A 51,556-nucleotide genomic window follows, 5' to 3' on the forward strand; every position below is an offset into this window, starting at 1 on the left:
GCCGGGTTCGAGGGCGAGCGCGGCCATCACCCGCCGCTCCGCTGCCGTCCGTGCCACGGGCCTCACCGCGGTCTGCTCCGTGCTGGTGGTCAAGGCGTCCTCCTCGCAACGGCGGGGGTGCCGAACGATGCCGGGGGTGCACCGTTCTCTTCCGGTATGAGGATGTAAGTGAGCGCTGAGTCTAATGTCCGATGCGACGCGTGTCCCGGCGCGTCGCACCGGCGCCGCCCTGATCCGCTGTCACGATGAACGGATGGATCTCGCGCTGTTCGCCGGACTCGCCCTCGGGGCCGCGCTCGGCGCGGTTGTCGGGTTCGCGCTGGCGACCGGCCGGCAGGGCACGCTGATCGCCCGCGCCCGCGCCGCGGAGGAGAAGCTCGCGTACGCCGAGGAGCGGATGGCCGAGCACTTCGAGAACCTCTCGGCCAAGGCCCTGGACGCCAGCAACCAGCGGTTCCTGGAGCTGGCCGACGCCCGCCTCCGGACCGCCGGCGCCGAGGCCGCGGGCGAGCTGGAACGCCGCAAGCAGGCCGTCGAGCACCTCGTCGCCCCGCTCCGCGAGACCCTCGGCAAGGTCGAGGAGCAGCTGCGCGAGCTGGAGACCGGCCGCCGCGAGTCGCACGCCATGCTGGCCAAGCAGGTCGAGTTCGTCCGGCAGAGCTCCGAGCAGCTGCGCGGCGAGACGCACGCGCTCGTCCGGGCCCTCCAGCGCCCCGAGGCCCGCGGCCGGTGGGGCGAGCTCCAGCTGCGCCGGGTCGTCGAGCTGGCCGGGATGGCCCACCACTGCGACTTCGACGAGCAGGCCACCGCCGCGACCGAGGACGGCACCGTACGGCCCGACATGGTCGTCCGGCTCGCCGGCGGCAAGAACATCGTCGTCGACTCCAAGGTCTCGCTCGCCGCGTACCTGGAGGCCGCCGAGTCCGGCGACCCGGTACGGCTCGACGCGCACGCCCGGCACCTGCGCGACCACGTCGACCGGCTCGCGGCCAAGTCGTACTGGCAGGCGTTCAGCCCGGCCCCGGAGTTCGTGGTGCTGTTCATCCCGGGCGAGGCGTTCCTGGCGCCCGCGCTGGACCGCGACCCGGCCCTGCTGGAGTACGCGATGCGCCGCCGCGTCCACATCGCGACGCCGACGACGCTGGTCACGATGCTGCGCACCGCGTCGTACGCGTGGCAGCAGGCGGCGCTGTCGCGCAACGCCCGGGCGGTGTTCGACCTCGGCAAGGAGCTGTACGAGCGGCTCGGCACGATGGGCGGCCACATGGACGAGCTGGGCCGCTCGCTGACCAACGCCGTCAAGACCTACAACCGCACGGTGGGCTCCCTGGAGACGCGCGTCCTGGTCAGCGCCCGCCGGCTGAACGAGCTCGGCGTGGTGGACGGCCCGCTGGACGGGCCGGACCCGGTCGAGGAGAGCCCCCGCGCGCTGTCGGCGGCCGAGCTGACCGACGGCGCGGCCGCCGGCGAACCGGTAGGTTTCGGCGGACGGGCCGTCCCTGACCAGAACGACCGGCGGGAGAGGTGGCCATGAGTTCGACGACGGTACGCGAGGTGCCCGCGGGCGGCTCGCCGGAGGCTGGGGGTCGAGTGCGAGGTCAGCGCGGCCGCTCCGGCGCCGCCCGTACCGGGGCGGCGATCACCCTGACCGGGCGCGGCGGCGTCGTCGTGCTCTTCGCGGCCGGCCTGCTCGGCGCGCTGCCCGCCCGCTGGTTCGACGCGCCGCTGCTGGCGGGCGCCGCGTTCGCGATCGGCTGCGCGCTGGCCGCGCTGGCCACCCGGCCGGCCGACCTGCTGACGCTGGCGGTGAGCCCGCCGGCGGTCTTCCTGGCCGTCACGCTGATCGCCGAGTTCGTGACCTCGATCGGCGAGGGGTCGCTGCTGCGGGGTGTCACGCTGGGCGTGCTGGCGTCGCTGGCCTCCACCGCGCCGTGGCTGTTCGGCGGGACGCTGCTGCTGCTGGCGATCAGCGTTCCGCGCGGGCTGCCGGCCGCCGTCCGCGACCTGCGCGGCCGGCTCGCCGGGGGGCGGCTGTTCGAGACCGAGGAGAACGAGAACCCGGTCCGCTGGGAGGAGCCCCCGGCGCCGCGCGGCCGCCGCGCCGCCCCGCGCGAGCGCACCGAGGACGCGAGCTGACCGTCCCCGGGCACGGCCTCGGGACCCGGCCCGGGGGCGCGGGGCTCAGCCGACCGGCGTGATCGGCAGCGCGCGCAGGTCCTTGCGGAGCTCGTGCGGGAGGGCGAAGCGCATGCTCTCCGGCACGGACTCGATCTCCTGGACGTCGCCGTAGCCGCGCTCGGCCAGCCAGGCGAGCACGCCCTGGACCAGCTCGTCCGGGACGGAGGCGCCGCTGGTGACGCCGACCGTGCCGACGCCGTCCAGCCAGGACTCGTCGATCTGCTCGGCGTAGTCGACCAGGTGCGCGTCGTCGGCGCCGTGCTCCTTGGCGACCTCGACCAGGCGCACCGAGTTGGACGAGTTCGTCGAGCCGACCACGATCACCAGCTGGGACTGGGCGGCCATCTCCTTGACCGCGACCTGGCGGTTCTGGGTGGCGTAGCAGATGTCGTCCGACGGCGGGTCCATCAGGTTCGGGAACCGCTCGCGCAGCTTCTCCACGGTCGCGATCGTCTCGTCCACCGACAGGGTGGTCTGCGACAGCCAGGCGACCTTGCCGGGGTCGCGGACCTGGACGTTGGCGACGTCGTCGGGGCCGTCGACCAGGTGGATGTGGTCGGGGGCCTCGCCGGTGGTGCCGATGACCTCCTCGTGGCCCTCGTGCCCGATCAGCAGGATGTCGTAGTCGTCCTTGGCGAACCGGACGGCCTCCTTGTGGACCTTGGTCACCAGCGGGCAGGTGGCGTCGATGGTGCGCAGGTTCAGCCCCTGGGCCTCCTCGTGCACCACCGGGGCGACGCCGTGGGCGGAGAAGACCACGATGGCGCCCTCGGGCACCTCCTCGGTCTCGTCCACGAAGATCGCGCCGCGCTCTTCCAGGGTCTTCACGACGTGCACGTTGTGCACGATCTGCTTCCGCACGTAGATGGGCGCCCCGTACTTCTCCAGGGCGATCTCGACCGTCTGCACGGCCCGGTCCACGCCCGCGCAGTAACCACGCGGCTTTGCGAGCAGGACACGGCGCTGGCTGTTGGAGGTCATGCCCCTATCGTACGAGCCGTGCCAGGAGCCCCGCACAGTACGAGTGCGTGCGGGAGGGGCAGATGTGACTCACTCCACGACGCTGTTGACTAGAAATCCAGTAGCCCGGGGTGACCGTCCCCGAACGCATGGGGCAGAGTGATATTCGACAGACGGCCTGATGGAACCCGGGGGAACCGGTCCGGAGCAGGGAGATGGAGACGATGACGAAATCGCCGCGCCGCCTCAAGGAGCAGGTCCGCGACACGGTGGGCGAGCAGGTTCGTGACCTCCCGCTGCACGCGGTCCGGCTGGCGATGTTCGGGGTGGGCCGGGCGCTGCTGCTGAGCGACCGGGTGACCAAGGACTACAAGGAGATCACCGAGGGCGGCGGCGTGAAGCCGGTGATCGGGCGGCTGCGCGACGACGTCCAGCACACGGCGGAGAAGGTCGTCGGGACGGTCGTCGAGCGCGTCCGCGGCGGCGACTCCGAGCCGGAGCCCGCGCCGGAGCGGGCGTTCGGCCGCCCGTCCGCCGCCAGGACGGCGGCGAAGGCGGCGCCTGAGGCGGCGGCGAAGCCCGACGCGGAGATCTCGGTCGGCAAGCCCAAGCCCGCCGCGGCCCCCGCGCCCAAGCCGAAGGCCGAGCCCGAGGCCAAGGCGAAGGCGGAGCCCGAGGCCAAGGTGAAGGCGGAGCCCGCGCCGAAGCCCGAGGCCAAGCCGGCTCCGAAGCCCGAGGCGAAGGCCGAGCCCGCTCCGAAGCCCGCGCCCGCCGTGAAGCCCGAGCCCGCCCCCAAGGCGGAGGACGCTCCGTTCGAGCCGCGGCCCGAGGCGAAGCCCGCCGCGCCCGCCGAGGCCGAGAAGATCGCCGCCGAGCTGCCCGTGCCCGACTACGACGCGGCCACGCTGCCGCAGCTGCGCGCCCGGCTGCGCGGCCTGTCGGTGGAGCAGGTGAAGCTGCTGCGCGAGTACGAGAGCAAGCACGCCGCCCGCGAGGACGTCCTGCGCATGTACGAGAACCGAATTGCGAAACTGAATGGGCAGGGCTGACCTGGCGATTCTGTGGGCGGTCGATCATGATTCTCCCTCCGAGGGCACATCGGGGGCACTCGCGCTCTCGCTGGACTGCTCCGGCTCGAAGAATTCATCGACCGCCTTGCGCCCGATGTCGCGGGTGTCCGGCATGAAATGACCATAGGTCCGCAGCGTGAATCCGGGGTCGGTGTGGCCGAGCCACGCCGCGACTTTCAGGATGTCGGCGCCGGCCGCCACCTCCAGGCTCGCGAACGTATGCCTCAGCCCGTGGAACCGGCCGTTCTCGTCCGGGGGCGGCGGCGCGCCCGCCGCCTTCCGGGCCGCGGTCCAGGTGTGCTGGAAGCTCTGCCGGTACCACGGCTGCCCGCCCGGCCCGACGAACAGCAGCGTGTAGGTGCGCATCTTGCCGCCCGGGCGCTGCCACGGCAGCTTCACCTCGACGGGCTTGCGCTTCTTGATCTGCTCGGTCAGCCGGCGCGCGAGCGCATCGCTCAGCGGGACCTCGCGCTCCTTGCCGCCCTTGGGCAGGTCGTACACCAGGTGGTACCTGCCCTGGTCGTCCTTGACCCGCTTGATCTGGCGGCGGACGAGGATCTTGCGGTCGGCGCCGAGGAAGACGATGTCCTCCAGGGCGAAGGCGAACACCTCGCTCTCGCGCATGCCCGCGCCGGCGCCCAGGTCGACGATGGCCGGCTGCTGGTGGCGCCGGTCGACCTCGTCCCGGGCGGCGGTCACCATCTGCAGCGTCCACGGCACGATGATCCGCTCCGGGGCGTCCGGCAGCTTCACCGACTTGGCGTGCATCGGGTTGCGCAGCATCCGGCCGTCCTCGACCGCCACGTTCAGGATGGAGGCGAGCGTGGTGCCGATCTGGTGGATGTAGCCGGGCGAGAGCCCTTTGGCCTCCAGGCTCTTGATCCACCGGCGCATCAGGCTCGGTGACTTGGCCAGGTCGCGGAGCTTGCGGTGCCCGATCGGTGAGGTGCCCTCGGCCCGGCGGGTCCGCTCGGTGCGTGGCACGTCGTAGATGTGCGCCAGGTGCTTGTCGATCGTCTCGAGCGAGGCAGGGTCGGCGACGTGGTCCCGGCGCCACTGCTTGGCGAACTGCTCGAGGGTGATCTCGCCGGCCTCGCGCGAGATATAGGTGTCCTCGGCCAGCTCGACGGCGGTCTTCGCGGCGAAGGCTTCGGCATAGACGTCGGGGTCGGTTTCGTCCCGGCCGCCGCCGCGGTGCTCGAAGTTGCGCTTCTCCTGGCGGCGCTTCCCATCGGCGCCGATGGTGTCCCAGCGGACCTGCCAGCGCATGCCGACGCCGTGGACGGCGGTCGGGTAGAGGCGGTTCTTACCGCGGCCGCATTTGCACGGCCTGTCGCGTTTGCGGGGGTCGGGGTGATCAGGTTGCGGGTGGGTTTTGTGCCATCGGTCATAGACCAGCATTCCGGTTTCCGTGGTGTGCGGAGACAGGGGAACCGACCCCGGGAGCGGGGACCCGGGGCCGGCGTGTTGACCTGTCAGCCGTGCTTTCGGTGCAGCGGTGTCAGGTCTTTGCTGGCGAGGGCGGCCACGGTGTTGAGCGCGCGGGTTTCGTCGTCCATGTGTCCGACGAGGTTGTCTTCCATGTCGTAGGACCTGCGCTTGAGGTCCCGGATCGCGCGGTAGATGATCAGACCGACGATGAAGACGGCGGCGATGATCGCGGCCTGTCCTGCGATGATGACGCAGACCAGGCCGGCGTTGTAGGCGGCCCCCGCCCCGAGCCCGGGTCCATGGGTCAGGGCGAGTGTGGCGCCCGCGCCAGCGAATGCGGTCAGCGCGAGGCTGACGACTCCGAGTACATAGCGGAGCTGCTTTTCGGTTCGGTCGCTACGCCTCCCCCTCCGGACTTTGGTGACATCTTCGTCGTAGCCCACTGACTGTGCCCCTTCTGCCCATGACGCCGCATGATCAGTTGCGAAAAATCCACAATGATCTTTCTTTCGGCGTCGTTTCGTACTCTCTGTCCTCCCCGGTGGTTGTCACATAGTGGTTCATAGGGCACAGACGGCGACGATCACTAACAGGTGACAAGACCCTTACCTGACTGAGAGTGTCCGAAATGTCAGGCCACTCAACCCGTTTTGTTACGGTCCGCAATCAAGTCAGATGTGCTGTCCGAATTCGGACTACCTTCTGGCTCACTGGTTTCATCGTTCGAGTCCTGCTCAACGGGACCATCGACACTGAGGCTGGTAACCGCGTACGCCACCAAGTTCGCGAACGAGCGCGCCAACTCGGGGTTTCGGCGCATCTCCTCCACCCAGCGGTCGCGCTCTGCCTCGGCGGCCGCAAGCGATTCGGCCGGCGACGGCCGCACGGAGTGGGAGCCCTCCGGCGGCGTCCACAGGCCGAGGCTACGGCGGACGTAGATGATGTCCAGCTGCAGCAGTTCCGCGATGTCGTCGGCGCGGTCGTCGGGGACGCGGGCCTGGCCGCGCTCGTAGACGGTGACGCGGGAGGTGTCGACCCCCAGCGCTCGAGCGAAGGCGCCGGCGGTCTCGTACCCCCGCCGGCGGCGCTGCTCACGTAGCCAGCGCCCTGCCTGCTCCTTGCTGACGGGCTCCTTCTTGGCGGTCATGACCCAACAGTATTGCGCAGAGCGCATTGCGCAGCTAGAGACAGGCACCTAACCTCGACGCGTTGCGCGCAAGCTTGACGCGCATTGCGCAATGCGCATATCTTTCGGGCATGCCGCAGATCGAAGCAACCCCCCTGACCGTCCACTGGGGCAAGCGGATCCGGATGGCCCGCCAGAAGCGGGAGCTGTCCCTGAACGCCATGGCTCGAATGCTGGAGATCGACGCCGGGAACCTCTCGCGCGTCGAGCGCGGGCTGCAGCGCCTCTCCGACGAGATGCGCGTCCGCGTCGCCACGGGCCTCGGTGAGCGGGTCGACGAGCTGTTCGCCCACCCCGAGCCGGACGACCAGCCCGCGAAGCAGGACGCCTGATGGCCACCAGAACCAAGGCCAAGGCCGAGACCGCGCCGGTGCGCGAGGGCTACGGCACCACGGCGGAGGTGGCCGAGTACACGGGCTTCAAGGTCGGCACGCTCCGCAACTGGCGCTGGCGCGGTGGAGGCCCGGAGTTCACCGGCCGAGGCGCCGGCGTCCGCTACGCGTGGGACGACGTCGAGCGCTGGATGCGCGAGCGCAAGCGCCCCTGAACCAAAGCGAGGCCCGGCAGCTCTGTCACAGCCGCCGAGCCCCTAGCCCATCCATCCATCCCTCACGAAAGGAAGGGCATGTCGACCAAGGTTATCGACATCGACCCGGAGCGGGTGCTGTACCCGACCGGGCCCGGCCCGGCCGCGCTCTGCTGGACCTGCTTCCAGCCCCGCCGCGACCTCGCCACGACCTCCGACCGCCGCATCGCCGGCGGGGAGCTGGTCCAGACCTGCGGAGCGTGCTTCCACGCCCTCACGCAGGGCCGCGCGGTGCGGCTGCCCACGCGGGACGAGCTGCCCCAGCTGCTGCTGTCGTGGGCGCGCTGGGACACGAACGGCGAGGTCGACGAGGAGTTCACCGCGCGGATGCTGGCCGCGCTGCTGCCGGGCCTGACCGCGCAGGACGCGGCGTGCTGGCTCGAGTGCCTGCAGGGCGCGCTCCTGGAGCTCCAGGAGCGCCGCGGCCCCGGGTTCGAGCTGATCTCGGTGGAGCCGGAGGCGCGGGACGAGCAGCGGCTGGTGGACGACTCGGTCGAGAAGGCCATGGAGTGCCTGGAGGCGCTCCTGAGCGGGGGTGCGCGATGAGCGGCTCCTACAGGCCCGGCCAGCTGTACAAGGGCCGGGAAGGCGATCTGCTGTACGTCGTCCTGCCGGGCGCCGAGATCGAGTTCGTCACCAACCGAGGGACCCGTGTGCCGCGCGAGAAGGCGGAACGGGTGTACGGGCCGCTGACGCTCGTCCGGCCGGTCGGCACCGAGGCGCCCGCCCCGCTGCCCGACGACGTGCGCGCGCTGGCCGAGGCGATCCGCGAGGCGCTGGACATGCCGATCCCGGACCGCTACAGCGCCGACAGGCTGACATGGCTGCACCAGCAGCGCGACCGCGTCATCAGCGTGATGACCCAGCTGGAGCTGCTGCGGACCGGTGCGTCCGACCTGGCGCAGGCCGCCAAGCTCATCCGGGACCTGCCCGTGGACAACCCGCTCGCCTACACCCCGGACGAGCGGGGCGGATACGACCGCTTGGCCGGTGTCGTGGCGAAGGCCGTGGACGAGATCGACGGCGACATCGGCGGCCCCGACCTGCCGACGACGGTCAGTCCCGCGCCCGACAGCAAGGCGCCCGTGAAGTGCCGTTGCGGGGAGCCCGACCGCACCGAGGACGAGATGTACGCCTGCCAGTCCGAGGACTGCGTGGCGCACGACTACCTCGCGGCGGGCGGCGCCCTGGGCGCGGCCTGGCGGTCGGCGGGCGGGCCCTCGCAGGGCCCGTCCGTGAGCCACCCCGCCGACGTCGACCAGCCGGACGGGGGTTCGCGGTGAGCATCCCGACCGGACCGATCGACAACCCGCCGCCCTTCGGCGAGATGCCCACCGGCGCCGAGGTCGCCCACGCGCTCGACGGCGTCGTCCTCGGCGACTGGGACGTGGCCATCGTGGACTGGCTCGCCCGGCAGGACGCGCCCGTCGCGGTGACGGTGTGCTCGCTGCTCGAGCGCGCCCGCGCGGCCGGCCCCCACCAGGCGGACGGGGGCCGCGCGTGAGCCTGCCCTACAAGGTGCTGCTTCCCGCCTCGACGGACCGCGGGCCCTGGCTCGCGGCCCGCCGGGGCGGGATCGGCTCGAGCGACGTCGCGAACATCCTCGGCGTCGGCGGCTCCTCCGCCCAGCGCGTCTTCTACGACAAGGTCGGGCGGCTGCCGTTGGAGGACGACGCCGGCGAGGCCGCGCTGTGGGGCTCCCTCGATGAGGAGACCACAGCGCGCGAGTGGGCCCGCCGGAACCGCTCGGTCGGGCGGCGGATCGGGCTGATCGCCCGCAAGGACGCCGAGTGGCAGATGTGCACCCTGGACCGCCTGATCACCGAGTGCCCGATGGCCAGCGGCGGCCGCGAGCGATGCGCGCTCGAGGTCAAGCACCGCAGTGCCTGGCTGGCCGGGAAATGGAAGCGCACGGTTCCGGACGACGTGCTGGCGCAGGTGCTCTGGCAGATGCACGTCACGGGCTTCGACCACCTGCACGTCGCGGTCCGGATCGGCGGTAACGACTACCGGCAGCTGACGGTGCTGCGCCGAGACCACCGGCAGCTGCTGGACGACGCCGTCACCGCGGTCACGAACTTCTGGGTCGGCAACGTCCTCGCGCGCCGGGTGCCGCCGCTGACCGGAGACGAGAACGTCGACCGCGTCCTCGATCTGTTCGAGGACCTGTACCCGAACCGGTCCGGCGTGAAGAAGCTCGAGGGCCTGGAGGCCGTAGAGGCCAACGAGCTGCTGATCGAGTATGAGCTGCAGCGCCTCATCGAGAGCCGCGCGAAGAAGGCCAAGGGCGCGGCGAAGGCGCGGCTGATCGAGCTGCTCGGCGACAACGAAGCGGCCTTCCTGCACGACCAGGACATGCCCGCATACGGGTGGGACTCCACGACCCAGGACGGCACGCCGCTGGTCAAGGAGTCGATCGACATGAACCGGCTGGCCGACCGCCACCCGGACGCCTACGCCGACTGCCTGCGCAGCAAGCCGCAGCGGCGATTCAACCTCGCCAAGTTCCGCCGCCTCACCGAGGGCGACCTGGACCGCTACACCAAGGAGGACGACGCTGATGTCCCTCGCTGAGAACGCCGCGAAGCTGGCCGGCCGGAACGGGGACGGCCCGCAGGTCGGAACCTCGCCCGAGGCGTCCCCGCCGCCCGCGCCGGCGGCGGACGCGCCGATGATGAGCGACCGCCCGGCCGAGCAGCTGCCCGAGATCGACGAGCCCGGCGTCGACGAGCCCGTCGCCGATGTCCCCGCCGTGGTGGCGTGGGCACGCGTCATGCGCGAGGTCCGCGCGATCGACAAGGGCGACAAGTTCCAGGGCGGCCGCGCCGGGACCTTCGACTTCCGCGGTATCGACCGCGTCGTCTACCACTTCGGCCCGGCCCTGCGCCGCCACGGCGTGGTGGTGATGCCGCACAAGGTCGAACCGACCTACCGGGACATCACGACCAGCGGCGGCGCCACCATGCGCCAGTGCGACATCACGGTCACCTGGAGGATCTACGGGCCGCGCGGCGACTTCATCGAGGCGCAGACCGCCGGTGAGGGCCTGGACACCGGCGGCCGGTCGACCACCAAGGCGCAGACGATCGCCGAGCGCGTGCTGTTCCTGGTGGGCGGCGTGGTCCCGACCGAGGACGCCGACCCCGAGTCGCGGAACATCGAGCGGGGCGAGGCGCCGCTGCGGTCGGTCGCCAGTTACCGCGACGAGGTGCTCAACTCGCGGACCTCGGCCGCGCGGCTCCGCCAGATCCGCACCGAGCTGCGGGACCAGAGGCGGCTGACGGAGCTGACCGAGAACGAGACCGGCGAGGACGAGCAGATCGGCGCGCTGATCGACCGGATCGGCAAGGAGCGCGCGGGCGGTAGCCGATGAGCTGGCACACCGGGAGGCTGGCCGCGTTCGCGGTGCAGACCCGGGGCCGGTCGGTGGAGTCGGCCCGGATCGTGGCCGCGTGCGTGATGCGCGTGGACGCGACCGGGCACGACGAGCCCCGCACCGCGACCTGGCAGTTCGACGAGAAGCCCCGCCGCGGCGCCGAGCACCCCGTGGACGCGCTGCCGCAGCTGGTCGCGATGCTGATGCGCGCCCTGCACGCGGGCCTGCCGATCGCCGCGTTCGACGCGATGCACGCCCTGACGGTGCTGGACCGCGAGTGCCGCCGCTGGGGCATCCCCACGCTCGATGAGCTGGTGGACGGCATCGGGCCGGTGCTGTGCGGCCAGGTCCTCGACGGCCACGCCGGGCGGCGCCCGTTCGGGCCCAGCTCGCTGGGCGAGTGCTGCGAGCGGTACGGCATCCGGCTCGAGCCCGGCCACGACGTCGCCGCGGCGGCGTGGGCGGCGGCCGGCGTCGTGGTGCGGATCGCGCAGGGGCACCGCGAGATCGCCCGGCTGGAGCTGCCGGAGCTGCACGCCCGGCAGGTCGAGTGGCACCGGGCGCAGGCGCTGGTGCACGCGGCGGCCTGCCGCCGGGAGGCGATGCGGTCGCGGGCCGGGGACGAGCAGATCGACCTCCATGAGCGCGCGCAGCAGCTCGAGGCGGGCGCGGGCGCGTGGCCGGTGCTGCCGGTGACCGAGCAGCAGGGAGTCCTGTCGTGAGGGCGCTGGTGCGCGCGGCCGCGCGTCTCGTCCCGCCGGGCCGGTTCCGGGAGCCGTGGGAGTGCCCGCGCTGCAGCCAGCCCCACCGCCGTCTGAACCGGGCGCAGCGTGCGGCGCGGCGCGCGGGTGGGCTCCCGCGGTGCGGGCTGGACGGCTGCCCCGGGCCGCTGTGGCCCGGCGGCTCCTACTCCCGCCAGCGCCGCGACCGCGGCCTGACCTGACCTGGTGCCGCCCCGGCCCCTGCTCCCGGGGCGGCACCTCTTCCCACAGATCACCGGCCTGCAGGCCGGAACGAAGGAGAACCTCATGGACCACCAGGAGCAGCCGAGGGGCCCGCACATCGACCCCCGCCGGCACGTGATGGAGGAGATGGCGCAGCGGATCGCGACGCTGCAGGAGGCGGCGGAGACGCGCCACTCGCAGGCGCTCTGGCACCGGCTGGCGGCGCAGGCCGCGGACCTGTGGAGCGAGCACTGCGCGGCGATGGCCGAGATCTACCGGGTCGAGATCGACCGGGTGTTGGGGGTGCCGGAGCTGCCCGCGCCGGAGGCGATCGCTTCGGCCCCGGGCGGGCCGGGCCTGTACGTCGGGCGGGCGCTGATCGCGCCGCTGGCGGAGACGCCGGAGCAGATGAGGGCGTACCAGGTGGCGATGCAGCGGCTGAACGAGGTGTCGCTGTCGGAGGCGACCCGGGCCGCGAACGTGCTGCGCGGCATGCAGGCGTCGCTGCAGACGGGCGAGCTGGCGCCGGAGGACCGGCCGCAGCCGGACCCGCTGACGGTGCCGCCGTCACAGATGTCGGGCGGTCACCCGATCGTGCAGTTCCCGCCGGCGCCGGACCGGCAGGTCGCCCCCGCCCCCGTGGAGGAGCCGTTGCCGCGGCGCGAGCCCGGGCAGGCGCTGGACACCGCGCAGGACCGGCACCCCGTCCCGGTCCACGCGGCGGACGCGTGCGGGTTCTGCCGGCAGCCGATCCGGCACGGCCTGCACGGCTGGGAGCACGTCGAGACCGGCCAGGCGCAGTGCGAGACCGGCAACATCACGGGCCCGGTCGCGTCGCCGGCGTCGCTGCAGACGCCGCGTGAGGTGCTGCGGGCGGCGTGCGCGCACTGCGGCCAGGCGGTCCACCAGTACGGGCCGGACGCGCCGTGGGTGCACCCGAAGACGATGACGCGGGCGTGCCGGCGGGACGAGGCGGACAGCCCGGTGGCCGAGCCGCAGGGGGACGCGGCGCAGACGCGGATGGACGACCGGACTGCGGAGCGGGTGGAGGAGTTCGTCCAGGCGGTCACGGCCGAGCGCGCCGCCGGCGAGGGCCAGCGCGGTGAGGGTGACCGCTGATGCGGTGGCTGGGCAGCGCGCGGCGCGGGCCGGAACGGCGTTCGATTCCGGTGCGCTCGAGGCGGGACCCGTGGTGACGGCCGAGGGCGAGGCCCCGGAGATCACCGCCGAGATGGTGCTCCAGATCGTCCCGATCCGCCGCGACAAGGCCGAGCGGATCGCCGCCTACGTCACCGCGCGGTACGCCGGCCAGCGCCCCTCTGACGCCTGTAACGAGGCCGGAGTCCAGCAGGGCTCCAAGACCGGTTACGAGAAGTACGTCCAGTTGCTGCGCGACCGGTTCGGCCTGCCGAGCCCGCCGGTGCGGGACTCGCAGCCGTTCAACCGGGACCCGAGCGACTACGGCCGGCTCGGTGCTCATCTCCAGCACCACGTGAGGACGGGTGTGCGGAGCTCCTCGTGCGTGCACTGCCGGAAGGGAGCGCTCGGTTCGTGATGGTTCCGGTGTCCGGCTCGAGCCGGGCGCCCTCACGGAAGGCCCGGCCGGACAGCGTCGTCCGGCCGGGCCCTCGGCATGCCTACAAGGAGGTCGTCATGTCGGACGTCCAGCCCGTACGGGTGGACAAGGCGGTCCCGCCGGCCAGCAGGACGTTGCGGTTCAGCGGCTGGTCGGTCGCGTGGGCGGTGTGGATCGCGTTCTTCGTGGTGGTGGAGGCTGCGGCGCTGGTGAGGAAGGGGCCCGGGGACACGTTCAGCGAGCACTGGTGGTCGGTGTTCCGGGTGCAGCGGCAGGTGCCGTGGCCGGGGAAGGTCGTGCTGCTGGTCGCGCAGTTGTCGTTCGGGGTGTGGCTGGTGGCGCACCTGTCGACCGGCTGCTGCTCGCTATGACCAGGCCGCCGGCGCGGTCACTTCCTGGCGGGCTTGAGTCCGTCTGCGATGTCGGCCGCCTCCTGGTAGCGGCGGATCGTCTCGCGTTCCACGCCGTAGTGGCGTGCGATCTCGGCTTGCTTGAGCCCGTTGGCGCGCTGCCGGCGGATCTCCCGGCCGAACTCCAGGCGCGCGGCTTCGACGATCGCGGCCGCCTTCTTCTCGGCGTCGTCGATCGCGTTCCAGGCGGCATCGAGTGCGGTCATCGGATCGGTCACCTCCGCATTGTGACACGACGTGTGGCCTGCCCCTGGAATGCAACTCTACGCGATGGCAACTCGAATGTAAGGCCGCATGACTGTAAGGCCACATAGCAATGTGGCATAGTGGAGACCTGACCGCACAGGTAGGGGCGCAAGACCCGAGGGGGAGCCACCGAATGACCGAGCAAGTGATCGACGCAGGGGGACGTTGAGTGGCCTGGCTGCGCGATTCCGACGACTACACCCAGAGGCCGGAGTGGGACGGCGTCTCGTACGAGGCGCGCTGGCACTACCGGTGCATGCTGGAGTTCTGCTCCCGGAGCAGACGCTGGGACGGCCGGCTGCCGCTGGAGCGGGCCCGGCGGGTGTCGGACGTGCCGGACCCTGATCGGTGCATCGCGGAACTCGAGGCGATCGGGTACGCGATCGTTACGCGTAACCCCCCTGTGGATAACCCCGGCTCGGACGCCGATGTTACGCGTAACGTCACGTCACATGTGACGTCACAAAACGCGTCACATGTGACGCCCGAGACCGTCACCCTCCCGCGGATCGACGAGCACATCCCGCCCAAAGGGATGCGCAACAACGCGCCCGCCTCCAAGATCCGCATGCAGCGGAAAAGGGCCCACGACCGGGGAGAACATCACCTCTGCCTGCCGCAGAACTGCCCGCACGCCGGGCCGCCGCAGCCGCCGCCCGGCTCGAGCGAGGTTGCGCGTAACACCGATTCCGTTACGCGTAACTCCGGGACGGGACTGAATCAGTCTTCCCGCAGCACCACGGAACCCCCCGCAGATGACGACGAGAGCAGTCAGTCCGGTCGGGTGGGGGGTCCGGGGGGAGGGCCCGAACGCGGCGTGACGCGTAACGGCCAGACAGACGCCGAGCGCGACGAGATCCAGAACCGCAAGGGCGCGACCTGGCTGACGCAGCACTGGCCCGGAGTCGACGAGCAGGTCGCTGCTCACGTCATCGGGCGACTCCGCGACGAGGCCGCGGCCCGGCAGATCCCGATCCAACACATGGTCCGCTACCTCGAGCGGATGCAGAAGGCCGGCGACCTGGCGGCCTACGTCGGCGCCGCGTTCGATCACTTCGACCGGCTCGAGGCCGAGCAGCAGCCTCCGTCGCTGCAGGCCATCCCTGGACAGGTCGCCTCGAGCGACGACGTCGCGCGCCCGCTGCCGCTGTTCCTCCAGGCCGTCCCCGACGAGACCCCCGAGCACCCCGCCGAGACGCCCGAGCTGACCGAGGCCGAGCGCGAGGCCCTGCGCGCCGAGCGCGAGGCGCTCCTGGCGCCCTTCCGGCAGCGATACCGCACGCAGCGAGGAGGCTGACGTGTCCGACCAGCACAACGCCGAGATCATCGACCTCAACGCCCGCAGGCTCGCCGCCGCCCTCCAGGCACCGGGCGCGGCCGCAGACGACACCGCCGAGTACCTGGCCTGGGCCCGCCACAAGCCCGCTCCGCGCGTCTCACCGCGCCGCAGGGAGCGCCCGTTCCTGCGGTCGTTCCGTGCGGACTACCGCAGGCCCCTGGAGCCCCAAGGGGCACCTCAGGCCTCCCCGGCCTATGCCGCGGCGGTTCGGGAGCTGACGACGCTGCCCGACCTCGGGATCGCGGCGCTCGACGCCGCGGCGCTCGCGCCCGGCATGGCCGACGCCGATTACGAGGCCCTCGTCATCTACGCCGCGGCGCACCCCGTCCAGCCGACCGCGGACCTGCTCGAGCCGGACGAGCCGCAGGACCAGCCGGCCCCGCCGTGGGCCAATGCAACGCCCTGCCCGGGCTGCGGGACCGCGCTCGACCCGGACGGCACCTGCCTCACCTGCGACGCCCCTTCTGCCCTCACCCGGAGCCAGCAGTGATCAAGCGAATCACCGCCCACCTCGTCATCCGCCACGTCCAGCGCATCGCCGTCCGCGACGTCCGCAAGGCCGCCGCCGGCGACTGCGGCCGCGGCCACCGCAACATCCAGCGCGTCCTCCACCGCCTCGGCTACCCGGCGCTGTTCCCGATGGCCACCGTCTGGTGCGACACGGTCCTCGCCGATCTCCCCCAAGGCCAGACCTGGCGGCCCCAGCTCGTGTTCGCGGACGCGGACGGCAACCCGCTCGACGCCTCACAGGTGCCCGGCCCGGAGCTGTGGCCGTGGCAGCTGGTCGCGGCCCGCGCGGCGAACGACGTCGATGGGTACTCGGCGCTGGTCTTCGCGCTGCCGGCCGACCCGGAGGTGCAGCAGCAGTACTTGGGCAGCCTGCTGCACATCGCGGCGTGCACGCTGGCGGCGCGGTCGTCATGAGCTTCCGGGGGATCGACCACTGCCTGCGCTGCGGCCGCCAGCTGCGCGCCTCCCAGGAAACGTTCATCGGTGACTGCTGCGCCCAGCGGATCACCCCGGAACGGCTCGAGGCGATGCGCGCCTACGCGCAGACGGTGGCCGACCCCTTCCACATCCCCGCGCCGCGCCCCATGTCGGTGCAGGGCCGGATCAACAACGCCAACGCCCGCGCCGCCGGCGACGCCAACGCGGTCCAGCTGTGCAGGCACGAGTCCCGCATCGGAGCGTGCGGGCAGTGCCGGCTCGAGGCCGACCCGTGGCGCGCGGCCGCGCGGATCCTCCGCGAGATCCGCGCCGAGTCGTACGAGGCCCGCCGCGCGGAGCGCATCGCCCGCGTGTCCGCCCGGCCCATCCCGTCCCCCGGCGCCCGGCCGTCCCGCCGACGCCCCGCCGCTCCCGCGCCCGCCCGGCTCGCCCCTGAGCCCCTCCAGCTGGAGCTGATATGACCCGCGACCGCCGAACGCGCCGCGTCCCCCGCAAGCCGCTGCGCGTGGAAGGCCACCCCAAGCCCGGCGCGTTCCCCAGCGTCGACAAGGCCCGCGTCCTGCGATACCCCGACCTCGCCGCGAAGCTGTGCGACCCGCTCATCGGCTACGCCCGCCCCGACCAGTGGAACGGCTACATCCCGGCCGCGACCTACGGCCAGCAGCTCAACACCTGCCCCCGCCGCGACGCCCTCATGCAGATCGCCACCGAGGCGTACGACCGCGACCTGCACGGCGGCACCACCCCGCTGGACCTGACCGACGACCCCCAGGAGACGACCCGATCATGACCACGAAGAAGACCACCCTCGGCGCCCCGCCGGCGCCGGTGCCGCTCGAGCGCCAGGTCGAGCTGCTGCAGGCCGACCTCGCCCGCACGCGGATGCAGTGCGGCCAGTCGATCGTCTACCTCATGCGGCAGCTGGTCCGCGTTCGGATGGCGTGGTACGCCGCGGCCCGCGGCCGCCGTGAGGTCCGAGCGGCCCTGCGCAGCCTCCGCGGCGGGATGGACCAGACCGTCGACATCTGCTCGATCACCGTGGAGGAGCTGGCGGACCGGGCCGGCGCCGAATCCGAGCGCGCCGACGAGCTCGGCATCCGGCTCATCGACACCGAGCGCGCCCTGGCCGCCGCCGAGCGCCGCGCCGAGCAGGCCGAGACCAAGGGCGCCCGGTACATCAAGCGGATCCACGAGCTGGCCCGCGACGTCCGCCTCGCCCGCGGCGAGACCGACGTCTACAAGCGCAGCTGGTCCGGTGTGCGGCGGGACCGCGACCGCCTCGCGGTGCGGCTCGAGGAGGTCCGGGACGAGCGGGACCGCCTCGCCGAGCAGACCGGCCAAGACCAGCAGACCGCCGGCGCCCCGCGCACGACCGGCAGCTGCCGGTCGATCGAGACCGCGATCGCCGGCTGGGAGTCCGGCGACCTCGCCCCGCACGACGCGCTCACCGCGATCCGCGACCAGCTCCGCGGCACCGGCGGGACGGGGGCCGGCTGATGTGGTGGCTCCTCGCCCTCGGCTGCCTCGCGGCCGCCGGCTTCCTCGTCCGGGTCCACAGCCAGAGCGACCTGGTCGACTCGCTGTCCGACCCGGCCAACACCTGCTGGGACCGCGACTGGTCCCCGCGCCCTGTCGCCCCGGAAACCTGCACTGACCTGGACGGAGACGCCTCCGATGGCTGACATCGAGATCACCCCCGAGGCCGCGGAAGGCTACCTCGCCGCCGTCGCCGAACACCTCGCTGAACAGGGCCGCGTCCGCCCCGACCGTCCATACGTGTTCGACCCGGACGAGCACCTCGGCGGCACGATCGACCTCCCCAAAGTCCTGTCCGACGCCGGGGACCTGCGGCTGATCTGGGACGAGCGGTCCGGCTGGCACGCCGGGTACCCGCGCGAGGGTGGCGGTACGGACGCGCTGACCGCGCTGGAGCTGGACGTGGCTCCGCCGCCATGGGAGGTGGGGCTGGCCGTCGGCCGAATCGTCCGAGAGGACGGTCTGAAGGCTGGGCGGCCGCGGGAGGACTCCGGGCCGGTCGTGCACGGGCCGGAAGAATTGGCCGCGTACGAGCCGGGCGTGCCCGCCCTGGTGGAGGCTGGGGCGCACACGCTGACCGTCCGGGCGGCACGGCTGGCCGGGAACCGGCCGGTCGAGCACAGCCGTCCGGCGACGTGGCAGGTCGATCACGCGCGGCCGGTGGTCGCAGCGGTGTGGGCCCTGCTCCGCGACCGGATGGCGTCGGCCGAGGGCGGGGAGCGGTCGGCGGACCGCGAGGTGGAGCGGCTCCGCGCCGGGCTGGCCGAGGCCCAGCGGCCGAGCGGTAAGGAGCTGGCGAAGCAGGCTCAGGACCGCGCCGGGTACTTCGACGACAAGCTGCACGAGCTGGAGCAGCGCCTCCTCAAGACCGAGGCCGAGCGGGACGAGGCGCGCGGTGAGCTGGAGCAGCGCCGCCACGACCTCGGCGAGCGGCTCCACGCCGTCCCTGGCGAGCCGTGGGGCGAGCTGCTCGCCAAGGCTGACGAGCAGCGCCGCGCGCTGGTCAGCGCGCAGACCCTCGCAGTGCAGCGGGCCCGTGAGCGCAGCGAGGCCGAGGCCGAGCGGGACCGCTTCCGCAAGCAGCGCGACCAGGCGCGAATGGCCGTCGACCGCGCCGACACGCTCGCCAACGAAGCCGAGACCACCGTCGACCCGCTCGCTCTCAGCGAGGCCATAGCCGACGTCGCCCAGCTCTGCCCCGGCTGCTGGCGGACCCACAGCCTGTGGTGCCACCCCTACGGCGGCCCCATGGCCGACCCGGACCCCGCCGCCTACCAGCGCGCGCTCAGCAGCGAGGAGGCGAACGGCCAGTGAGCAACGCGCTGTTCGACCTCCCCGACCTCCCCCAGCTCAAGCACGCACCACCGCCGCCCGAAGACCTGTCCCCCGACCGGCGCCGCACCATCCGCCAGGCCGACACCCTCGCCGCCGGCAACCACCCCATCGGGCTCATCCTCCGCCGCCGCGTCCAGCTGCACGAAGACGCGGCCCCGGCCACCGACCGGAAGGCCGAGGGGCTCCGCTGCGGCGGCTGCCGGTTCCGCGAGATCGCCTCCCGCCCGATCCGCTCGTACGGCAAGTGCACCCGCGCCGGGTCGTCCTACAGCGCAGCGAGCGACAACCGCGCCTGGTGGCCGGCGTGCGTGCACTTCGAGCCCAAGGACGGCACCGAGTGACCGGGGGCTTCACCCTCGGGCAGCGCATCGGTTCCCTCACGGTCACCCAGGTCACCCGACACGGCCTCGCCGAGCGAGTCCGCTGCGACTGCGGCACCGACCTTTCCACGCGCCTGGAGCACACCTTCCTCGCGCCGCCCGAGAAGGTCGGCCACTTCCACGCTCCGTGGCTGCTGGCCGCCGAAAAGGGCCACCTGCGCTACGACCTTGGCCAGTACAAGATCCACGCTCTGCCGAACAACGCAATCGACGCGCTCTGGCGCGGCCTGCTCGTCGACGCCTCCCCTGGCCCTGTCCTCACGGAGCTGGGCGCGCACATGCTCGCGCACTGGAAGGAACGCGAGGCGGTCCGCCTCGCGGGCAAGGACAGCACCGCCCATCTGGCCGCGGCCGGACCGCCGCCGTTCACCGACGACCGCGCCGCATGGATCCGCGAGCACGCATGGCCCGCCGCCATGCGCCGCACGTACGGGGACACCCCCGGCATCTACACCGGATGCCCCTGCCAGTCCGGCCCCTCCACCTGGTGCGAGACCGGCCGGCACGACCGGTGCGGCCGCGGCGAGCCCCTCCGCTCGGTCGCGACCTACATCTGCTCCCGCGGCGGCGACCACCCCGCCACGTTCCGGGAGCCGTACGCGCACAAGACCGACTGCTCCGCGACCGTCCCTCAGCACACCAACCTCGCGCAGGTCTGGCTGGCCGACCGCGTCTGCCGGTGGATCTGCCCGTGCGACTGCCACACCGCGCCCGCCGGCCCCCAGCAGCTGGACCTCTTCGCCACCGCGCCATGACCCGGCCGGCCCGTCCCCTCGCTCCCCGGGGGACGGGCCGGCCTGCCGCAGGAAGGACCACCATGACCGACCCCACGCCCACCGCGGAGCTGCTCGAGCAGCTCCTGCAGCACGTCTCCACCGTCGCGTCCCGGCTCGACCACATGGACATCCCTAGCACCGAGCCCTACACCCGAACCGCGGTGCGGCGGGAGGCTCGGAAGCTGCGCGACATCGTCAGCGCCGTCCGCGCCGCCCAGGAGCACGAGGCGCCTACGGCGGGCGGCCCATGCCAGGTCGTTGAGATCGACGACGAGCCCATCCTGGTCCAGGGCACGGGCAGGCCCCTGTCCGAAGTCGACGTGGCCGCGATCCGCGAGTTCAAGCAGGTTCTCCGCGAACAGCACAGCGGCGAACAGCAGTAGCCTGGACCTCCGTCCGGTAGGAGTCGCGATCTCGTCCGGGGTGGGGCCCTTGGTGCCTGCTAGAAGGATCCGAACGGGCGCCGTGGCACGGCTGGCGCCCGACCGCAACACGAAGGGCCCGCACCAGAACGGTGCGGGCCCTTCACCTGTCTGGCACTACCAGGCAGCGACCACCCGGTAGAAGCCTCCCGGCCCAGCCTCCACCGGCACCGACAGCACCGCCGACTGCACCCGGTCCTCCTGACACTCGTCCGCCGAGCACCACGCCATCCGCAGCGCAGTGGTACGGACCGTGGACCGGATGTACAACGCGCGGTGCACCACGTCGGTCGACCCGCAGCCGATGCAGTAGCCGAACGACCCGTGCTTTTCGGACTCCGCGATCAGGTCCAGGCGCACGCTCTCCGGCGCCGTGCCGCCCTCGTACCGGGCGAGCATCTCGGCCGTGCCCGGCACGACCCGGCCCGCCCCGAACCCGCCGTCCGCCACGATCGCCGCGACCGCGCGGACGATGACCTCAGGCACCGGAACGATGCCCAGCCGCAGGTCCGTGTGGAGGATCTGCTTACTGGTCTCCGGGTTGTAGCAGGCCACGATCCAGCCCGGCTCCTCAGAGTCGTCGTGGCCCCACCGCAGGGCGATGCCGGAGCGGGCCTGCTCGTCGGTCCAGGCGTCCGGGATGAGGATCTCGGCCGTCAGCTCCTCCGGCTGGTCGGGGGCCGGCACCTTCACCTTGTGCCCGGCCGCCTCGAGCGCGTCCGCGACGGCGGTGATGTACCCGTCCACCAGCTCACGAGTGATCTCCATGTGCGCCTCTCCTTCGTCGTGCGTCGATGGGGTCTGGCGTCAGGCGGGGCGCTCCGCCACGGGGCAGCGGAGCGCCCTGACCGGCGTCAGCGCCGCCGCGCCTCGTGATCCCGCTCGTACCGCTCCACCGCCTCCACCCGATCCACCACCCGCCGCTCCACCGACAGCCGCGCCCGCTCCGCCGCGACCCCGCACGCACGGTCCGCGGCCTGCGCCAGGTCCGGCAGAACCTCCCGCGCCGCCGTCAGCGCGGCCGCCGCCTCCTGGTAACGGTCGTACGCCGTCTGCCTGATCCGGTCATAGGCCGGCTCGCCCGGCGGGTAGGACCGGATGGTGTCCATCAGGGCGTCGCCGAGCCGGTCGGCGCGCAGCTGCAGCACGGTGACGAGCGAGTAGCCGCGGCGGTAGGCGTCCACGGCTGGCCACCGCGTGGCGACCTGCACGTCGTACGGCTCCGGCAGGGTGATCAGCATCTGGGCTCCTTCGGGTGGTGGGGTCTGGCGTCCTGTCCCGGGCCGGTGCGAGACCGGCCCGAGGCAGAGCGTCAGCGCCCCAACTCCTTGCGGTTCGACCGCGTCACCTTGTGACCGCCGAGGTCCGCGCGCTGCCCCGCCTGGTAACCAGCCCGGCGTCCACCGCCCGACAACTGCCGCGTACGGGCCTTCTTGATGCCTGCGAACTGGTCCTCGTACGCGCGCTCCAACTTCGTCGCCCGGTCCACCAGGACCAGCGCCGCCGACCGGCCCCCGGCGGTCGTCTGCTGCTCGGCCTCCGCCCGGTTGCGGGCCCGCGCCTCGGCCTCACGCAGACGCGCGCCGATCGCGATGGCGTAGCCCTGGTACCAGGAGCGCCGGAACGCCTTCGGGTCCTCCCGCCACGGGACCTCCGTGACCGCCAGCTCGTGGGCGGCCTGGACGAGCACGGAGGTGAACAGCATCTCGATGCGCTCGATGTCGCTGTCGTAGCCGAACGGGACACCGAAGATCCGGTTGCCCTTCTGCCGGAGGATGAACTTGCAGCCCAACGCCTGCGCGATGCGCATGAGGATCTCGCGCTTGTCGCGGGCGTACGGAGCCGGGATGAAGATCTCCCGGCCACCGATCGGGTCGTCCTGGGGGGCGACGTCGGCGAGCATCGCGCGTTCGATGCCGTACTTGGCCATGAGGTCGGCAGCCTTGCCGGTAAGGGCCTGCGCTTCGGCGGGGCTGTCGGTGCTCTCGGCCTTGGCCAGCAGAGCGCGGATCTTCAGCAGGAGCGACTCGGCGACGGTGGGCTCTGTCATGGCAGGAGGTTCCTTTCGTAGATGGTCAGGCGACGAGGGCGAGGGTGAACTCGACCTGGTCGAGCAGGTTCTTCGCGTGCCCCGCGACCAGGTGGTTGCACCGGCCGTGCCGGGCGCCCGCCTTGCAGGTGCACGACCGCTCGACCGTGTCGGTCAGGTAGGTCGAGACGCCGTCCGAGCCGTTCGCCAGGTACTGGCCCGGCACGCGGGTCGCGATCAGCGCGTCGTCCAGGAGCAGCTGCTCGGCCTTGGCGATGACGGGGGCGGGGTCCTTGAAGGCGGTGACGTCGACCTGGGCGACGGCGGCGGTGATGGCGGCCGCGCGGGCGGCCTCCTGGCGGAGCTTGTTGCGCCAGCAGCGGTCGCCCCAGCCGCGGCAGTTCGCGGTCTTGGGGGTCATCGTCTTCGCCATGCCCATCATGTTAGGCCAACCCTGTTGGGCACGTCAAGCACGTTTGGCCAACTGGACATGGCCAACCCTGACGGTCATCATGGGACGATGACCAGACCCGCGACCGACGACGAGATCCGCCAGATCGTCACCGACTACGAACAGGCGTGCGAACGCGCCATGGAAGAACGCGACACCCGCCTTCGCGCCGCCCTCGACAGCGGCCGCCGCCAGGCCGACCTCGTACGCGTCACCGGCATGAGCCGCGAGGCCATCCGCCAAGCGCTCAACCCCGAAGTCCGCGCGGCGGTCAAGGCCCGCCGGCAGGCCGCCCGCCAGGGAGACTCATGAGCCAGCGCCCACCAGCCGAACCCGTCACCCGAGCGCAATACCAGCTGGCCCTGCACCAGGCCAACGAACGCCGAGCCAACCGCGGGGACAAGGCCACCCACTGGGGCGTCGTCCACAGCATCCTCACCAAGCACGCTCCTCCGCCCGAGGGCAACACGGACTGCAGAGGCTGTGGAAACCACTGGCCTTGCGCCACCATCAACGGCGCCGTGAAGGACGTCAGCATGGGCGACGCCGGCTGGTAGCCGGACATAGGCAGGGCCGACCACCGTCCATCGGTGACCGGCCCTGTCCGCTCTTGTCCGCGGGCGTCCGCAGCGCGCTACCCGGCGGCCGCCTCCGGACGCTCCACCGGCGCCGCGGCCGCGCGCTTCCGGGCGTCCGCGACGACCTTCTCGCACCAGGACCGCTTGTAGCCCGTCCGCTCCTCCAGCGCGCCGTACGCCGGCCGCCACGTACGTCCCGCCGCGCGCTCCGTACGGATCTCCTCGGCGAGGATCTCGACCCACTCCGTACGGGACGGCCGTACGTCGATCGTCACCTCCGTACGGGCCGTACGGGACGCGACCGTACGGCCCGTACGCCGCGGCCCCGGCCCGTCCGGCTCCTCCGTACGGGCAGCGTCCGCACCGGTCGGCTGCTGCCCCGTACGGCCGCCCGTACGGGGCGCCTGCTCATCCGTACGGACCGGCTCGAGCGGGCCCCGTACGGAATCCGTATCCGCAGGTCCCTCCCCCCGTACGGGCTCGTTCCGTACGGGCCCGGCGGTCGCCGGCTCGTCCCGTACAGCCACCAGCCGTACGGGCTCCGTACGGGCAGGCTCGCGCCGTACAGCCCCGCCCCGTACGGGCTCCGTACGCGCCGCCGGCGGCGCCTCACCCAGCCCGTACGCGACCTCCTGCTCCGACAGCTCCAGCCCAAGCCCAGCGAGGTACTCCTGCACCTGCGCAGCCTCCACGGCGTCCGGCCCGCCCTCCGTACGGACCCCAGCGGCCGCCGCCGGCTCCTCCCGTACGGCCGGCTCGAGCACGTCCGGCGCCCCGAACAGCTCCCGTCCCATCGCGGCCGCGCGCAGCTGGTCCTCGTCGGCCCCGGTCACCTTCTGCGCCTGTCCCTGGATCGCCGCGGCGCTGGCGTCCGCGATCACGTACGAGAACAGGCTCAGGGCCGCGGCGCCGATCGAGCAGGCCATCCCCACCGGCCCGGCGCCCGCCAGGTTCGCCAGCACGCTCGCCGCCAGCGGCACCCCGACCAGCAGCCACAGCACGATCTGCTGCCAGGTCGGCAGCTTCGTGTCCTTGTCGCTGTGCCGCGCCAGGTGCGACCGGTACAGGATCACCAGCGTGACCGTCCCGGTGAACCCGACCTCGGCCAGGTAGCCGGCCTGCCACGGCGCCTCGACACTCTCGGCGTACTTCGCGACACCGGTCGCCGCACCACAGCTGAGCAGCACAGACGCCCCCAGCACGGTCCCCATGAACCGCGTCCGGCCCACATGCAGCGCCAGCAGCGACCGCGCCGGCGACGACGCCTCCCGCGCCTGCTGCAGCGCCAGCAGCCCCCGCTCGGCGTCCGCCGCGCGCCGGTCCTCCACCCGCAGCCCGCGCAGCACCCGGCGATGCGCGGCATCCAGCGCGCTGCGCTGCTGGTCGTCGCGGAGCCGGTCCGCGACCCGCCGCACGGCCGGATTCGTACGCGGGTCGGCCAGGCGCTCCTGGCCGACAATCTCGGCCAGCCGCGCGGCCTCGCCGGTCTGCCGCGCGACGTCGTCCACCACGCTCGGCGCGGGCGGGCGGTCCTTGCGCCTCCGGCGGCGCACGTCGGTGATCTTCATCAGGTCCTCGCAGAGTCCGGTCCCACACCCCCTCACCCTGCCTGGAGAGGTTCTCCCGGTCCGGGAAAACGGCTCGAGCAGGGCCCCCGGTGGAGGGGTGTGCAGGGTGTGGGGGTGTGTAATTCGCAGGTCAGAGGATGTGCGGGGGTGTGGCCGGGGTGTGCGGCCGCCACACCCCCGCCACACCCGGGGCGTGGCGGGGGTGTGCACGTCATTCCGGCTCGGGCGGCGCGTCCGGGCGCCAGGCGACGACTTCGGCCGGCGGCTCCAGCTCCCCCGCGCGGATCCGCGCCGCGGCCGCCTCCACGTCCACGCGCCGATAGCCGCGCGCCCGCTCGCTCCCGCCGATCGCGAACGCGTTCGGCAGCGGCCGGATGTCCATCGTCGACAGCAGGCTCCCCAGCGTCTCCTGCCGCGCGCCGATCCTGCGCGCAATATCGGCGGTGTGCATCCGCGGCTGGTCGCCCATCACCGCCAGGATCAGCGCGACCAGCTCCGGCACCACCGTCTGCCCGGCCACGATCGCCTCGAACGCCTCGTCCGGAGCGCCCGGCTCCGGCAGGGACCGGCCCGGGCCGGGCGCCTGGTTGGTGGAGTCCCGCAACTTCTCCACCGCCTCGCCCAGCGCGTCGAGAATTCCCGCCGTCCCACCGGGCGGAGGCGGCGGCTCGTCGCGGCCGCCGGCGCCCTCGCTCGGCAGCGGCTCCTCCGGCCCCTCCAGCTCGTCCCCACCGCCGCCGGTGCCGTGACCGCGCATCGCCGCGACCAGGTGCCGAGACCGCGTCCACCGCTCCTCGAACACCCGGCGCCACTCCGGCGTCATCCCCAGGGTGACCTCGTCCAGGTCAGGCCGCCACGCATCCGACCGGCGGGCGACCTCCCGGATCGTGGACGGCAGCATCCGGTAGCCCTTGAACACCGTCGCCGGCTGCTTGTCCACCGCGATGAACCCGTACCCGGGCAGCGGCGCATCCGCGGCCTTCAACCGGCCCGCCGACTGAGCGAAGAAGTACCGCAGCTCGTCATCGTCGGCCGTCTGCATCGCGATCTTCGTGCGGGTCTGCTTGGTCAGCACGGTCGGCAGCCCGTCATGGGTCCCGCGCAGCCCGCACGCCTGCACCCGCACCGCAGCGCCCCGGCCACGGTTGTTGATGTCGATCACCTTGTCCTGGATGCGGTGCGGCAGGCTCGCGAACTCGTCGATGACCAGCAGCAGGTGCGGGACCTTCGGCGACGGGTCCAGCTTGTCGGTGTCGCCGGCCTGCTGCACCTCGAAATACGCGCGCTTGCGGTGCTCGATCACCGCGATCAGCCAGTCGCAGACCAGCTCCGACTCCGCCGGCTTGTCGGCCACCCACAGGATCGGGGGCTTGTCGATCTCGCCCTGCACCCACGGCCGCAGCCACGGCAGCGCGATGGCGCCGCCGTTGTGGTCGATGACCAGCGCGAGCGTGTCGTGGCACTCCAGGTACCGGGCCAGGATCGCCAAGAGCTGGTTGGACTTGCCCGACCCGGTCTCACCGACCAGCGCGCCCGACTCCCACAGCAGCTGCGCCGGCGCCGGCGCGCCGTTGCGGCGCACGCCGATGTCCAGGCCGTCGCGGATCGCGCGGGGCGAGGTCGCCACCGGCAGCGGGATCTCGTCCTGCAGGGCGTCGTGGGTCGACACGTCGATCAGCGCCGTCCCCCGATCGCTGCCGGGCAGGACCTCCACGCCGCAGCCCAGCGGCAGCCGCGCGGCCGACGCCAGCCCGTCCATGTGCCCGCGCAGCTGCTCCACCGTCACGCCCGAGCGCGGCAGCACGGCCTGCAGCGTGTACCCGGTCTCGCGCAGCGCGCCGTCCGGGCCAGGGAACCGCCAGTGCTCGATGCCCGTGATGCGCACGCGGATGTTCGCGGCGCGCTCGATCAGGTGTGTCCACTGCTCCGCGAGGCCGTGCAGCATCTCCTGCTCGGCGGCATCGGCCGCCGCCGCTTCCACGCGCTGCCGCTCGCCCTCACGCCGCGCCATGACCACACGGTCACGGCGCCGGACCGCCGGCCACAGCACCCCGCCGCCGACCGCGCCGCCGGCCAGCGCCGCCACCGACCCCAGCGACCAGCCGTGCGCGAGCACGTGCTCCAGCCACACCGTCCCGCCCAGCAGCCCACCCACCCGGTAGCCCAGCCCCGGCCACGACAGCCCCGTGTACCGCGACCGCAGCACCGCGCCTCCGGTAGCGAACATCCCGCCGGCCAGCACCCACCCCGGCGGCAGGTCCACCACCGGCAGCGCCCCGACCGCCGCGGCCGCCGTCAACGCCGTCGCGCCGTGCAGCGGCCCCGAGACCGGCCCGTGCCGCCAGCGCCAATCGATCGCGACCATCAGTGCCTCGCCTTGTTCCACATGTGCTCGCCCGGGCGCGGCGCCTCGATCCGCTCCAGCTCCGGCGCGTGATGCCGCTGGATCGCCGGGCGGATCTCCTCGGCCGCCTGCGCCAGGTGCTGCTGCGCTTGGCGCATCGCGCCGATGAACTCCACGATCGCCGGGTGCAGCGGCCAGTCCTCGCCGGCGTTCTGCTCGAACACCCGCATCCCGTTCGCGACCTCGCGCAGCACCTCCGGCAGCTGCGCGACGTGCTGGTAGAACTCGTACATGCCCTCGTCGCCGTCCGGCGGCTGGTAGCGGCGGAAGTCATCGGCGAGTTGCCACGCCGTCTCCACGAACGATGCCCTGCTCATAGCCCTACCTCCGTAGCCTCCCCCGGCGGCCGCGCGAGCGGCTGGCCGGTCGACCTTCGTATCGATCCGCCGCCGCGCCGGCCGCACGACCTCCGCGGCGCCCGGGCGGCGCCCGGCGAAGTGCGCGCGGATCCGCTCGACGGCCGCGGCCGCGCCGCCGTTCATCGCCTTGTTCCAGGTGAACGCGGTCCCGTACAACCAGCCGGCCGCTCCCCACGCACCGGCTCCGGCCATCCGGCGCCACCGGCGGCCCTGCGTCCCGTCCTTCTTGTGCGACTTGCGCAGCGCCTTGCGGGCCGCCCGCGCCGCGCCGCGGCTGCTGCCGCCCTCGCGCATCGCGCGGTGCGCCGCCCGCGCCGCCTTCCGGTTCCGCGCCGCCGTACCGGCCGCGCGGTCCAGCGCCTGGCCGCCGGCGCGCCGGGTCGCCTTCAGCGCCCGGCCGGTCCCGCGGCCCGTGCTCCGCAGCGCGGCCGTACCGCGCCGCGCCGGCGTCGACCTGAACGCCGCCGCCCGGCCGCGCCCGGCCGCCGCCGCACCGCGCCGCGGTGATCCCGCCCCACCGGCTCGGCGCCCCGCGCCCGGCATGCCCGACCCGCTCCGGCGCGAACCGGACCGGCCCGCGCCCAGCGACGGCATCCGCGTGCTCGACCGGCGGCCCGTCGAGCTCCCGGTCCGCGGCCGCCCGCTCGAGCCGCCCGACCTCGGCCGCGGCGTCGAGCCGCTGCGCGACCGCCACCTCCCGGACCGGCGGCGCCGCACCAGCGCGGCGCCCGCGCCACCGGCCGCCGCCGCGCCCAGCGCCACGCCCGCCCAGCCGCCGGCGTGCCACAGCCCGGCGCCCGCGGCCGCCATCGACTCCACCGCCATCGCCGCGCCGGGAACGGCGCGCACGACCAGCGGGGACGCGGTCGCCGCGTCCGGGTCGGCACCGGGTGCCTTTTCCGGCTGTCCGGCTCGAGGCTCGTCGTCGTAGAAGGATTCGGGCGCGCTGGTCGGGGGCGTCTCGGAGGCCGTGGCGGGCGCCTCAGCCTGCGTCTCCATCGCCGCTCCTCGTGGTCGTGGAGGGCGGCCCGCGCGGGGCACGGGCCGCCCCAGATCACCGGGTGGGTACCCACCCATGGAACGAGAGTACTAGGATCCGATCACGGTGGGTACCCACCCGGACGCCATGACGGTGTCATGGCACCAATCACAGGAGGTGGTTACGCTGATCGACGTGCCGAGTTCCGGAACGCCCAAACGCACCGTGCGCGCAGATGACGCGCTCTGGGACGCCTACACCGCAGCATGTGAAGCCGAGGGCATCAGCAATGCCGAGGACCTCCGCGCCCACATGCGCGCCAAGATCGAACGGCACCAGCAGAAGCAGGCCGCCGGCGAAACGCCACCAGCCGACGAGTGATCACAGATGCGGGCAGATCCGCTCCTGGATCACCGGCCCGAGCCGCCGCCCCTCCGCGATGCTCACCTCGCCGTGCCCGCCCGTGAACCGCTGCGAAATCAGGATCGCCAGCCGCGTATCCGACAGAGACTCGCGCCCCATGTCCCGGCACGTGTACACCGCGCGCCGCAGCCCCCGCTTCCGCTGGGGCTCCCCGTCGACCAGCCCCGGATCCGCGCGCCCCAGCTCCGCCAAGAACGCCTCACGGTCGCGGACCGGCACATGCTCGAACGGCTCCGGCTCCGTCGACCTCTCCAGGCCGGACGAACGCGAAGGCGAAGGCGACGCCTCCCCACCCGCACCCACGCCCCCGCACCCCGCCAGCGCCACCACCAACACCCCGACCACCACAAGATCCCTCATGACCGCGCACCCTAAGCACCCCACCGCCACGATCACCCGGTACCCGCGCAACAGGGCCGAACCCGGTCACCACAGGGGACAATAGATCCAGGGGGTGACCATGGACGACCAGCACGAACCAGATCACACCAAGGCGCCATCACATCGAGACCGCGAACGCGGCGGGAACGGCCGCTTCACGCGCAGCATCGAAACCGCCGAACGCGATGCCGAAGCCGCCCGCCTCCGCGCCCGCGGCCTCAGCTACCCCCGCATCGCCGAGCAGCTCGGGTACGCCGACCACACCGGCGCCTACTACGCCGTCCAGCGTGCGCTCAAGGCCGCCGTCCAGGAGCCGGCCGAGGAGGTCCGCCAGCTCGAGCGTGAGCGGCTCGACTACCTGTGGCAGCAGGCCCTGGCCGTCCTGGAGACCGAGCACGTCCACGTGTCCGGCGGGAACGTCGTGACGGTGTACGAGACCGACGAGAACGGCAATCTGATCGTCCTGGACCGTGACGCAGACGACCGGCCGATCTTCAAGGAGAAGCCGATCTTGGACGACGGCCCGAAGTTGAAGGCGATCGAGACGCTGCTGAAGATCCAGGCGCGGCGTGCTGCGCTGGACGGGCTGGACGCGCCGGTGAAGGCCGACATCGGCGGGAAGCTGTCGTACGAGATCATCGGCGTTGACCCGGAGCTGCTATGACCGACGACAGCGCGAAGTTCATCAGCGAGGTGGAGGCCGGCCAGCACGACCAGGCGCTCGGCGACTGGGAGGCCGAGCTGCTGCGGGCCCGCCGCCGGAGGACGGCGGCTTCGTCGGTGGATTGGGACGCCGTCGCCCAGCACATGCTGGCGCTGGTCACCGAGCCGAGCGCCGACGACTTCGTCCTGTGCCCGCCCGCCCCGCCGGCCGAGCCGTGACGCTCGCTGCGGACCGGGCCGTCCGGTACGAGCCCCGCGGCGCCGCCCGCGAGCTGTTCTCCGTCCGCGATGACGAGGTCCTCCTGGACGGCCCGGCCGGCACCGGCAAGAGCCTCGCGGCGCTGTACCGGCTCCACTTCGCCGCGCTGAAGCATCCCGGGATCAAGATCCTGATCGTCCGCAAGACCGCGATGTCGCTCAGCTCCACCACCCTGCGCACCTTCGACGAGACCGTAGCCGTGCACGCCCTGGCCTCCGGGGTGGTCCGCTGGTACGGCGGATCCCGCCGCGAGCCCGCGTCGTACAAGTACAGCAACGGCAGCAGGATCGTGGTCGGCGGCATGGACCAGCCCATGAAGATCATGTCCTCGGAGTACGACCTGGCGTTCGCCGACGAGGCCACCGAACTCACCGTGGACGACCTCGAGGCGATCACCACCCGGCTCCGCAACGGCGTCCTGCCGTGGCAGCAGCTCATCGCCGCGTGCAACCCCGCGCACCGCACCCACTGGCTCAACGCCCGCGCCCGCTCCGGAGCGATGCGCCGGCTCGTCTCCCGCCACCGCGACAACCCCCGGTACGTCAACGCGGACGGCACCTACACGCCCGAGGGCGCCGCCTACCTCGGCAAGCTCGACGCGCTCACCGGCGTCCGCAAGCTGCGGCTGCGGGACGGGATCTGGGCGGCCGCCGAGGGGATCATCTACGAGGAGTGGGACGAGGCCGTCCACCTCATCGACCCGTTCCCGATCCCGGACGAGTGGACGCGCTGGTGGGCCGTGGACTTCGGCTACACCAACCCCATGGTGATCCAGAACTGGGCCGAGGACGGCGACGGCCGCCTGTACCTGTACCGGGAGACCTACCAGACCAAGCGCACCGTGCCCGAGCACGCCCGCGCGATCATGCTCCAGGTGGCCGACGAAGACCCGGCGCGGCCCGGTCGGTGGCACTGGCGGGAGCGCAAGCCGCGCGGGATCATCTGCGACCACGACGCCGAAGGCCGCGTCGTGCTGTCGCAGGAGGTCGGCATCGGCACCATCCCCGCGAAGAAGGGGAAGACGGACGGCATCCAGGCCGTCCAGCAGCGCATGAAGATCGCCGGGGACGGCAAGCCGCGCATCTTCATCATGCGGGGCTGCGTCGTCCGCCGCGATCCCGAGCTGCTGGACGCCAAGAAGCCGACGTGCACCGAGGAAGAGATCCCCGGCTACGTGTGGCTGAAGCCGGGCGCCGCCGCGGCGTCGCAGGCACCGAAAGAAGACCCGCTCGACGAGGACAACCACGGCTGCGACGCCATGAGATACATCGTTGCCGAGCGTGAGATCGGAGCCCCGAGAGTGAGGAGCATGGGATGAGCGAGCAGGCCGAGCACCTCAAAGACCAGATCGCCGTGCAGATCGTGAACGCGGCGGTCGCCCGACCGGGCGACACACTGATCATCGCCTTCGACCGCAGGCTGAGCAACGCGGAGATCGACAGCATCGGCACGCACTTCCAGGAGCAGCTCGGCATCCGGGTCGCGCTGGTCGAAGGCGCCACCGGGTTCGCGGTGTACCGGCCCGAGCCCGAACCGGCCGCGGGCGGCTGACACCGAATCCTTCCCGCTAATCGAACATGCTTGCTACCGTGAAGCCTTGCGGTCCCCCCGGCCGCCCCACTGAGGATCCATGAGGAAACGCCCCGCTTGCGACCCCCGTAGCGGGGCGTTTTCCGTGGCCACGCAGGTCATACTGCCCTTATGGTGCGGCGCGCGATCACGACCCTCTGGCCACCCCTCCTGATCATCACCGGGCTCGGCCTGCTCTCGGCCGCCGCATGGGACCTGGCCCGCCCCGCCGGCCTCGCCGCGGCCGGCCTCTCCTGCTTGATCGTCCACTGGTCCATCATGGACACCGAGACCAGCGATGACGCGAAGGGCGGACCGCGATGAGGAACCCTCTCAGCCTGATCCCCCGGTCGCGGCCGCGGATCACCGAGCTGGTCGACAAGGCCCCCATCCCCTACGTCTCCCGCGGCGCCGGCGGCGGCCTGCCGTGGTACCGCTCGGGCGGCACCGAGTCGCAGATGCGCGCCATGGGGTCGGTGGGGACGCTGTTCTCCATCGTTGACCGCCTCGCCTCCAGCCAGGCCGCGGTGGAGTGGGCACTGTTCCGCACCGCGCAGCCCGGCGAGGGCCCCGAAGACCGCGAGCCGGTCACCCGGCACCTGGCGCTCGACATCTGGAACCGCCCGAACCCGTTCTTCACCAGCAGCCTGTTCGTCGAGACCTTCGACCAGCATTACGAGCTGGTCGGCGAGGCATGGTGGGTCATCGCCCGCAGCAGCCTCGTGCGGTCCGTCCCGCTCGAGCTGTGGCCGGTCATGCCGCACCGCATCCACCCGATCCCCGACCCGGACGAGTACCTCGCCGGCTACATGTACATCGGCCCGGACGGGCAGCAGATCCCGCTGCGCCTGGACGAGGTCATCCACCTGCGCCGCCCCAACCCCATCGACCCGTACCGCGGGATCGGGCCGGTGCAGACGATCCTGTCCGACCTCGAAGGCGTACGACTGTCCGCGGAGTGGAACCGCAACTTCTTCCTCAACTCGGCCGAGCCCGGCGGGATCGTGGAGATCGAACGGCGCCTGTCCGACGACGAGTACGACGAGATGGTCGCGCGGTGGCGCGAGCAGCACCAGGGCACCGCGAACGCGCACCGCGTCGCGATGCTCGAGGGCGGCGCGAAGTGGGTCGACCGCTCCTACAGCCGCCGGGACATGCAGTTCACCGAGATGCGGTCCGTGTCGTCGAGCGTGATCCGGGAGGCGTTCGGCATCCCGAAGTTCGCGGTCGGTGACGTGGAGGATGTCAATCGCGCGACCGCCGAAGCGTCGAAGGCGTGGTTCGCCGAGCAGATGACCGTCCCCCGCGCCGAGCGGATCAAGGACGCGCTCAACAGCCAGTTCCTGCCCATGTTCGGGACGGCCGGCCAGGGCGTGGAGTTCGACTTCGTCTCGCCGGTGCCGGCCGACCGCGCCGCCGAGGACGCCGAGCGCACCTCGAAGGCGACCGCCTTCAAGACCTACATCGACGCCGGCGTCGACCCCGAGGACGCCGCGGAGGTCGTGGGCCTTCCCCCGATGCGGGTAAAGGAGATCGCACCCCCGCCCGCGCCCGGAGCCGCGCCGCCCGGGCCAGGGCAACCGGAGCTCGAGCCCGGCGACGACGACCAGGAGCAGCAGGAGGAACCGCCCGCGCTCCCGGCGGCCGCGCGGCTGGACGTCCACCACCACTTCCCCGGCCCAGGGAACCCGCTCCCCGTTGCAGGGAACGGCAACGGGCAGCCGGTTGACGTCGAGACGCTCAGCGTGTTCGACCTCGCCCGCGCGCAGGCCCGCCGCGCCCGGCCCGCGATCGCGCTGCCCCGCGCCGCCGCCGAAGCGGACGAGGACGAGGAGGGCGAGCAGGAGCTGCCCGACGTCGCGCACCTGCAGGACTCCTGGGAGCGCGCGCTCGAGGATCTCCTGGAGGCGTGGGGCCCGATCAGCGAAGCCCAGCAGGACGCCCTCGTCGACCAGGTCCTGGAGATGTCCGCGGACGGGGACCTGTCCGACCTCAAGGACCTGGCCCCGCCGACCGACGAGGCCGAGGAGGCGCTCACGGCCGCGCTGGTCGCGCTCGCCGGCGAGGCCGCGCAGCAGGCCGCGGACGAGGCAGCCGACCAGGACGTCGAGATCCCGGTCGGGGAGCCGGACGAGGAGGAGCTGGCCGCGGTCGCCGCGGCGACGGCCGCGCTGCTGGCCGGCGCGCTGGCGGCGTCCGCCTCGAGCGAGGCGCTGCGGGTCTCGTCCGGGGAGGCGACGCCGAAGCAGATCGCCGACGCCGTGCGGGAGCACCTCGGGTCGCTGACGGACGCGCAGCCCCGGCAGCGGCTGGGGGCGTCGCTGACGACCGCGCAGAACAAGGGCCGCGCGGCCACGTTCGCCGCGGCGGAGGAGAAGCACAAGGGGCAGAAGGCCGCGCCGACCGTGGCGTACTACGCGAGCGAGAAGAACGACAAGAACACCTGCAAGCCGTGCCGGAAGATCGACGGGAAGTGGCTGGGTAACAGCCTGGCGGAGGCCCTGGCCGAGTACCCGACCGGCGGGTACGTGCGGTGCGAGGGCAGGGACCGGTGCCGCGGGACGTACGTGTCGCGGTGGCGCCCGAAGCAGGTCAAGAAGGACTGACCGCGCCCGCCCGCTCGTACACGGCCCACCCGTCCTCGGTGCGCTCGACGAGCGTGACGCCCATCGGATGCCCGTTCCCGCACGCCGCGTCGTAGTCCACCGCGATCGTGTCGTACGCGTCCGAGCGCAGGGTCCAGGTGCTCCTGCCCCGGTAGGCGCGGCCGCACGTGCACCTGCCGTACCGCGCGAGCATGTCCTGCTCGTCGCCATCCTCGAGCTCGACGATCTGCGCGACGCCTTCGCGGGCGAACCGCTCACGCATCCGGTCGAACGCCAGGTCGATCTCGTTCACTGGTCACGCCCGGCGCGCGGCACCCATCGGACGTCCCAGCGGAACGAGTCCTGCCCCGTCACCGGCCAGCGGTACGGCTGGCCCTCCATCTCCCGCGCCGCGCGCACCAGAGCCGGCACGCGCGCTTCTGCGCGCCGGGCGCGGGCTTCCTTCGACCAGGGAAGCCTGGACAGTAGCCTCCTCGGCGCGGCGGCCCACACCGGCTCCGGTTCCTGACGCAGCCACCCGTCCCGGCTGAGTTGTATCAGCGCGTGAGCCAGCAGGTTCCGGCCGTTCCGGGAGATCGCGACTGCATTGAGCCTGCTGGCGCCCAGGGTGGCGGAGTCCAGCGCTCCTTTCGGGAGGTCGCGGCCCGCCGGCGGCACGAAGTCGTAGACGTTCTCCTCGAGCGACTCGCTCATCCTCTTCCCTCCAGCTTGTCCGGGTGCTCCGGGTGGCTCGCGTACAGCTTGGCCAGCGCGCGGACCGTCCGGCACGGGAACGGCTCCCGGTGATCGTGCAGCCCGGACGGGTCGTAGTTGCCGCAGGCGTCGCAGGACCCGTCGTTCTCATCATGGTCGGCCAGCACCTCGCACAGGAACGCGACCTCGAGCCGGATCCGCGCAGGCTCGCCGCAGTCGCACGTCCCGTCGCGGCGGATCACTCCGCAGCCCAGGTCGTGAACGGTCTCGGCCTGCTCCTGGCGCTCATCCAGGCGGGCGGTGATGAACGCCCTCCAGTCCAGAGCGGCAGGCGCACTGGCGTCGGCCGGTTCCTCGGTGACCTTGATCCGGCCTACCTCGGTGTCGATCGTCCAGGAGCGCTCCCCGCTCAAGACGCCCGCCGCCTTCTGCGCCGGCCGCTCTCACCCCTCGGCCGGGAGATGAAGGACCGCTCGAACGTGACCTTCCCATCCCAGCCCACGCGCGCCCAGCCCGTCGCGCACTCGATGTCCCAGCCCACGTGCTCCCACTGGCGCGCCCGTACGGCTTCGCGTCGCTGCCTGGCCTGCTTGGACCAGGGCAGCCTGGACCGCAGTCCCCTCACACGCTCCTCCTCGGCACACTCCGGCATGCGTCACAGCCGCACACCGACCGGTCCCCGGTGTGGACGTGATGGTCCGGCCACAGGCCGCAGTAGCAAACCCGGACGTTCGCGTCCCTGTGCTGCGTGTACTCGTGCCGGCGACGGCCGCTGGCATACTCGGCGCGCTCGGCCAGCCCCTTCCGGCGCGCCTGGTCCCACGTTGAGTACCATGCGCCGGACATGAGCCAGCGTTGGTTCTCGGGGCGGCGGGGGTCGTAGACGGCCCAGGCCCAGATCTGGTCGCCGTAGGCGTGGCGGCCGGGCATCAGCAGCACGCGGAGGGTGCTGTAGATGTCGGGCGAGGAGAGACCGGTGCCGTTCACGCTCTCACCCTGGTCCGCTCGGCGCGCTGGGCTTCCCATGCGCGCAGGTCGTCCTCGCGGAACCGCAGCTCCCGCCCGAACCTGTGCCCCCGCGGGCCCTTGCCACGGGTCCGCATCGCGTACAGCGCGCCCAGCGACCGCAGCTTGTAGCGCGCGACGACCTCCGGCGCGGTCAGCCACTCCCCGTCAGCCTCGTTCATGCCCGCATTCTGTCAGATATTGAACGACTCAGAAAGCTATCCGAAACCACTGTAAGGAATTGAAAGGAATCGACAGGTTAATCGCCACACCGCATCAACGGGAGCGCTCACGGAAATGTGATCGCCCGGCGTATCCTCCGAGGTGAGACCACCCCTGGAATGGAGGCGCGAAGTGCCGAAGAACGCCCGCTTCGGAAAGCTTCTCAACCGCACCGGCCTCCGCGACAAGCGCCCCCGCGCGCTCCTCCAGACCAACCGCGAGTGGTACCGGCTGACGAATCTCGTCGACGAGGGATTCGCCGAGCTGATGATTTTCGACGAGATCGGGTTCTTCGGTCTCACGGCCGGCAGCCTGGTCGACCAGCTCTCCGCGCTGGACACCCCGCAGATCAACGTGCGGATCAACAGCCCGGGCGGGGAAATCTTCGACGGCATCGCGATCCACAACGCGCTCCGCAGCCACCAGGCGAAGGTGAACGTGCGGGTGGAGGGCATCGCCGCGAGCATCGCCTCCGTCATCGCGATGGCCGGCGACGAGGTCGAGATGGCCCCGCACTCCCAGATGATGATCCACGACGGCATGGGCGTGGCCATCGGGAACGCGCAGGAGATGCGCGAGATGGCCGACCTCCTGGACCGGCAGAGCGACAACATCGCCGCGGTGTACGCGGAGAAGGCCGGCGGCCGCAAGGACTCCTGGCGCAAGAAGATGCGCGCCGAGACCTGGTACACCGCGCAGGAGGCCGTCGAGGCGGGCCTGGCCGACAAGGTCGCCACCCCGCCCAAGCGCCGCACCGGCGAGGAGGTCACTCCCGAGGAGGAGCCGGAGAACGCCTTCCCCGAGGAAGAGGAAGAGGAGCCCGGGGAGCAGGCGCCCGGCAAGAAGGACGGCCCGCCGAAGAAGGAAGCCCCGGGCAAGCCGAAGCCCGGCGACGACGAGGACGAGGACGCGCCCGAAGAGGACGCTCCGGACGAAGACGACGAGGAAGACGAGGAGAAGAAGCCGCCGGCGAAGGCGAAGAAGAAGGCCAAGCCGCCGGCCGCCGAGTTCGACCTGTCGATCTTCAAGTACCCGGGCCGCGAGCACGCGCCCGCGCCGCTGGCCGCGCGCGCCACGCGGCTGATCCCCGACGTCCGGCACGAGCAGCCGGCCGCGCCCACCGACGACTGGGCGGCGCTCACCGCCCACCTTGACGCCAGCAGCGACGAGGACGAGTTCGCACGCCTACGGGAGGCCATGCAGTGACCAGCACGAGGATCCGCCTCAGCCGCGGGCAGCGCGAGCACCTGCTCCGCATGGGCATCGACCCGGCCCGGGCCGGCCGCATCTACAACCGCCGGGCGCCGGTCCTGCCCAAGGACATCACCGTTCCGGACTCGCCCGAGGGGCTGGCCGAGTTCATGGGCGACCCCGGCAAGTACAAGCCCGTCCTGGCCAGCAAGGACACCCTCGAGGCGTTCATCCGCGAGTACGCCAACAAGCTCCAGGGCGACGGCACCAAGCTGCAGCAGCTGGTCGCCGAGCAGACGCAGCGGGAGATGGCGAACTTCCTGCGCGAGGGCGGCATCGAGCGGCTGGACCTGCGCGACAAGGCGCCCGGCCTGGACCCATACTCCGCGGTCGCGGCGAAGAGCCTGCAGAAGCAGGGCCTGTACAACAAGGGCGCGGTCGGCGCGAAGTTCGACGACATGTTCGACACGTCGGGCGAGATGTTCCGGGCGATCTGGCGCGGCAACCCGAACAAGGACTCCGCGGACGTCTCCGCGAAGCTGGAGAAGCTCCGCAACTTCGGCAGCGACATCCCCTCGGACGGCGGGTTCTTGATCCCCGAGCGGCTCCGCAGCGAACTGCTCAAGGTCGCGCTGGAGTCCGCGATCGTGCGGCCGCGCGCCCGCGTCATCCCGATGGAGACGCTGCGGGTCCCGTTCCCGGCGATCGACACCAGCAGCAACGTCGACAGCGTGTACGGCGGCATCGTCGGCTACTGGACCGAGGAGGGCGCGACCCTCACCGAGTCCGCCGCGAAGTTCTCGCGGATCGTCCTCGAAGCGAGGAAGCTGACCGCGTTCACCCGCGTCCCGTCCGAGCTGCTCGCGGACTCGATCATCAGCCTGACGGCGTTCATCGACCAGATGTTCCCGGAGGCGCTCGCCTTCTTCGAGGACATGGCGTTCCTGTCGGGCAACGGCGTCGGGCAGCCGCTGGGCATGCTCAACGGCAACGCCGCGATCAACGTGACCCGGACCGCCAGCGGCAACGACGTCGAGTTCGACGACGTCGTCAACATGTACTCGCGGATGCTGCCGCAGTCGATCTCCCGCGCGGTGTGGATGGCCTCCATCGACACGTTCCCGTCGCTGGCGAAGATGGCGCTGACCCGCGGCACGGACGGCATTGCGTCGCCGGCGATGTGGATGACCGGCGGGCAGGCGATCGGTGCGCCGCCGCTGACGCTGCTGGGCCGCCCGGTGATCTTCACCGAGAAGGTTCCCTCGAGCGGCGCCTCGGGCGACATCAGCTTCGTCGACTGGGGCTTCTACCTGATCGGCGACCGGCAGGCGATGCAGGCCCGCCAGAGCGAGGAGAGGTACTTCGAGACCGACGAGGTCGCGTTCCGCGTGATCGAGCGCGTGGACGGCCGCCCGTGGCTGCAGTCGGCGATCACCCCCGCGAACGCGGGCGACACCCTGTCCCCGATCGTCAAGCTCACCGCCGCGGCCTGAGCGCTGATCCTCCCGTCCTGGGAGAGGAGAGGAGAACGACCAGATGGAAGCGCTCGGACGGCTGTTCAACATCGCGGCAGTGGTGCCCCCGGTCGACCTGTCGGGCGGGGCGCAGACCGGCGCCCGCGTCCGGCTCCGGCAGGGCAGCGGGGTCACGTTCGTGTACGTCGCGGACGCCGGCACCGCCGGCGAGGACGTCGACCTGGACGTCCAGCAGCACAACGCGGCCTCGGCCGGCACGTCGCAGGACCTGGACGTGGTCACCCGCTGGTACTCCAAGCGGGCCACGACCCTCGACAACGACGAGGTGTGGGTCGTGCACGAGCAGGCCGCCGGGTCGGAGATCGACCTGGGCGCCGACGAGGGCGAGAACCAGGTCATCGCGGCCGTGCACGTGAACGCGGCGCAGCTGGCGGACGGGTTCGAGTGGGTGAGCGTGAACACCACCGACTCCGGCACGACCGCCGGGAAGCTCGGCGTGGTGATCGCGATCGTCCACGACCTGCACGTGCAGCGCGCCCCCGAGCTGCTCGGGTCGCAGCTGTGATCAGGGTCTGCATGGACTGCACGACGCGGTACGCGGTGGATCTGCCGCGGTGTCCGCACTGTAGGTCCGAGCGGGGCCGGGTGGACGGGGAGGCGCCGCCCGCGCCCGTCGCCGACGAGCCACCAGCCGAGGTCGAGGCCGGGGGCGCGGTGCCTCCGGGAGGAGCGGGAGAGATGCCGAAGATCAGCAAGCACGGTGGGCCGAGCGACGCCGGGAACCTCACGGCGATCGACCCCGTCCCGGCGCCGGACGCGCCGGCCGAGGAGCACGACGAGCCGCGCGACCAGCCGCCGGCCGAGCCGTCGACCGGCGAGCCCGCGGAGAAGCCGGCCGACAAGCCGGAGCGGGAGGAGGAGTCATCAGCTGGGAGCAGCTCGGAGACATCCTCCGAGAAGCCGCAGACGAAGCCCGAACCGAGCAAGGCCAGCCGCCCGAAGCGTGCCCGGACGACGGCGAGCCGCTCCGCACCGGCCACGACGGACAGCTCTTCTGCCCCTTCTGCGGGTGGCGACCAGACGGACGCTACGTCGCAGACCAGCGCAGATAGCGAGTAGGCCCGCGGCCGCGGACAACTGAACGAGCCCTGATCCTGCCCCCTGCCGGGGGCTGGCCTCAGAAAGCAGAAGGCGAAGGACACGGCGATGGGAATCAGCCGTCCCTGCTACACCAGCAGGGAGGACGTCAAGGCTGCTCTTGACGTCAAGCAGACCGCCCGCACGGACGGGCAGGTCGACCGCGCGATCGAGTCCGCCAGCGACTCGATCGACGGCGGCGTCGACCGCATCGGCGGGCTGCTCAAACGGCGGTTCTACCCCGAGCGCCGTGTCATGACCTTCGACTGGCCCGACCGCAACAGAAGCTGGTCGTGGCGGCTGTGGCTCAACCAGCACGAGATCATCTCCGTCGAGTCGATCACCTCCGGCGACCTCACGCTGAACGCCGGCGAGTACTTCCTCCGCCCCGACGACGGGCCGCCGTTCACGCACGTCGAGATCGACCTCGGCGGCCCCGGGTCCTTCCAGAGCGGCGACTCCCACCAGCGCTCCGTGGCGATCACGGGCCTGTACGGCTTCTCGTCCATCACCGCGCCGGCCGGGACGCTGACCGCCGGGGTCGACGCGGTGCAGACCAGCGTGCCGGTGAGCGACTCGGCCGCGGTCGGTGTGGGCGACGTCGTGCTGACCGGCGGCGAGCGGATGCTGGTCACCGACAAGGCCATGGTCGACACGGGCCAGGACCTCGCGGCCGATCTCGCCGTCTCCACTGCGGCGGTCGCGGTCGCCGTGAGCGATGGTGCCGCGTTCGGCGTCGGGGAGACGATCCTGCTGGACGCCGAGCGGATGCTAATCGTCGACATCGCCGGCAACACGCTGATCGTCAAGCGGGGCTGGGACGGGAGCGTGCTGGCCGCGCACACCACCGGCGCCGACGTGTACGCGCCGCGGACGCTGACGGTGACCCGCGGCGCGCTCGGCACGACCGCGGCCGCGCACTCCTCCGGCGCGGGCGTGTCCCGGCAGGTGTGGCCGGCGCTGGTGCAGGAGCTGGCGACCGCGGAGGCGCTGAACACGCTGCTGCAGCGGCAGTCGGGGTACGCGCGGACGGTCGGGTCGGGTGAGGGCGAGCGGGAGGCGACCGGCGCGGGGCTGGCCGCGATCCGGGAGCTGGCGTACGCGGCGTACGGCCGCAAGGCGCGGAAGCGGGCCGTCTGATGATCCACATTGCCGGGCAGGCCCTCGTCGTCCCCCCGGGGCACATGCGTCAGCGCTGCTCATGGTGCGGCGCTGTCCTGATCGATCAGAACCTCGAGCGCCTGGCGGTGCCGGAAGGCCAGGCGCTGACGCCTGCGCGGTGGGAGTTCGGTGCCCTGGTGGAGGTCGACGGCTCCATGTCCCGGGTCGTGCCCTACGTCGAGGGAGAGCCGCTGCCTGCGGGCGCGTGCGCGCTGGTGGATCCGGAGGTGACGGTCTGATGCCGACCGTGGCGGTGGACTTCGACGGCGTGATCCACGCGTACTCGCGCGGGTGGCAGGACGGCAGCATCTACGACGGGCCGGTCCCCGGCGCGGTGGATGCCCTCCGGCAGCTCATGGAGCAGTGCGCCGTGTTCGTGCACACGACTCGCGAGCCGGAGCAGGTCATGCCGTGGCTCGAGGGCCTCGGGCTCGACGTCACGATCGACGAGCGCTGCGGGCGCTGCCAGGGCATGGGCGGCATCTCCGCCCCGGACGACAGCGAACCGGTTCCGGGCGGCTACTTCTTCGAGGATCCCTGCCAGGGCTGCAGGGGCTCGGGCCTGCTGACGTTCTGGAACGAGCAGGGCCAGGTGCTCGTCACGAACCGGAAGTTGCCGGCGGTCGCGTATGTCGATGACCGGGGCATCCGGTTCGAGTCGTGGGGTCAGGCGCTCTCTGAGCTGGCCGCACGCGAGGGGCTGGGCCTGGGGGTGACGGGCTGATGCTGGACATCGACGTGCGCCTGCGCGGGCCGCTGCTGACCGGCGCCCCTGAGCGGGACGTGGATGCGTTCCTGGCCGACGCCCAGCAGACCGTCGCGAACCAGGCGCTGGCCGACGTCCACCAGATCCTGGACGCCTCCATCCGCAACCCGACGCCGTACTACGAGACGCAGCTGATCGTGCAGCGGCTTGAGCCGGACGTGGTCGTCCACGACCGCGGGATCGTGTACGGGCCCTGGCTCGAAGGGACCTCGTCACGCAACCGCACGACCCGCTTCAAGGGCTACGCCGCCTTCCGGCGCGCCCGAGACAGCGTCGACCGGCAGGTCCCGCAGCTGGTCGCCCACCAGCTCCGCCAGCTCCTGCAGCGGCTGGAGGACTGAGCGATGGACGTCGTCCCGATCCTCGCCGCGCTGGAGTCGCACGCCATGGCGTCCGGCCGGTTCGAGCGCGTGAACCTCCACGAGGCCAAGAGCGCGCCGGGCCCGGGGCTGACCGCGGCGCTGTGGGTCCAGAAGATCCGGCCCTGGGCGGCCGCATCTGGTCTGGACGCCACGAGCGGGGTGGTGACGTTCATGCTGCGGATCTACCAGAACATGCTGGCCGAGCCGCAGGACGCGATCGACCCGACGATCCTCTCCGCGATCGATCATCTCGCGGGCGCCTACTCCAACGACTTCACGCTGGACGGCCTGATCCGCAACGTCGACCTGCTCGGGGCGAGCGGCGAGTCGCTGTCGGCGCAGGCCGGCTACATCAGCATCGACCGGCAGCTCATGCGGGTCATGGACCTCACGATCCCTTGCATCGTCAACGACCTCTGGGAGCAGGCGCCATGATCGATCCGCCGGTGATCACCGTGACCAGCACGATCATGGACGGCACGGTCGTGCGGTGGTTCCGCAACCTGGGCGAGGCGGAGCTGCAGCAGCCCGTCCTGGCCGCGTCCCGGCACGGCGTGAGCGTCCACGCCCCGTACCTCACCGACATCGCGGACACGTGGGTCGCCGACGCCCGGCGCGCGCACGAGGAGCTGCGCCGGGACCGCCGGGCGAACATGACCGGCTGGGCGACTCACCAGCAGCGCGAGGTCACCGGGTTCCGGTCGGGGCCGCTCGAGCCGATCAAGAAGAAGGAGGGCTGACGTGGCCAAGCAGAGCGGACTCGGAGACAACTTCTACCTGGGCGGCTACGACCTGTCCGGCGACGTCGGCGCGCTCGGCCGGATCGCGGGCGGGCTGGCCGGCACGCAGGACGTGACCGGGATCAACGCGCACGCGTTCGAGCGGACGGGTCTGCGCCGCGACGGCGGCATCGACTGGACCTCGTTCTTCAACCCCGAGCGCGCCAGCGACGACCCGCCGAACACCGAGGACCGGGCGCACGCGGTGCTGTCCACGCTGCCGACGACGGACCGGACGATCACCTACTGCCGCGGCACGGCGCTGGGCTCGCCGGCGGCGTCCCTGATCGGGAAGCAGCTGTCCTACGACCCGACGATGGCGGCGGACGGGTCGCTGACGATCGCCGTGCAGTCCGTCCCGAACGGCTACGGGCTGGAGTGGGGACGGCTGCTGACGGCCGGCCCGCGGACGGACACCGCGGCAACGAACGGCCCCTCCGTGGACTTCGGGCTCGGCTCGAGCGGCACCGGGCCGTCCGAGTTCGGGCTGCAGGCGTGGCTGCACGTGTTCGCCTTCACCGGCACCGACGCCACGATCACGCTCCAGGAGTCCGGCGACAACGGCGCCGCCGACTCCTGGGCGGCGGTGACCGGGGGCGCGTTCGCGCAGGTGACGTCGGGGCCGGGCGCGCAGCGAATCCAGACCGCGCGCGACCAGACCGTGGAGCGGTACCTGCGGGTGGCCACCTCGGGAACGTTCAGCGAGCTGGTGTTCGCGGTGGTCGCCGTCCGCAACGACACCCTGGTGGAGTTCTGATGCAGAGGCAGCCGTTCAGGATCGCGCCGCAGGGGCCGGTCGGGGCCTACCAGACCTACCAGGTAGGGCAGCGGTCGGACGCACGGGTCAAGACCGCCTGCGAGGACGCAGGATGCCTCGCATGGCGGTACGGGTGGCGGTCGGAGTTCGACGAGTCCACGCCGCTCGGTGCCCAGCAGGCCCGGTACGTCCGCTACGGGTCCGGCAGGACGTTCCGTGAGCAGCGGACCGGCGCCGGGATCACGGTGTTCTCGTTCGAGCCTGGCCAGCGCTGTTTCCGCGAGCACTACACGAGCCCGGAGACCTACCTGGTCCGGCGCGGGGACTGGCGCCGCAGCCTCGGCGTGCTGCGCCAGCACGTGAACGCGGCGGACTTCGTGGAGGACTTCGGCGAGCACCAGCAGCGGCTGGTCGACCAGAGAGAAAGGGGCTGACCATGGCCAAGCAGTCAGGTATCGGGTGGACGTCGTGCGCGGTGGACGACTCCTCCGGCACCCCGCGGGAGATCAGAAACGGATGCACCAACCTGCAGTTCGCAACGCCGCGGACGGTGCAGGACGTGACCGGCCTCGACAAGAGCGCGATCGAGCGGATCCTGCTCCTCGCGGACTTCTCGATCACGCTGAACGGCGTCTTCGACCCGGCCGCCAACGCCAGTCACGACGTCTTCAAGACCGTCCCGTCCACGTCGGTGAACCGGACGACCACGCTCACGATCGCCGGGCAGACGCTCGCGAACGAGGTCCTGTACACCGACTACCCGCTGACCCGCGCGGCCGGCGGAGAGTTCACCTGGGCGGTGCCGGGCGTCCTCGCGGACGGCACGGTCCCGACCTGGGCGGCGGCCTGATGGGCTACGTACGGAGCCGGTACCTGCGGTTCGTGTTCGACGAGACCACGGACCCCGCGCTGGCGGGCCTGGAGATGCGGACCCAGCGGCTGTCGAGCGAGACGGTACTGGAGCTGGTGCAGCTCAAGGAGGCCCGCGAGGACGGCGTCACCGACCGGGACATCATCGAACGGCCGTTCGAGATTCTCGCGGATGTCCTCGTGTCCTGGAACCTGCAGGAGGAGGACGACGAGGGCAACGCCGTGGACGTGGAACCCACCCGCGACGCGCTGCTGTGCGACCTGCCCTGGGCGACCAAGCTCCTGAAGGCGTGGATGAGAGCGGTCAACGGGATCTCGAATGACCTGGGAAAAGACTCGCCCTCTGGCGAGACCTCGGTCCCCGAGCCATCGCTGCCGATGGAACCCCTCTCGCCAAGCCCCCAGAGCTCGCTCGTGCCGAGCTGATCCTCGGCCTGTGCGATCGCTTCAAGTGCCTGCCCAGCCAGGTGCTGGCCGAGGATTCCGAGCTGCTGCAGCTGCTGGAGATCGAGGCCGTGGCCCGGCCGCTGGAGGAAGAACAGTCTGACCCGTACGGAGACGCCGAGGAGGTGAGCGGATTTGGCGAATGAGATCGAGATCCGTGTCACCTCCACGAACGCCTCGAAGCCGGGGTTCGCCGACGTCACCCGGGACGCCCGGACCATGGCAGAGGGCGTTGCCCGGGAGGCGGGCCGGGCGTTCGGCTCGATGACCTCCGAGGCTCACCGGGCCGGGCAGGAGGTCTCGGAGGCGGTCGGGCGGGCGTTCAACGAGCTGACCTCGGAGGCCCGCGAGGGCGGGCAGGAGGCTGGCCGGGCGCTGACGCGCGAGCTGGAGCAGTCCCTGGACCGGACCGAGCAGGCCGCTCGGGACGCCGGGCAGGACGCGGGGAGGGCGTTCACGAGGGGCGCCACCGAGCGGATGCGCGACGCCCGCGGCCGCTTCGTGTCCGCGGGTGAGGACGCCGGCGAGGGCTTCGGGGACGGCGCGGAGGACTCGGGGCGCGGCCGGATGCGGGGGCTGGCCGGCAGCCTCGCGACGACGCTGCGCGCGGCGCCGTGGGCCGCGGCCGGCCTGGCGGTCGGCGCGCTGATCCTGGAGGGCATCCAGGGCGCGATGGAGGCCGAGACCGCGACGGCCTCCCTGCAGGCGCAGCTGGGCGAGTTCGGCGCCGAGGGCGAGCGGCTGGCCAAGTCCGCCGGCAACCTGTTCCGCGACGCCTACGGCGAGAGCCTCGGCGAGGTGAACGAGGCCATCGTCGCCGTGGTCACCTCGATCCGCGGGATGCGTGGCGCGAACGCGTCCGCGGTGGAGGACATGACCTCCAAGGCGATGGCCCTGGGCGAGGCGTTCGGGGTGGAGGTCGCCCGCGCCGTCCAGGTCGTCGGGCAGCTGGTCAAGACGAACCTGGTCAAGGACGCCGACGAGGGCATGGACCTGCTGACGGCGGCGCTTCAGCGCGTCCCGTCCGCACTGCGCGACGACCTGGTCGACGCGCTCGACGAGTACGGCCCCTTCATGGAGCAGATCGGGATCAAGGGGCAGCGCGCCTTCAACATCCTGGTCGCGGCCTCCGACAAGGGCATGTACGGCCTCGACAAGGCCGGCGACGCGTTCAAGGAGCTGACGCTCAAGATCGCTTCGGCGGCGCCGGACGTGGATGCCGCCCTCCGCGGCATCGGCATGACCCAGGCCCAGGTGCAGGACGCCTTCGCCAAGGGGGGCGAGGAGGGCCGCCGGGCGTTCGAGAAGATCGTCAAGGGCCTGTTGGCGATCAAGGATCCGGGCGCGCGGGCGGAGCAGGCCATCGCGCTGTTCGGCACGCCGCTCGAGGACCTCAACACCAAGGACATCCCCGCGTTCCTGCGCGGGCTGATCGACACCAAGGACCGGCTCGGCGACGTCGAGGGCGCCGCGGGCAAGGTCGGCGACCGGCTGCACGACACCGCCCAGACCCGGATCACCTCCTTCACCCGCACGCTCAAGGGCGAGCTGGTCGACTTCCTCGGCGGGACCGTGCTGGGCAGCCTGGAGGAGTTCACCGACGAGGCCGGCGAGGTCTTTGAGGAGTGGTTCTCCGGCAACTCCGAGATGTCGGAGGAGCTGCGGGCGACCTGGGAGAAGTTTGGCGAGACCTTCGGCGAGATCTTCGATGACATCAAGGAATGGATCGAGGAGAATCGCGACGAGTTCGAGGATTGGGGCGAGAAGCTCGCCGATATCGTGACCTACATCGCGGAAGCGGTGCAGGCCGGGCTCGATATCGTGCTCGAATTGTGGGAGAAGTTCGGCCCGACGATCTTGGAAGTCGTAGGGGTCGTAGCGGAAACTCTGATCGGCTGGTGGCGGGGCCTGTTCCGCACCCTGAAAGGCGTATACGAAACTTTCGCTGGCCTCTTCACGGGCGACTGGGAGCGCATGTGGGAGGGGATCAAGGACATAGCGGCCGGGCTCGGTGAGGCCATCTGGTCCGTGATCAAGGGCGCGTTTGGCCTGATCGTCGCTACCTTCCGGGGTACCTGGCGGCTGATCGGCGGCATCGTGAAGGGCTACCTCGACGATGTGAAGGAAATCGCGTCCAAGGCGATGAATTGGCTAAGCGGCGTTTTTGATCGCTTCTTTGATCGAGCCAAGAAGGCTTGGCGGAATGGCGTCGCTGCACTTAAGTCGATTTGGCGGGGAATTCAGTCGGCAACGCGCGACCCCGTTAAGTTCGTAGTGGACGTGGTATACAATAACGGAATTCGGAAAGTGTGGAATTTCGTAGCCGGAATCGCCGGAATGAAGCAGCTCGACCGGCTCTCATTCCAGGACGGCGGCGTAGTCGACGTCCGAAAGGGAGGCGTCGCCCCGGGCTTCTCCGCCCGCGACAACCGCCTCGGCCTGTTCCGCGACGGCGAGGGCGTGCTGGTGCCCGAAGCGGTCCAGTCGCTGGGCCCGGGGTTCATCCACGCCGCGAACAAGGCCGGCCACAGGGCGAAGGACCTCATGTTCGGCGGCGACCCGGGCACCCGCAGCGGCCGCATCCCCGGGTTCCAGTTCGGCGGGATCGTCGGCGGGATCAAGGACGCGATCGGCCGCGGCATCGACTGGGCCAAGGGCGCACCGAAGCTGCTGGTCGACAAGGGCATCACCGCGTGGGCGTCCAAGGTGCTCGAGCCGGGCAAGGGCGATCCGGGCGGCCGCGGCTGGTGGGGCAGCGCGATCGGCCGGCTGCCCCGCAAGATGATCGGCGAGTTCATCGGCTGGGTGAAGAAGAACCTGGAGGACCTGTTCCAGGGCGGCGGCGACTTCGGCAAGGCGCTCGCTTGGGCGAAGAACCAGGCTGGCAAGCCGTACGTGTGGGGCGGCGTGGGCCCGGGGGGCTACGACTGCAGCGGGTTCATGTCGGCGATCACCAACGTGATCCGCGGCGACAACCCGTACAGCCGGCTGTTCACGACCTTCTCCTTCTCCCCGAACCGTGGCACCGCGGGGTTCGTGCCCGGGGCCGCGTCCGACTTCCGGGTGGGCGTGACGAACGCGGGCGTCGGCCACATGGCGGGCACGCTGAACGGCGTCAACGTGGAGAGCCGCGGGAGCGCGGGCGTGGTTGTCGGCAGGGCGGCGCGCGGCGCGAACGATGGCCTGTTCAACATGCGGTTCGGGTACCGCGGCAAGGCCGACAACGGCGCTGTGCTCTCGCCGGGCTGGAACGAGCCGCTGTACAACGGCACCGGCACGCTCGAGGAGCTGCGGCCGGTCGACCAGCTGCCGCGCGAGCTGCACATCAACGTGTACATCGACAACCACGGCGTCATCGGGTCCCAGGTCGACGTGCAGAACATGTTCGTGCGAGTCCTGGAGGAGCTGGTCCGCCAGGGCCGCCTGGACACCATCGTGCAGCAGGCGGTGGGCTCGTGATCGCGTTCCGCGGGAAGGGCGACAACAGCACGCTGACGGCGGCCAGCCTGGCGATCACCCCGCACGCGAGCACTGTCGCCGGCGACCTCATGCTCGCGGTCGTCACCGTCCGGACCGGCAACTCGTTGGACAACGCGATCACCCCGCCGGGTGGCTGGTCGCTCATCGATGGCGGCTACGACGCCGGTACGCCCGGCGTGCGCTGCAACACCTACCGCAAGACGGCGGGCTCCTCGGAGGGGGCCGCGTCCTTCTCCTTCGGCACCAGCAACGAGGCGTGCGGGTCGATCCTGTCCTACTCGGGAGTGAACACCTCCTCCCCGGTCCACGTCTCGGCCGTGGACGTGCAGGTCGCAGGATCCACGGCCAGGTCGACGCCGAGCATCAGCGTCAGCGAGTCCGGCTGCTGGGTCGTCTCCTACTTCGCCGACCGCTCCGGCTCCACCTGGACGGGCCCGGACACCGAGCGGTCGGAGGTGCGGGTGCCGGCCACCTCGGCGAGCCAGGTGGTGTGCGACTCGGCCGCGGCGGTCGCGGCCGGGTCGGTGTCCCGCTCGGCGACGGCGTCGGCGTCGACCTCGGTCGCGGTGAACGGGATCATCGCGCTTCGGCCGGCTGCTGCTCCCGGTGCGGTTCCGCCGCCGCCCGGCCTTCCCCGATCGCTCCGAACCCTGCTGACGAGGTAGCCCATGCTGTATTCCGCGCAGTTCAACGAGGTCTCGGTCTCGGCCGAGCAGGATCTGTTCGAGCTGGTCGCGCCGAGCGACGCGGTCGTGGTCGTGCATCAGATCGTGTTGTCGCAGCGTTCGGACGTCGGGGACGCGCAGGAGGAGGGCCTGAACATCCTCCTGCGGCGGGGCGCGACGACGTCGGGGAGCGGCGGGTCGAGCGCGACGCCGGCGTCGCTGCAGGCCGGGTCGTCGCTGGCGGGCAGCACGGTGGAGGTCAACAACACCACCAAGGCGCAGGACGGCACGATCGCGACGCTGCACGCGGAGGCGTGGAACGTCCGGTCGCCGTTCATTTGGCTGCCGCCGCCGGAGCTGCGGATCTACCTGTCCCCGGGGCAGCGGCTCACGGTCGAGCTGGACACCGTCCCCAACGACGCGATCGTCGCCAACGGCGTCATCTACTTCGAGGAGCTGGGCGGCTGACCATGGCCCGTTTCTCCTCGCCGTCGCGCAGCTCCCGCCGTGGGGTGTACCGGGAGCCGTCCCGGCTGGCCTACCAGCAGCGGCAGCGGCGCCCCCAGGTCCGCACCTGGACGCGTCCCGTGCAGGGCGTGGTGTGGACGGTGGAGGTCGACTGGGACGGCGACGGGTTCGGGACCACCCCCGAGGACGACATCACCGCCGATTTCCTGCACCGCGCCAGCCCTACCTTCGAGTTCGGTCGGGACCAGGAGCGCTCGCTGTCGCCGATGACGTCCGGCCGCGGGAACGGCGAGATCGACAACCGCTCCCGCCGGTACTCCCCCGACAACGTCGACTCGCCGCTGCACGACAGGATCCTCCCGGCGCGCCCGTTCCGGTTCCAGGGCAGGTTGAACGGCGTCAACTTCACGATCTTCCGCGGCCAATTCGACGACTACAAGCTGCGCGTTCGGCAGGACCAGCGCAGCGTGCAGATGTCCGTGCTGGACCCGATCGCGATGCTCAAGGGCACCAGCATCTCCACGCGGCTGTACAGCGGCATCCGGACGGGCGAGGCCATCGGGTACGTCCTGGACGCGCTCGGTGTCCCCGAGGACGCGCGGGACCTCGACCCTGGCGCCACGGTGATCCGCTGGTGGTGGGAGCACGATCGGGACGCGTTCAGCGCGATCTCGGACCTGATCGAGTCGGAGGGGCCCGGCGCGACGCTCCACGCAGACGAGGCCGGCCGGTACGTCTTCCGCGACCGCCACCACCGGCTCCTGAACGAGGCGTCGACGCTGCCGCAGGCGTTCTTCGAGCCGGGCACCGACCTCACCCCGGAGGACATGGAGCTGGACCTGGGGTGGCGCGACATCATCAACGCGATCTCGATCAAGGTCGAAGAGCGCGAGCCGGCCAAGAACGTCGAGGTGGTGTGGGAGTCCGAGGACGCCCGCTCGATCGGCTCCGGCGAGACGATCGAGCTGACCGTCGAGCTCAACGATCCGCTGTGGGATCCCGTGCCCGGCTACAACTACCCGACGCTGGACTACGTCCTGGTGGCCGGCGAGTACCCGGTGCCGGAGATCGTGCAGATGTCTGCCCAGTCGTACAAGATCACCTTTTCGGGGC

At 71.8% G+C, this 51,556-nt stretch carries 73 protein-coding genes (2 of these 73 cut by a window edge); 54 read left to right on the forward strand and 19 right to left on the reverse strand.

Annotation, left to right across the window (positions count from 1 at the left end):
• Positions 1-93: the start of an alpha/beta hydrolase gene (locus tag ACA361_RS02120; protein WP_375010037.1), read on the reverse strand. 915 nt of this gene lie to the left of the window's left edge; the window shows 93 of its 1,008 coding nt (coding positions 1-93); it begins with the start codon at positions 91-93; its stop codon lies off the left edge, out of view.
• Positions 94-253: 160 nt separating this feature from the next.
• On the opposite strand from ACA361_RS02120, the gene ACA361_RS02125 reads away from it, so the two are divergent.
• The gene (locus ACA361_RS02125; protein ID WP_375010038.1) at positions 254-1,534 is read left to right on the forward strand and encodes a DNA recombination protein RmuC; all 1,281 of its coding nucleotides are present in this window, start codon (positions 254-256) and stop codon (positions 1,532-1,534) included.
• Positions 1,531-2,136, forward strand: a complete 606-nt coding sequence (locus ACA361_RS02130; protein ID WP_375010039.1) for a DUF6542 domain-containing protein — start codon at positions 1,531-1,533, stop codon at positions 2,134-2,136. The genes ACA361_RS02125 and ACA361_RS02130 overlap by 4 nt, the downstream gene beginning before the upstream one ends.
• Before the next feature lie 45 nt (positions 2,137-2,181).
• Here ACA361_RS02130 and ACA361_RS02135 read toward each other — a convergent pair whose 3' ends face one another.
• Positions 2,182-3,159: a 4-hydroxy-3-methylbut-2-enyl diphosphate reductase gene (locus ACA361_RS02135; RefSeq protein ID WP_375010040.1), complete on the reverse strand. Its 978-nt coding sequence runs from the start codon at positions 3,157-3,159 to the stop codon at positions 2,182-2,184.
• A 203-nt stretch (positions 3,160-3,362) separates the two neighbouring features.
• On the opposite strand from ACA361_RS02135, the gene ACA361_RS02140 reads away from it, so the two are divergent.
• The gene (locus tag ACA361_RS02140; RefSeq protein WP_375010041.1) at positions 3,363-4,187 is read left to right on the forward strand and encodes a hypothetical protein; all 825 of its coding nucleotides are present in this window, start codon (positions 3,363-3,365) and stop codon (positions 4,185-4,187) included.
• A gap of 24 nt (positions 4,188-4,211) precedes the next feature.
• Here the strand turns inward: ACA361_RS02140 and ACA361_RS02145 are convergent, their stop codons facing one another.
• The 3 genes from ACA361_RS02145 to ACA361_RS02155 form a co-directional block, all read right to left on the reverse strand.
• Positions 4,212-5,477, reverse strand: coding sequence for a tyrosine-type recombinase/integrase (locus ACA361_RS02145; RefSeq protein ID WP_375010042.1), 1,266 nt, complete (start codon positions 5,475-5,477; stop codon positions 4,212-4,214).
• A 206-nt stretch (positions 5,478-5,683) separates the two neighbouring features.
• Positions 5,684-6,082: a hypothetical protein gene (locus ACA361_RS02150; protein ID WP_375010043.1), complete on the reverse strand. Its 399-nt coding sequence runs from the start codon at positions 6,080-6,082 to the stop codon at positions 5,684-5,686.
• Positions 6,083-6,279: 197 nt separating this feature from the next.
• Positions 6,280-6,786, reverse strand: coding sequence for a helix-turn-helix domain-containing protein (locus ACA361_RS02155; RefSeq protein ID WP_375010044.1), 507 nt, complete (start codon positions 6,784-6,786; stop codon positions 6,280-6,282).
• A gap of 110 nt (positions 6,787-6,896) precedes the next feature.
• On the opposite strand from ACA361_RS02155, the gene ACA361_RS02160 reads away from it, so the two are divergent.
• The 12 genes from ACA361_RS02160 (at position 6,897) to ACA361_RS02215 (ending at position 13,678) form a co-directional block, all read left to right on the forward strand.
• Complete coding sequence (locus ACA361_RS02160; protein ID WP_375010045.1) at positions 6,897-7,157, forward strand: helix-turn-helix domain-containing protein; 261 nt, start codon at positions 6,897-6,899, stop codon at positions 7,155-7,157.
• Positions 7,157-7,372 carry a helix-turn-helix domain-containing protein gene (locus tag ACA361_RS02165; RefSeq protein ID WP_375010046.1) on the forward strand — a complete coding sequence of 72 codons (216 nt, stop codon included), beginning with the start codon at positions 7,157-7,159 and terminating at the stop codon, positions 7,370-7,372. Before ACA361_RS02160 ends, ACA361_RS02165 begins: the two co-directional genes overlap by 1 nt.
• Before the next feature lie 78 nt (positions 7,373-7,450).
• Entirely contained in the window at positions 7,451-7,957 is a 507-nt protein-coding gene (locus ACA361_RS02170) for a hypothetical protein (RefSeq protein ID WP_375010047.1), read from the forward strand.
• Positions 7,954-8,694, forward strand: coding sequence for a hypothetical protein (locus tag ACA361_RS02175; RefSeq protein WP_375010048.1), 741 nt, complete (start codon positions 7,954-7,956; stop codon positions 8,692-8,694). The genes ACA361_RS02170 and ACA361_RS02175 overlap by 4 nt, the downstream gene beginning before the upstream one ends.
• Positions 8,691-8,915, forward strand: a complete 225-nt coding sequence (locus ACA361_RS02180) for a hypothetical protein (RefSeq protein ID WP_375010049.1) — start codon at positions 8,691-8,693, stop codon at positions 8,913-8,915. Before ACA361_RS02175 ends, ACA361_RS02180 begins: the two co-directional genes overlap by 4 nt.
• On the forward strand, positions 8,912-9,985 hold the full coding sequence (locus ACA361_RS02185; protein WP_375010050.1) for a YqaJ viral recombinase family protein: 1,074 nt from the start codon (positions 8,912-8,914) through the stop codon (positions 9,983-9,985). Before ACA361_RS02180 ends, ACA361_RS02185 begins: the two co-directional genes overlap by 4 nt.
• The gene (locus ACA361_RS02190) at positions 9,972-10,784 is read left to right on the forward strand and encodes an ERF family protein (protein ID WP_375010051.1); all 813 of its coding nucleotides are present in this window, start codon (positions 9,972-9,974) and stop codon (positions 10,782-10,784) included. The genes ACA361_RS02185 and ACA361_RS02190 overlap by 14 nt, the downstream gene beginning before the upstream one ends.
• Positions 10,781-11,509, forward strand: coding sequence for a hypothetical protein (locus tag ACA361_RS02195; RefSeq protein WP_375010052.1), 729 nt, complete (start codon positions 10,781-10,783; stop codon positions 11,507-11,509). Before ACA361_RS02190 ends, ACA361_RS02195 begins: the two co-directional genes overlap by 4 nt.
• On the forward strand, positions 11,506-11,730 hold the full coding sequence (locus ACA361_RS02200) for a hypothetical protein (protein WP_375010053.1): 225 nt from the start codon (positions 11,506-11,508) through the stop codon (positions 11,728-11,730). The genes ACA361_RS02195 and ACA361_RS02200 overlap by 4 nt, the downstream gene beginning before the upstream one ends.
• 85 nt (positions 11,731-11,815) lie before the next feature.
• A complete protein-coding gene (locus tag ACA361_RS02205) occupies positions 11,816-12,850 on the forward strand; it encodes a hypothetical protein (protein ID WP_375010054.1) in 1,035 nt (344 codons plus the stop codon).
• Positions 12,851-12,920: 70 nt separating this feature from the next.
• Complete coding sequence (locus ACA361_RS02210) at positions 12,921-13,286, forward strand: hypothetical protein (protein ID WP_375010055.1); 366 nt, start codon at positions 12,921-12,923, stop codon at positions 13,284-13,286.
• 98 nt (positions 13,287-13,384) lie between these two features.
• On the forward strand, positions 13,385-13,678 hold the full coding sequence (locus ACA361_RS02215) for a hypothetical protein (RefSeq protein WP_375010056.1): 294 nt from the start codon (positions 13,385-13,387) through the stop codon (positions 13,676-13,678).
• Positions 13,679-13,695: 17 nt separating this feature from the next.
• On the opposite strand, the gene ACA361_RS02220 is transcribed toward ACA361_RS02215, so the two are convergent.
• Positions 13,696-13,935: a hypothetical protein gene (locus tag ACA361_RS02220; protein ID WP_375010057.1), complete on the reverse strand. Its 240-nt coding sequence runs from the start codon at positions 13,933-13,935 to the stop codon at positions 13,696-13,698.
• A gap of 197 nt (positions 13,936-14,132) precedes the next feature.
• Here ACA361_RS02220 and ACA361_RS02225 point away from each other — a divergent pair, with 197 nt between their 5' ends.
• The 11 genes from ACA361_RS02225 (at position 14,133) to ACA361_RS02275 (ending at position 20,660) form a co-directional block, all read left to right on the forward strand.
• Complete coding sequence (locus ACA361_RS02225) at positions 14,133-15,260, forward strand: hypothetical protein (protein ID WP_375010058.1); 1,128 nt, start codon at positions 14,133-14,135, stop codon at positions 15,258-15,260.
• A gap of 1 nt (position 15,261) precedes the next feature.
• A complete protein-coding gene (locus ACA361_RS02230) occupies positions 15,262-15,792 on the forward strand; it encodes a hypothetical protein (protein WP_375010059.1) in 531 nt (176 codons plus the stop codon).
• Entirely contained in the window at positions 15,789-16,226 is a 438-nt protein-coding gene (locus ACA361_RS02235; RefSeq protein ID WP_375010060.1) for a hypothetical protein, read from the forward strand. Before ACA361_RS02230 ends, ACA361_RS02235 begins: the two co-directional genes overlap by 4 nt.
• Positions 16,223-16,711, forward strand: coding sequence for a hypothetical protein (locus ACA361_RS02240; protein ID WP_375010061.1), 489 nt, complete (start codon positions 16,223-16,225; stop codon positions 16,709-16,711). The genes ACA361_RS02235 and ACA361_RS02240 overlap by 4 nt, the downstream gene beginning before the upstream one ends.
• Positions 16,708-17,040 carry a hypothetical protein gene (locus tag ACA361_RS02245; RefSeq protein ID WP_375010062.1) on the forward strand — a complete coding sequence of 111 codons (333 nt, stop codon included), beginning with the start codon at positions 16,708-16,710 and terminating at the stop codon, positions 17,038-17,040. The genes ACA361_RS02240 and ACA361_RS02245 overlap by 4 nt, the downstream gene beginning before the upstream one ends.
• Positions 17,037-17,747, forward strand: coding sequence for a hypothetical protein (locus tag ACA361_RS02250; RefSeq protein ID WP_375010063.1), 711 nt, complete (start codon positions 17,037-17,039; stop codon positions 17,745-17,747). Before ACA361_RS02245 ends, ACA361_RS02250 begins: the two co-directional genes overlap by 4 nt.
• A complete protein-coding gene (locus tag ACA361_RS02255) occupies positions 17,747-17,932 on the forward strand; it encodes a hypothetical protein (protein ID WP_375010064.1) in 186 nt (61 codons plus the stop codon). The genes ACA361_RS02250 and ACA361_RS02255 overlap by 1 nt, the downstream gene beginning before the upstream one ends.
• A complete protein-coding gene (locus tag ACA361_RS02260; protein WP_375010065.1) occupies positions 17,925-19,100 on the forward strand; it encodes a DUF6292 family protein in 1,176 nt (391 codons plus the stop codon). The genes ACA361_RS02255 and ACA361_RS02260 overlap by 8 nt, the downstream gene beginning before the upstream one ends.
• A complete protein-coding gene (locus ACA361_RS02265) occupies positions 19,097-19,462 on the forward strand; it encodes a hypothetical protein (protein WP_375010066.1) in 366 nt (121 codons plus the stop codon). Before ACA361_RS02260 ends, ACA361_RS02265 begins: the two co-directional genes overlap by 4 nt.
• Positions 19,459-20,256 carry a DUF6248 family natural product biosynthesis protein gene (locus tag ACA361_RS02270; protein WP_375010067.1) on the forward strand — a complete coding sequence of 266 codons (798 nt, stop codon included), beginning with the start codon at positions 19,459-19,461 and terminating at the stop codon, positions 20,254-20,256. The genes ACA361_RS02265 and ACA361_RS02270 overlap by 4 nt, the downstream gene beginning before the upstream one ends.
• A gap of 62 nt (positions 20,257-20,318) precedes the next feature.
• Complete coding sequence (locus tag ACA361_RS02275) at positions 20,319-20,660, forward strand: hypothetical protein (RefSeq protein ID WP_375010068.1); 342 nt, start codon at positions 20,319-20,321, stop codon at positions 20,658-20,660.
• A gap of 156 nt (positions 20,661-20,816) precedes the next feature.
• Here the strand turns inward: ACA361_RS02275 and ACA361_RS02280 are convergent, their stop codons facing one another.
• The 4 genes from ACA361_RS02280 to ACA361_RS02295 form a co-directional block, all read right to left on the reverse strand.
• The gene (locus ACA361_RS02280; RefSeq protein WP_375010069.1) at positions 20,817-21,467 is read right to left on the reverse strand and encodes a DUF6292 family protein; all 651 of its coding nucleotides are present in this window, start codon (positions 21,465-21,467) and stop codon (positions 20,817-20,819) included.
• Positions 21,468-21,553: 86 nt separating this feature from the next.
• Positions 21,554-21,940, reverse strand: coding sequence for a hypothetical protein (locus tag ACA361_RS02285; RefSeq protein WP_375010070.1), 387 nt, complete (start codon positions 21,938-21,940; stop codon positions 21,554-21,556).
• A gap of 71 nt (positions 21,941-22,011) precedes the next feature.
• A complete protein-coding gene (locus tag ACA361_RS02290; protein ID WP_375010071.1) occupies positions 22,012-22,749 on the reverse strand; it encodes a DUF2786 domain-containing protein in 738 nt (245 codons plus the stop codon).
• A gap of 25 nt (positions 22,750-22,774) precedes the next feature.
• The gene (locus ACA361_RS02295; protein ID WP_375010072.1) at positions 22,775-23,161 is read right to left on the reverse strand and encodes a hypothetical protein; all 387 of its coding nucleotides are present in this window, start codon (positions 23,159-23,161) and stop codon (positions 22,775-22,777) included.
• An 87-nt stretch (positions 23,162-23,248) separates the two neighbouring features.
• Here ACA361_RS02295 and ACA361_RS02300 point away from each other — a divergent pair, with 87 nt between their 5' ends.
• Positions 23,249-23,491, forward strand: a complete 243-nt coding sequence (locus tag ACA361_RS02300; protein WP_375010073.1) for a hypothetical protein — start codon at positions 23,249-23,251, stop codon at positions 23,489-23,491.
• Positions 23,488-23,736, forward strand: coding sequence for a hypothetical protein (locus ACA361_RS02305; RefSeq protein WP_375010074.1), 249 nt, complete (start codon positions 23,488-23,490; stop codon positions 23,734-23,736). The genes ACA361_RS02300 and ACA361_RS02305 overlap by 4 nt, the downstream gene beginning before the upstream one ends.
• Positions 23,737-23,813: 77 nt before the next feature.
• Here ACA361_RS02305 and ACA361_RS02310 read toward each other — a convergent pair whose 3' ends face one another.
• From ACA361_RS02310 to ACA361_RS02320, 3 genes are all read right to left on the reverse strand, one after another.
• Positions 23,814-25,325, reverse strand: coding sequence for a hypothetical protein (locus ACA361_RS02310; RefSeq protein ID WP_375010075.1), 1,512 nt, complete (start codon positions 25,323-25,325; stop codon positions 23,814-23,816).
• A 211-nt stretch (positions 25,326-25,536) separates the two neighbouring features.
• Entirely contained in the window at positions 25,537-27,690 is a 2,154-nt protein-coding gene (locus ACA361_RS02315) for a hypothetical protein (RefSeq protein WP_375010076.1), read from the reverse strand.
• Positions 27,690-29,087 carry a hypothetical protein gene (locus ACA361_RS02320; protein WP_375010077.1) on the reverse strand — a complete coding sequence of 466 codons (1,398 nt, stop codon included), beginning with the start codon at positions 29,085-29,087 and terminating at the stop codon, positions 27,690-27,692. Before ACA361_RS02320 ends, ACA361_RS02315 begins: the two co-directional genes overlap by 1 nt.
• Before the next feature lie 106 nt (positions 29,088-29,193).
• Between ACA361_RS02320 and ACA361_RS02325 the strand changes: the two genes are divergently transcribed.
• Positions 29,194-29,448, forward strand: a complete 255-nt coding sequence (locus ACA361_RS02325) for a hypothetical protein (protein ID WP_375010078.1) — start codon at positions 29,194-29,196, stop codon at positions 29,446-29,448.
• Here the strand turns inward: ACA361_RS02325 and ACA361_RS02330 are convergent, their stop codons facing one another.
• Positions 29,449-29,850, reverse strand: a complete 402-nt coding sequence (locus ACA361_RS02330; protein ID WP_375010079.1) for a hypothetical protein — start codon at positions 29,848-29,850, stop codon at positions 29,449-29,451.
• A 100-nt stretch (positions 29,851-29,950) separates the two neighbouring features.
• Between ACA361_RS02330 and ACA361_RS02335 the strand changes: the two genes are divergently transcribed.
• From ACA361_RS02335 to ACA361_RS02360, 6 genes are all read left to right on the forward strand, one after another.
• Positions 29,951-30,535 carry a hypothetical protein gene (locus ACA361_RS02335; RefSeq protein WP_375010080.1) on the forward strand — a complete coding sequence of 195 codons (585 nt, stop codon included), beginning with the start codon at positions 29,951-29,953 and terminating at the stop codon, positions 30,533-30,535.
• On the forward strand, positions 30,532-30,753 hold the full coding sequence (locus tag ACA361_RS02340; protein WP_375010081.1) for a hypothetical protein: 222 nt from the start codon (positions 30,532-30,534) through the stop codon (positions 30,751-30,753). The genes ACA361_RS02335 and ACA361_RS02340 overlap by 4 nt, the downstream gene beginning before the upstream one ends.
• A complete protein-coding gene (locus ACA361_RS02345) occupies positions 30,750-32,111 on the forward strand; it encodes a phage terminase large subunit (protein WP_375010082.1) in 1,362 nt (453 codons plus the stop codon). The genes ACA361_RS02340 and ACA361_RS02345 overlap by 4 nt, the downstream gene beginning before the upstream one ends.
• Positions 32,108-32,344 (forward strand): hypothetical protein, encoded by a 237-nt coding sequence (locus ACA361_RS02350; RefSeq protein WP_375010083.1) that lies wholly within the window; start codon positions 32,108-32,110, stop codon positions 32,342-32,344. Before ACA361_RS02345 ends, ACA361_RS02350 begins: the two co-directional genes overlap by 4 nt.
• Before the next feature lie 150 nt (positions 32,345-32,494).
• Positions 32,495-32,686, forward strand: coding sequence for a hypothetical protein (locus tag ACA361_RS02355; protein WP_375010084.1), 192 nt, complete (start codon positions 32,495-32,497; stop codon positions 32,684-32,686).
• Positions 32,683-34,968 (forward strand): phage portal protein, encoded by a 2,286-nt coding sequence (locus tag ACA361_RS02360; RefSeq protein ID WP_375010085.1) that lies wholly within the window; start codon positions 32,683-32,685, stop codon positions 34,966-34,968. The genes ACA361_RS02355 and ACA361_RS02360 overlap by 4 nt, the downstream gene beginning before the upstream one ends.
• On the opposite strand, the gene ACA361_RS02365 is transcribed toward ACA361_RS02360, so the two are convergent.
• The 5 genes from ACA361_RS02365 to ACA361_RS02385 form a co-directional block, all read right to left on the reverse strand.
• The gene (locus ACA361_RS02365) at positions 34,955-35,260 is read right to left on the reverse strand and encodes a hypothetical protein (protein ID WP_375010086.1); all 306 of its coding nucleotides are present in this window, start codon (positions 35,258-35,260) and stop codon (positions 34,955-34,957) included. The genes ACA361_RS02360 and ACA361_RS02365 overlap by 14 nt on opposite strands.
• Complete coding sequence (locus ACA361_RS02370) at positions 35,257-35,661, reverse strand: hypothetical protein (protein WP_375010087.1); 405 nt, start codon at positions 35,659-35,661, stop codon at positions 35,257-35,259. The genes ACA361_RS02365 and ACA361_RS02370 overlap by 4 nt, the downstream gene beginning before the upstream one ends.
• Complete coding sequence (locus ACA361_RS02375; RefSeq protein ID WP_375010088.1) at positions 35,658-36,074, reverse strand: hypothetical protein; 417 nt, start codon at positions 36,072-36,074, stop codon at positions 35,658-35,660. The genes ACA361_RS02370 and ACA361_RS02375 overlap by 4 nt, the downstream gene beginning before the upstream one ends.
• 208 nt (positions 36,075-36,282) lie before the next feature.
• On the reverse strand, positions 36,283-36,648 hold the full coding sequence (locus ACA361_RS02380; RefSeq protein WP_375010089.1) for a hypothetical protein: 366 nt from the start codon (positions 36,646-36,648) through the stop codon (positions 36,283-36,285).
• The gene (locus tag ACA361_RS02385; protein ID WP_375010090.1) at positions 36,645-36,848 is read right to left on the reverse strand and encodes a helix-turn-helix transcriptional regulator; all 204 of its coding nucleotides are present in this window, start codon (positions 36,846-36,848) and stop codon (positions 36,645-36,647) included. Before ACA361_RS02385 ends, ACA361_RS02380 begins: the two co-directional genes overlap by 4 nt.
• Positions 36,849-37,020: 172 nt before the next feature.
• Here ACA361_RS02385 and ACA361_RS02390 point away from each other — a divergent pair, with 172 nt between their 5' ends.
• From ACA361_RS02390 to ACA361_RS02480, 19 genes are all read left to right on the forward strand, one after another.
• Positions 37,021-38,094 (forward strand): head maturation protease, ClpP-related, encoded by a 1,074-nt coding sequence (locus ACA361_RS02390; RefSeq protein ID WP_375010091.1) that lies wholly within the window; start codon positions 37,021-37,023, stop codon positions 38,092-38,094.
• Positions 38,091-39,572, forward strand: coding sequence for a phage major capsid protein (locus tag ACA361_RS02395; protein WP_375010092.1), 1,482 nt, complete (start codon positions 38,091-38,093; stop codon positions 39,570-39,572). Before ACA361_RS02390 ends, ACA361_RS02395 begins: the two co-directional genes overlap by 4 nt.
• 43 nt (positions 39,573-39,615) lie before the next feature.
• On the forward strand, positions 39,616-40,119 hold the full coding sequence (locus ACA361_RS02400) for a hypothetical protein (protein ID WP_375010093.1): 504 nt from the start codon (positions 39,616-39,618) through the stop codon (positions 40,117-40,119).
• A gap of 173 nt (positions 40,120-40,292) precedes the next feature.
• The gene (locus tag ACA361_RS02405; protein WP_375010094.1) at positions 40,293-40,673 is read left to right on the forward strand and encodes a hypothetical protein; all 381 of its coding nucleotides are present in this window, start codon (positions 40,293-40,295) and stop codon (positions 40,671-40,673) included.
• 87 nt (positions 40,674-40,760) lie between these two features.
• Positions 40,761-41,831, forward strand: a complete 1,071-nt coding sequence (locus tag ACA361_RS02410; RefSeq protein WP_375010095.1) for a hypothetical protein — start codon at positions 40,761-40,763, stop codon at positions 41,829-41,831.
• Positions 41,831-42,091 (forward strand): hypothetical protein, encoded by a 261-nt coding sequence (locus tag ACA361_RS02415; protein WP_375010096.1) that lies wholly within the window; start codon positions 41,831-41,833, stop codon positions 42,089-42,091. The genes ACA361_RS02410 and ACA361_RS02415 overlap by 1 nt, the downstream gene beginning before the upstream one ends.
• A complete protein-coding gene (locus ACA361_RS02420) occupies positions 42,091-42,576 on the forward strand; it encodes a hypothetical protein (RefSeq protein ID WP_375010097.1) in 486 nt (161 codons plus the stop codon). The genes ACA361_RS02415 and ACA361_RS02420 overlap by 1 nt, the downstream gene beginning before the upstream one ends.
• Positions 42,576-42,959 carry a hypothetical protein gene (locus tag ACA361_RS02425; RefSeq protein ID WP_375010098.1) on the forward strand — a complete coding sequence of 128 codons (384 nt, stop codon included), beginning with the start codon at positions 42,576-42,578 and terminating at the stop codon, positions 42,957-42,959. Before ACA361_RS02420 ends, ACA361_RS02425 begins: the two co-directional genes overlap by 1 nt.
• A 3-nt stretch (positions 42,960-42,962) precedes the next feature.
• Complete coding sequence (locus tag ACA361_RS02430) at positions 42,963-43,415, forward strand: hypothetical protein (RefSeq protein ID WP_375010099.1); 453 nt, start codon at positions 42,963-42,965, stop codon at positions 43,413-43,415.
• Complete coding sequence (locus tag ACA361_RS02435; protein ID WP_375010100.1) at positions 43,412-43,720, forward strand: hypothetical protein; 309 nt, start codon at positions 43,412-43,414, stop codon at positions 43,718-43,720. The genes ACA361_RS02430 and ACA361_RS02435 overlap by 4 nt, the downstream gene beginning before the upstream one ends.
• A 1-nt stretch (position 43,721) precedes the next feature.
• On the forward strand, positions 43,722-44,516 hold the full coding sequence (locus ACA361_RS02440; protein ID WP_375010101.1) for a hypothetical protein: 795 nt from the start codon (positions 43,722-43,724) through the stop codon (positions 44,514-44,516).
• Positions 44,516-44,950 carry a hypothetical protein gene (locus tag ACA361_RS02445; protein WP_375010102.1) on the forward strand — a complete coding sequence of 145 codons (435 nt, stop codon included), beginning with the start codon at positions 44,516-44,518 and terminating at the stop codon, positions 44,948-44,950. Before ACA361_RS02440 ends, ACA361_RS02445 begins: the two co-directional genes overlap by 1 nt.
• 2 nt (positions 44,951-44,952) lie before the next feature.
• Positions 44,953-45,366: a hypothetical protein gene (locus ACA361_RS02450; protein ID WP_375010103.1), complete on the forward strand. Its 414-nt coding sequence runs from the start codon at positions 44,953-44,955 to the stop codon at positions 45,364-45,366.
• On the forward strand, positions 45,366-45,812 hold the full coding sequence (locus ACA361_RS02455; protein ID WP_375010104.1) for a hypothetical protein: 447 nt from the start codon (positions 45,366-45,368) through the stop codon (positions 45,810-45,812). Before ACA361_RS02450 ends, ACA361_RS02455 begins: the two co-directional genes overlap by 1 nt.
• Positions 45,813-45,853: 41 nt before the next feature.
• A complete protein-coding gene (locus ACA361_RS02460) occupies positions 45,854-45,976 on the forward strand; it encodes a hypothetical protein (RefSeq protein ID WP_375010105.1) in 123 nt (40 codons plus the stop codon).
• Positions 45,966-49,289 (forward strand): phage tail tape measure protein, encoded by a 3,324-nt coding sequence (locus ACA361_RS02465; protein WP_375010106.1) that lies wholly within the window; start codon positions 45,966-45,968, stop codon positions 49,287-49,289. Before ACA361_RS02460 ends, ACA361_RS02465 begins: the two co-directional genes overlap by 11 nt.
• Positions 49,286-49,975, forward strand: coding sequence for a hypothetical protein (locus ACA361_RS02470; protein ID WP_375010107.1), 690 nt, complete (start codon positions 49,286-49,288; stop codon positions 49,973-49,975). Before ACA361_RS02465 ends, ACA361_RS02470 begins: the two co-directional genes overlap by 4 nt.
• Positions 49,976-49,978: 3 nt before the next feature.
• Positions 49,979-50,443: a hypothetical protein gene (locus tag ACA361_RS02475; protein ID WP_375010108.1), complete on the forward strand. Its 465-nt coding sequence runs from the start codon at positions 49,979-49,981 to the stop codon at positions 50,441-50,443.
• A gap of 2 nt (positions 50,444-50,445) precedes the next feature.
• On the forward strand, positions 50,446-51,556 hold the 5' portion of the coding sequence (locus ACA361_RS02480) for a hypothetical protein (RefSeq protein WP_375010109.1). It continues 563 nt past the right edge of the window; 1,111 of the gene's 1,674 nt are visible here — the first part of the coding sequence; the start codon lies at positions 50,446-50,448; its stop codon lies beyond the right edge, outside the window.

The sequence above is a fragment of the Actinomadura sp. 21ATH genome, from assembly GCF_041951345.1.
In the GTDB taxonomy this organism is placed as follows: Bacteria; Actinomycetota; Actinomycetes; order Streptosporangiales; family Streptosporangiaceae; genus Spirillospora.

Excerpts from the sequence above, each read along its gene's own strand:
- ACA361_RS02255 (WP_375010064.1), top strand. The coding sequence starts at position 17,747 with ATGTGGTGGCTCCTCGCCCTCGGCTGCCTCGCGGCCGCCGGCTTCCTC.
- ACA361_RS02475 (WP_375010108.1), top strand. The coding sequence starts at position 49,979 with ATGCTGTATTCCGCGCAGTTCAACGAGGTCTCGGTCTCGGCCGAGCAG.
- ACA361_RS02435 (WP_375010100.1), top strand. The coding sequence starts at position 43,412 with ATGATCGATCCGCCGGTGATCACCGTGACCAGCACGATCATGGACGGC.
- ACA361_RS02370 (WP_375010087.1), bottom strand. The coding sequence starts at position 35,661 with ATGAGCGAGTCGCTCGAGGAGAACGTCTACGACTTCGTGCCGCCGGCG.
- ACA361_RS02445 (WP_375010102.1), top strand. The coding sequence starts at position 44,516 with ATGCAGAGGCAGCCGTTCAGGATCGCGCCGCAGGGGCCGGTCGGGGCC.
- ACA361_RS02385 (WP_375010090.1), bottom strand. The coding sequence starts at position 36,848 with ATGAACGAGGCTGACGGGGAGTGGCTGACCGCGCCGGAGGTCGTCGCG.
- ACA361_RS02425 (WP_375010098.1), top strand. The coding sequence starts at position 42,576 with ATGCTGGACATCGACGTGCGCCTGCGCGGGCCGCTGCTGACCGGCGCC.
- ACA361_RS02250 (WP_375010063.1), top strand. The coding sequence starts at position 17,037 with ATGACCACGAAGAAGACCACCCTCGGCGCCCCGCCGGCGCCGGTGCCG.
- ACA361_RS02140 (WP_375010041.1), top strand. The coding sequence starts at position 3,363 with ATGACGAAATCGCCGCGCCGCCTCAAGGAGCAGGTCCGCGACACGGTG.
- ACA361_RS02430 (WP_375010099.1), top strand. The coding sequence starts at position 42,963 with ATGGACGTCGTCCCGATCCTCGCCGCGCTGGAGTCGCACGCCATGGCG.
- ACA361_RS02410 (WP_375010095.1), top strand. The coding sequence starts at position 40,761 with ATGGGAATCAGCCGTCCCTGCTACACCAGCAGGGAGGACGTCAAGGCT.
- ACA361_RS02245 (WP_375010062.1), top strand. The coding sequence starts at position 16,708 with ATGACCCGCGACCGCCGAACGCGCCGCGTCCCCCGCAAGCCGCTGCGC.
- ACA361_RS02205 (WP_375010054.1), top strand. The coding sequence starts at position 11,816 with ATGGACCACCAGGAGCAGCCGAGGGGCCCGCACATCGACCCCCGCCGG.
- ACA361_RS02450 (WP_375010103.1), top strand. The coding sequence starts at position 44,953 with ATGGCCAAGCAGTCAGGTATCGGGTGGACGTCGTGCGCGGTGGACGAC.
- ACA361_RS02145 (WP_375010042.1), bottom strand. The coding sequence starts at position 5,477 with ATGCGCTGGCAGGTCCGCTGGGACACCATCGGCGCCGATGGGAAGCGC.
- ACA361_RS02135 (WP_375010040.1), bottom strand. The coding sequence starts at position 3,159 with ATGACCTCCAACAGCCAGCGCCGTGTCCTGCTCGCAAAGCCGCGTGGT.
- ACA361_RS02175 (WP_375010048.1), top strand. The coding sequence starts at position 7,954 with ATGAGCGGCTCCTACAGGCCCGGCCAGCTGTACAAGGGCCGGGAAGGC.
- ACA361_RS02160 (WP_375010045.1), top strand. The coding sequence starts at position 6,897 with ATGCCGCAGATCGAAGCAACCCCCCTGACCGTCCACTGGGGCAAGCGG.
- ACA361_RS02240 (WP_375010061.1), top strand. The coding sequence starts at position 16,223 with ATGAGCTTCCGGGGGATCGACCACTGCCTGCGCTGCGGCCGCCAGCTG.
- ACA361_RS02275 (WP_375010068.1), top strand. The coding sequence starts at position 20,319 with ATGACCGACCCCACGCCCACCGCGGAGCTGCTCGAGCAGCTCCTGCAG.
- ACA361_RS02215 (WP_375010056.1), top strand. The coding sequence starts at position 13,385 with ATGTCGGACGTCCAGCCCGTACGGGTGGACAAGGCGGTCCCGCCGGCC.
- ACA361_RS02350 (WP_375010083.1), top strand. The coding sequence starts at position 32,108 with ATGAGCGAGCAGGCCGAGCACCTCAAAGACCAGATCGCCGTGCAGATC.
- ACA361_RS02125 (WP_375010038.1), top strand. The coding sequence starts at position 254 with ATGGATCTCGCGCTGTTCGCCGGACTCGCCCTCGGGGCCGCGCTCGGC.
- ACA361_RS02305 (WP_375010074.1), top strand. The coding sequence starts at position 23,488 with ATGAGCCAGCGCCCACCAGCCGAACCCGTCACCCGAGCGCAATACCAG.
- ACA361_RS02290 (WP_375010071.1), bottom strand. The coding sequence starts at position 22,749 with ATGACAGAGCCCACCGTCGCCGAGTCGCTCCTGCTGAAGATCCGCGCT.
- ACA361_RS02280 (WP_375010069.1), bottom strand. The coding sequence starts at position 21,467 with ATGGAGATCACTCGTGAGCTGGTGGACGGGTACATCACCGCCGTCGCG.
- ACA361_RS02420 (WP_375010097.1), top strand. The coding sequence starts at position 42,091 with ATGCCGACCGTGGCGGTGGACTTCGACGGCGTGATCCACGCGTACTCG.
- ACA361_RS02310 (WP_375010075.1), bottom strand. The coding sequence starts at position 25,325 with ATGAAGATCACCGACGTGCGCCGCCGGAGGCGCAAGGACCGCCCGCCC.
- ACA361_RS02405 (WP_375010094.1), top strand. The coding sequence starts at position 40,293 with ATGCCGAAGATCAGCAAGCACGGTGGGCCGAGCGACGCCGGGAACCTC.
- ACA361_RS02130 (WP_375010039.1), top strand. The coding sequence starts at position 1,531 with ATGAGTTCGACGACGGTACGCGAGGTGCCCGCGGGCGGCTCGCCGGAG.
- ACA361_RS02195 (WP_375010052.1), top strand. The coding sequence starts at position 10,781 with ATGAGCTGGCACACCGGGAGGCTGGCCGCGTTCGCGGTGCAGACCCGG.
- ACA361_RS02320 (WP_375010077.1), bottom strand. The coding sequence starts at position 29,087 with ATGGAGACGCAGGCTGAGGCGCCCGCCACGGCCTCCGAGACGCCCCCG.
- ACA361_RS02260 (WP_375010065.1), top strand. The coding sequence starts at position 17,925 with ATGGCTGACATCGAGATCACCCCCGAGGCCGCGGAAGGCTACCTCGCC.
- ACA361_RS02400 (WP_375010093.1), top strand. The coding sequence starts at position 39,616 with ATGGAAGCGCTCGGACGGCTGTTCAACATCGCGGCAGTGGTGCCCCCG.
- ACA361_RS02330 (WP_375010079.1), bottom strand. The coding sequence starts at position 29,850 with ATGAGGGATCTTGTGGTGGTCGGGGTGTTGGTGGTGGCGCTGGCGGGG.
- ACA361_RS02190 (WP_375010051.1), top strand. The coding sequence starts at position 9,972 with ATGTCCCTCGCTGAGAACGCCGCGAAGCTGGCCGGCCGGAACGGGGAC.
- ACA361_RS02165 (WP_375010046.1), top strand. The coding sequence starts at position 7,157 with ATGGCCACCAGAACCAAGGCCAAGGCCGAGACCGCGCCGGTGCGCGAG.
- ACA361_RS02155 (WP_375010044.1), bottom strand. The coding sequence starts at position 6,786 with ATGACCGCCAAGAAGGAGCCCGTCAGCAAGGAGCAGGCAGGGCGCTGG.
- ACA361_RS02355 (WP_375010084.1), top strand. The coding sequence starts at position 32,495 with ATGGTGCGGCGCGCGATCACGACCCTCTGGCCACCCCTCCTGATCATC.
- ACA361_RS02170 (WP_375010047.1), top strand. The coding sequence starts at position 7,451 with ATGTCGACCAAGGTTATCGACATCGACCCGGAGCGGGTGCTGTACCCG.
- ACA361_RS02285 (WP_375010070.1), bottom strand. The coding sequence starts at position 21,940 with ATGCTGATCACCCTGCCGGAGCCGTACGACGTGCAGGTCGCCACGCGG.
- ACA361_RS02360 (WP_375010085.1), top strand. The coding sequence starts at position 32,683 with ATGAGGAACCCTCTCAGCCTGATCCCCCGGTCGCGGCCGCGGATCACC.
- ACA361_RS02415 (WP_375010096.1), top strand. The coding sequence starts at position 41,831 with ATGATCCACATTGCCGGGCAGGCCCTCGTCGTCCCCCCGGGGCACATG.
- ACA361_RS02455 (WP_375010104.1), top strand. The coding sequence starts at position 45,366 with ATGGGCTACGTACGGAGCCGGTACCTGCGGTTCGTGTTCGACGAGACC.
- ACA361_RS02300 (WP_375010073.1), top strand. The coding sequence starts at position 23,249 with ATGACCAGACCCGCGACCGACGACGAGATCCGCCAGATCGTCACCGAC.
- ACA361_RS02335 (WP_375010080.1), top strand. The coding sequence starts at position 29,951 with ATGGACGACCAGCACGAACCAGATCACACCAAGGCGCCATCACATCGA.
- ACA361_RS02315 (WP_375010076.1), bottom strand. The coding sequence starts at position 27,690 with ATGGTCGCGATCGATTGGCGCTGGCGGCACGGGCCGGTCTCGGGGCCG.
- ACA361_RS02340 (WP_375010081.1), top strand. The coding sequence starts at position 30,532 with ATGACCGACGACAGCGCGAAGTTCATCAGCGAGGTGGAGGCCGGCCAG.
- ACA361_RS02295 (WP_375010072.1), bottom strand. The coding sequence starts at position 23,161 with ATGGCGAAGACGATGACCCCCAAGACCGCGAACTGCCGCGGCTGGGGC.